56 protein-coding genes and 1 pseudogene are annotated in these 53,362 nt (G+C 41.3%); 27 read left to right on the top strand and 30 right to left on the bottom strand.

Annotated features, from left to right (window positions below; translation table 11 throughout):
- Positions 1–231: 231 nt before the first annotated feature.
- The 12 genes from EGC86_RS19995 to EGC86_RS20045 form a co-directional block, all read right to left on the bottom strand.
- The gene (locus EGC86_RS19995; RefSeq protein WP_123778810.1) at positions 232–642 is read right to left on the bottom strand and encodes a hypothetical protein; all 411 of its coding nucleotides are present in this window, start codon (positions 640–642) and stop codon (positions 232–234) included.
- 423 nt (positions 643–1,065) lie between these two features.
- Complete coding sequence (locus EGC86_RS20000) at positions 1,066–1,422, bottom strand: hypothetical protein (protein WP_123778811.1); 357 nt, start codon at positions 1,420–1,422, stop codon at positions 1,066–1,068.
- 156 nt (positions 1,423–1,578) lie between these two features.
- Positions 1,579–2,412, bottom strand: coding sequence for a hypothetical protein (locus EGC86_RS20005; protein ID WP_123778812.1), 834 nt, complete (start codon positions 2,410–2,412; stop codon positions 1,579–1,581).
- A gap of 381 nt (positions 2,413–2,793) precedes the next feature.
- Positions 2,794–3,033: a hypothetical protein gene (locus EGC86_RS20925; RefSeq protein WP_165872470.1), complete on the bottom strand. Its 240-nt coding sequence runs from the start codon at positions 3,031–3,033 to the stop codon at positions 2,794–2,796.
- A gap of 320 nt (positions 3,034–3,353) precedes the next feature.
- Positions 3,354–3,845 carry a hypothetical protein gene (locus tag EGC86_RS20010; RefSeq protein WP_123778813.1) on the bottom strand — a complete coding sequence of 164 codons (492 nt, stop codon included), beginning with the start codon at positions 3,843–3,845 and terminating at the stop codon, positions 3,354–3,356.
- 52 nt (positions 3,846–3,897) lie between these two features.
- Entirely contained in the window at positions 3,898–5,163 is a 1,266-nt protein-coding gene (locus EGC86_RS20015; RefSeq protein WP_123778814.1) for a polymorphic toxin type 44 domain-containing protein, read from the bottom strand.
- A gap of 65 nt (positions 5,164–5,228) precedes the next feature.
- Positions 5,229–5,624 carry a hypothetical protein gene (locus EGC86_RS20020; protein WP_123778815.1) on the bottom strand — a complete coding sequence of 132 codons (396 nt, stop codon included), beginning with the start codon at positions 5,622–5,624 and terminating at the stop codon, positions 5,229–5,231.
- Positions 5,624–5,842, bottom strand: coding sequence for a helix-turn-helix domain-containing protein (locus EGC86_RS20025; protein ID WP_011637123.1), 219 nt, complete (start codon positions 5,840–5,842; stop codon positions 5,624–5,626). The genes EGC86_RS20020 and EGC86_RS20025 overlap by 1 nt, the downstream gene beginning before the upstream one ends.
- A gap of 54 nt (positions 5,843–5,896) precedes the next feature.
- On the bottom strand, positions 5,897–7,156 hold the full coding sequence (locus EGC86_RS20030; protein ID WP_123778816.1) for a tyrosine-type recombinase/integrase: 1,260 nt from the start codon (positions 7,154–7,156) through the stop codon (positions 5,897–5,899).
- Positions 7,156–7,377, bottom strand: a complete 222-nt coding sequence (locus tag EGC86_RS20035; RefSeq protein WP_123778817.1) for a hypothetical protein — start codon at positions 7,375–7,377, stop codon at positions 7,156–7,158. Before EGC86_RS20035 ends, EGC86_RS20030 begins: the two co-directional genes overlap by 1 nt.
- Positions 7,370–8,035, bottom strand: a complete 666-nt coding sequence (locus tag EGC86_RS20040; protein ID WP_123778818.1) for a replication protein P — start codon at positions 8,033–8,035, stop codon at positions 7,370–7,372. The genes EGC86_RS20035 and EGC86_RS20040 overlap by 8 nt, the downstream gene beginning before the upstream one ends.
- Positions 8,032–8,787 carry a helix-turn-helix domain-containing protein gene (locus EGC86_RS20045; RefSeq protein WP_123778819.1) on the bottom strand — a complete coding sequence of 252 codons (756 nt, stop codon included), beginning with the start codon at positions 8,785–8,787 and terminating at the stop codon, positions 8,032–8,034. Before EGC86_RS20045 ends, EGC86_RS20040 begins: the two co-directional genes overlap by 4 nt.
- Positions 8,788–8,954: 167 nt before the next feature.
- Here EGC86_RS20045 and EGC86_RS20050 point away from each other — a divergent pair, with 167 nt between their 5' ends.
- A complete protein-coding gene (locus EGC86_RS20050; protein ID WP_123778820.1) occupies positions 8,955–9,158 on the top strand; it encodes a hypothetical protein in 204 nt (67 codons plus the stop codon).
- Between the two features lie 240 nt (positions 9,159–9,398).
- On the opposite strand, the gene EGC86_RS20060 is transcribed toward EGC86_RS20050, so the two are convergent.
- From EGC86_RS20060 to EGC86_RS20070, 3 genes are read right to left on the bottom strand one after another with little or no spacing between them, the layout of a single operon-like run.
- Positions 9,399–9,602, bottom strand: coding sequence for a hypothetical protein (locus tag EGC86_RS20060; protein WP_123778822.1), 204 nt, complete (start codon positions 9,600–9,602; stop codon positions 9,399–9,401).
- Position 9,603: 1 nt separating this feature from the next.
- Positions 9,604–10,197, bottom strand: a complete 594-nt coding sequence (locus EGC86_RS20065; RefSeq protein ID WP_011637117.1) for a toxin YdaT family protein — start codon at positions 10,195–10,197, stop codon at positions 9,604–9,606.
- A gap of 27 nt (positions 10,198–10,224) precedes the next feature.
- Positions 10,225–10,410, bottom strand: coding sequence for a Cro/CI family transcriptional regulator (locus EGC86_RS20070; protein ID WP_011637116.1), 186 nt, complete (start codon positions 10,408–10,410; stop codon positions 10,225–10,227).
- A 118-nt stretch (positions 10,411–10,528) separates the two neighbouring features.
- On the opposite strand from EGC86_RS20070, the gene EGC86_RS20075 reads away from it, so the two are divergent.
- The 9 genes from EGC86_RS20075 (at position 10,529) to EGC86_RS20110 (ending at position 14,639) form a co-directional block, all read left to right on the top strand.
- Entirely contained in the window at positions 10,529–11,221 is a 693-nt protein-coding gene (locus EGC86_RS20075; RefSeq protein ID WP_123778823.1) for an XRE family transcriptional regulator, read from the top strand.
- 130 nt (positions 11,222–11,351) lie between these two features.
- Positions 11,352–12,143: a hypothetical protein gene (locus EGC86_RS20080; protein ID WP_123778824.1), complete on the top strand. Its 792-nt coding sequence runs from the start codon at positions 11,352–11,354 to the stop codon at positions 12,141–12,143.
- A 517-nt stretch (positions 12,144–12,660) separates the two neighbouring features.
- On the top strand, positions 12,661–12,984 hold the full coding sequence (locus EGC86_RS20085) for a hypothetical protein (RefSeq protein ID WP_123778825.1): 324 nt from the start codon (positions 12,661–12,663) through the stop codon (positions 12,982–12,984).
- Positions 12,981–13,241 carry a hypothetical protein gene (locus EGC86_RS20090; protein ID WP_123778826.1) on the top strand — a complete coding sequence of 87 codons (261 nt, stop codon included), beginning with the start codon at positions 12,981–12,983 and terminating at the stop codon, positions 13,239–13,241. Before EGC86_RS20085 ends, EGC86_RS20090 begins: the two co-directional genes overlap by 4 nt.
- A gap of 327 nt (positions 13,242–13,568) precedes the next feature.
- On the top strand, positions 13,569–13,754 hold the full coding sequence (locus tag EGC86_RS20095) for a hypothetical protein (protein WP_123778827.1): 186 nt from the start codon (positions 13,569–13,571) through the stop codon (positions 13,752–13,754).
- Positions 13,755–14,057: a hypothetical protein gene (locus EGC86_RS20100; protein WP_123778828.1), complete on the top strand. Its 303-nt coding sequence runs from the start codon at positions 13,755–13,757 to the stop codon at positions 14,055–14,057.
- Positions 14,054–14,296 (top strand): hypothetical protein, encoded by a 243-nt coding sequence (locus tag EGC86_RS20105; RefSeq protein WP_123778829.1) that lies wholly within the window; start codon positions 14,054–14,056, stop codon positions 14,294–14,296. Before EGC86_RS20100 ends, EGC86_RS20105 begins: the two co-directional genes overlap by 4 nt.
- On the top strand, positions 14,293–14,418 hold the full coding sequence (locus EGC86_RS21175) for a hypothetical protein (RefSeq protein ID WP_281047871.1): 126 nt from the start codon (positions 14,293–14,295) through the stop codon (positions 14,416–14,418). Before EGC86_RS20105 ends, EGC86_RS21175 begins: the two co-directional genes overlap by 4 nt.
- A complete protein-coding gene (locus EGC86_RS20110; protein WP_041412895.1) occupies positions 14,418–14,639 on the top strand; it encodes a hypothetical protein in 222 nt (73 codons plus the stop codon). The genes EGC86_RS21175 and EGC86_RS20110 overlap by 1 nt, the downstream gene beginning before the upstream one ends.
- Here EGC86_RS20110 and EGC86_RS20115 read toward each other — a convergent pair.
- Positions 14,636–15,844 (bottom strand): tyrosine-type recombinase/integrase, encoded by a 1,209-nt coding sequence (locus EGC86_RS20115; protein ID WP_123778830.1) that lies wholly within the window; start codon positions 15,842–15,844, stop codon positions 14,636–14,638. The genes EGC86_RS20110 and EGC86_RS20115 overlap by 4 nt on opposite strands.
- Positions 15,845–16,030: 186 nt before the next feature.
- On the opposite strand from EGC86_RS20115, the gene sbcB reads away from it, so the two are divergent.
- The 5 genes from sbcB to EGC86_RS20140 all read left to right on the top strand — a co-directional run bounded on the left by sbcB (position 16,031) and on the right by EGC86_RS20140 (position 22,592).
- Positions 16,031–17,452, top strand: a complete 1,422-nt coding sequence (gene sbcB / locus EGC86_RS20120; protein WP_011637105.1) for an exodeoxyribonuclease I — start codon at positions 16,031–16,033, stop codon at positions 17,450–17,452.
- 45 nt (positions 17,453–17,497) lie between these two features.
- Positions 17,498–18,394, top strand: coding sequence for a cytidine deaminase (cdd, locus tag EGC86_RS20125; RefSeq protein ID WP_123778831.1), 897 nt, complete (start codon positions 17,498–17,500; stop codon positions 18,392–18,394).
- Positions 18,395–18,845: 451 nt separating this feature from the next.
- Positions 18,846–22,022, top strand: a complete 3,177-nt coding sequence (locus EGC86_RS20130; RefSeq protein WP_123778832.1) for an intermembrane phospholipid transport YdbH family protein — start codon at positions 18,846–18,848, stop codon at positions 22,020–22,022.
- A 63-nt stretch (positions 22,023–22,085) separates the two neighbouring features.
- Positions 22,086–22,244, top strand: a complete 159-nt coding sequence (locus EGC86_RS20135) for a YnbE family lipoprotein (RefSeq protein WP_081430160.1) — start codon at positions 22,086–22,088, stop codon at positions 22,242–22,244.
- A gap of 15 nt (positions 22,245–22,259) precedes the next feature.
- Positions 22,260–22,592, top strand: a complete 333-nt coding sequence (locus tag EGC86_RS20140; RefSeq protein ID WP_123778833.1) for a YdbL family probable chaperone protein — start codon at positions 22,260–22,262, stop codon at positions 22,590–22,592.
- Positions 22,593–22,637: 45 nt separating this feature from the next.
- Here EGC86_RS20140 and EGC86_RS20145 read toward each other — a convergent pair whose 3' ends face one another.
- The 4 genes from EGC86_RS20145 to EGC86_RS20160 form a co-directional block, all read right to left on the bottom strand.
- Entirely contained in the window at positions 22,638–23,042 is a 405-nt protein-coding gene (locus EGC86_RS20145) for a hypothetical protein (protein ID WP_059745016.1), read from the bottom strand.
- 18 nt (positions 23,043–23,060) lie between these two features.
- A complete protein-coding gene (locus tag EGC86_RS20150) occupies positions 23,061–23,651 on the bottom strand; it encodes a GNAT family N-acetyltransferase (RefSeq protein WP_011637099.1) in 591 nt (196 codons plus the stop codon).
- Positions 23,652–23,831: 180 nt separating this feature from the next.
- Positions 23,832–24,455: a 2OG-Fe(II) oxygenase gene (locus EGC86_RS20155; RefSeq protein WP_123778834.1), complete on the bottom strand. Its 624-nt coding sequence runs from the start codon at positions 24,453–24,455 to the stop codon at positions 23,832–23,834.
- 228 nt (positions 24,456–24,683) lie between these two features.
- Complete coding sequence (locus tag EGC86_RS20160) at positions 24,684–26,486, bottom strand: SulP family inorganic anion transporter (RefSeq protein WP_425376054.1); 1,803 nt, start codon at positions 26,484–26,486, stop codon at positions 24,684–24,686.
- A gap of 421 nt (positions 26,487–26,907) precedes the next feature.
- On the opposite strand from EGC86_RS20160, the gene EGC86_RS20165 reads away from it, so the two are divergent.
- The 3 genes from EGC86_RS20165 (at position 26,908) to ilvN (ending at position 30,677) form a co-directional block, all read left to right on the top strand.
- A complete protein-coding gene (locus EGC86_RS20165; RefSeq protein WP_049763580.1) occupies positions 26,908–28,068 on the top strand; it encodes a multidrug effflux MFS transporter in 1,161 nt (386 codons plus the stop codon).
- Positions 28,069–28,464: 396 nt separating this feature from the next.
- A complete protein-coding gene (locus EGC86_RS20170; RefSeq protein ID WP_011637095.1) occupies positions 28,465–30,183 on the top strand; it encodes an acetolactate synthase 3 large subunit in 1,719 nt (572 codons plus the stop codon).
- Positions 30,183–30,677 carry an acetolactate synthase small subunit gene (gene ilvN, locus EGC86_RS20175; RefSeq protein WP_011637094.1) on the top strand — a complete coding sequence of 165 codons (495 nt, stop codon included), beginning with the start codon at positions 30,183–30,185 and terminating at the stop codon, positions 30,675–30,677. Before EGC86_RS20170 ends, ilvN begins: the two co-directional genes overlap by 1 nt.
- Before the next feature lie 248 nt (positions 30,678–30,925).
- On the opposite strand, the gene EGC86_RS20180 is transcribed toward ilvN, so the two are convergent.
- From EGC86_RS20180 to pdsO, 3 genes are all read right to left on the bottom strand, one after another.
- On the bottom strand, positions 30,926–31,552 hold the full coding sequence (locus EGC86_RS20180) for a class GN sortase (RefSeq protein WP_123778835.1): 627 nt from the start codon (positions 31,550–31,552) through the stop codon (positions 30,926–30,928).
- Between the two features lie 14 nt (positions 31,553–31,566).
- Positions 31,567–33,735, bottom strand: a complete 2,169-nt coding sequence (locus EGC86_RS20185) for a marine proteobacterial sortase target protein (RefSeq protein ID WP_123778836.1) — start codon at positions 33,733–33,735, stop codon at positions 31,567–31,569.
- An 89-nt stretch (positions 33,736–33,824) separates the two neighbouring features.
- Entirely contained in the window at positions 33,825–34,586 is a 762-nt protein-coding gene (gene pdsO, locus EGC86_RS20190; RefSeq protein ID WP_123778837.1) for a sortase-associated OmpA-like protein PdsO, read from the bottom strand.
- Positions 34,587–34,846: 260 nt separating this feature from the next.
- On the opposite strand from pdsO, the gene pdsR reads away from it, so the two are divergent.
- From pdsR to EGC86_RS20215, 5 genes are all read left to right on the top strand, one after another.
- Entirely contained in the window at positions 34,847–35,536 is a 690-nt protein-coding gene (pdsR, locus tag EGC86_RS20195) for a proteobacterial dedicated sortase system response regulator (protein ID WP_123778838.1), read from the top strand.
- Between the two features lie 3 nt (positions 35,537–35,539).
- The gene (gene pdsS, locus EGC86_RS20200; protein ID WP_123778839.1) at positions 35,540–37,711 is read left to right on the top strand and encodes a proteobacterial dedicated sortase system histidine kinase; all 2,172 of its coding nucleotides are present in this window, start codon (positions 35,540–35,542) and stop codon (positions 37,709–37,711) included.
- Between the two features lie 163 nt (positions 37,712–37,874).
- Complete coding sequence (locus EGC86_RS20205) at positions 37,875–39,065, top strand: cystathionine beta-lyase (protein WP_123778840.1); 1,191 nt, start codon at positions 37,875–37,877, stop codon at positions 39,063–39,065.
- Positions 39,066–39,131: 66 nt separating this feature from the next.
- The gene (locus EGC86_RS20210; RefSeq protein ID WP_102035753.1) at positions 39,132–39,557 is read left to right on the top strand and encodes a hypothetical protein; all 426 of its coding nucleotides are present in this window, start codon (positions 39,132–39,134) and stop codon (positions 39,555–39,557) included.
- Between the two features lie 379 nt (positions 39,558–39,936).
- Positions 39,937–40,140 (top strand): hypothetical protein, encoded by a 204-nt coding sequence (locus tag EGC86_RS20215; RefSeq protein WP_165872471.1) that lies wholly within the window; start codon positions 39,937–39,939, stop codon positions 40,138–40,140.
- A 38-nt stretch (positions 40,141–40,178) separates the two neighbouring features.
- Here EGC86_RS20215 and EGC86_RS20220 read toward each other — a convergent pair whose 3' ends face one another.
- The 5 genes from EGC86_RS20220 to EGC86_RS20240 form a co-directional block, all read right to left on the bottom strand.
- Positions 40,179–41,039 (bottom strand): hypothetical protein, encoded by an 861-nt coding sequence (locus EGC86_RS20220; protein ID WP_123778842.1) that lies wholly within the window; start codon positions 41,037–41,039, stop codon positions 40,179–40,181.
- 384 nt (positions 41,040–41,423) lie between these two features.
- Positions 41,424–41,882, bottom strand: coding sequence for a nuclear transport factor 2 family protein (locus EGC86_RS20225; RefSeq protein ID WP_123778843.1), 459 nt, complete (start codon positions 41,880–41,882; stop codon positions 41,424–41,426).
- A 1,159-nt stretch (positions 41,883–43,041) separates the two neighbouring features.
- Positions 43,042–44,751, bottom strand: coding sequence for an amidase (locus EGC86_RS20230; RefSeq protein WP_123778844.1), 1,710 nt, complete (start codon positions 44,749–44,751; stop codon positions 43,042–43,044).
- 79 nt (positions 44,752–44,830) lie between these two features.
- Positions 44,831–45,943 (bottom strand): agmatine deiminase, encoded by a 1,113-nt coding sequence (gene aguA, locus EGC86_RS20235; protein ID WP_123778845.1) that lies wholly within the window; start codon positions 45,941–45,943, stop codon positions 44,831–44,833.
- A gap of 413 nt (positions 45,944–46,356) precedes the next feature.
- Positions 46,357–47,259, bottom strand: a complete 903-nt coding sequence (locus EGC86_RS20240; RefSeq protein WP_041412885.1) for a LysR family transcriptional regulator — start codon at positions 47,257–47,259, stop codon at positions 46,357–46,359.
- A gap of 249 nt (positions 47,260–47,508) precedes the next feature.
- Between EGC86_RS20240 and EGC86_RS20245 the strand changes: the two genes are divergently transcribed.
- The 3 genes from EGC86_RS20245 to EGC86_RS20255 all read left to right on the top strand — a co-directional run bounded on the left by EGC86_RS20245 (position 47,509) and on the right by EGC86_RS20255 (position 50,942).
- Positions 47,509–48,186 carry a glutathione S-transferase family protein gene (locus tag EGC86_RS20245; RefSeq protein ID WP_123778846.1) on the top strand — a complete coding sequence of 226 codons (678 nt, stop codon included), beginning with the start codon at positions 47,509–47,511 and terminating at the stop codon, positions 48,184–48,186.
- Between the two features lie 135 nt (positions 48,187–48,321).
- Positions 48,322–49,449: a zinc-binding dehydrogenase gene (locus EGC86_RS20250; RefSeq protein WP_123778847.1), complete on the top strand. Its 1,128-nt coding sequence runs from the start codon at positions 48,322–48,324 to the stop codon at positions 49,447–49,449.
- A gap of 482 nt (positions 49,450–49,931) precedes the next feature.
- Positions 49,932–50,942, top strand: a complete 1,011-nt coding sequence (locus tag EGC86_RS20255; RefSeq protein WP_123778848.1) for a substrate-binding domain-containing protein — start codon at positions 49,932–49,934, stop codon at positions 50,940–50,942.
- Positions 50,943–51,632: 690 nt separating this feature from the next.
- On the opposite strand, the gene EGC86_RS20260 is transcribed toward EGC86_RS20255, so the two are convergent.
- Positions 51,633–52,280 (bottom strand): hypothetical protein, encoded by a 648-nt coding sequence (locus EGC86_RS20260; RefSeq protein ID WP_123778849.1) that lies wholly within the window; start codon positions 52,278–52,280, stop codon positions 51,633–51,635.
- Positions 52,281–52,284: 4 nt separating this feature from the next.
- Positions 52,285–53,028, bottom strand: a complete 744-nt coding sequence (locus EGC86_RS20265) for a toll/interleukin-1 receptor domain-containing protein (RefSeq protein ID WP_123778850.1) — start codon at positions 53,026–53,028, stop codon at positions 52,285–52,287.
- Positions 53,029–53,181: 153 nt separating this feature from the next.
- Here EGC86_RS20265 and EGC86_RS20270 point away from each other — a divergent pair.
- Positions 53,182–53,362, top strand: a pseudogene (locus EGC86_RS20270) (IS110 family transposase); the annotation flags it as partial.

A 53,362-nucleotide genomic window follows, 5' to 3' on the forward strand; every position in this document is an offset into this window, starting at 1 on the left:
GTTAACCGATAAATGTCTAGTGCCCCTGATATTTCAACGGATTGAAAAGAGTCAGGCAGCGATAAGATCGCACTAAGAGAGCCTCTATATGTGTTTGCTGTAAACGATGATTTGACAGCTAAATGACAGACGAAGTAGATGAATTTGTTGATTGATTTTAATTTGACTGCAAAAGCAGTCAAATAAGTTAAGCTCGCCTATTGACTGGTGGAAGGCTCATATGTGTTAGCCTTATTTGGCACGGTGAAATACCGCGCCGTTAATAGCTGCCCTTTGACCACAGCTAATTACTTTACAGTGATTGCTTTCGTCGATAAGCACCACTGATTTATCAATAACAATTAAAGAAAGAGAGCAGAATACGTTTTTTTCATTCCTCTGCTCAACGAGAGAATATCTATAGGTTTCATTATCTCTAGACGTAGCAACACCCGTCATATGACATTGGTGATAATTTCCACCCATAGTTTGAAACCAAAATTTTAATTCTTTTTGTGTTCTCTCTCCAAGAATCAACTCACCACCGTTTGAATCTGTGTACTTGATTGTTTTTCCCGAAAACTCAGGTATTGGTATTTCATCTGCTTGGGCAGCGTTTATAAAAAAAAACATGAAAATAAGACTAAAACTTTTTGATATCACGAAATTTCCCTATGAGGCTAACGTTTTAGTATTTTGCGTTGCGCTGTTTGCATAGCACAAACCGCTTGTTGGACTTCGCCGATGCCGAGTCCAGGTTAATTAGTACGCTTTATGCTATAGGAATTTGCTTTTTTTGATGCTGGCTCTGGGCTGCAAAGCAATTTTGAATTGATTATGAGGCTTGATTTGTATGTGTTCAATTGCAATTCCCTTGTCATTGTGGTGTTCCATCACATCTTTTTTAAGTCTAACTGATTCAATAAGGTTAATACACTCGATTGAGTCAACTCTTGGCTCCGCGCAGCGGCTTAGTTCAACTACTCAAACACCGGATTGTGAATGTTGGCGGCTTTTTTGAGTGTTTTTCCAAAAAAGGTGACAGCATTTACAATTCCGAGTGCTTTGACTTGTTATGCGGAATTTTTAGTCCGAAAACTTTGAGCTGATTTCGGTAAGCTTTTTATCCAGTTTAAAGGAAACTGCAATGCCAGCAAGAAGAGCTATTATTGAATAAAGATACTCTTTTCCAATTGAATATCCTTGATAATTAAGATCTATTAGACCCCAACAATAACCAGTACAGTCTTTCTCTAGACCTACAAAGAATAAAATAAAACAGCCTATTAATATTACTCCCCACAGAGATTTATAAACGCTTACTACCCAGTGGAAAAGCCCAAATAAGAGTGCTAAAAACACAGTCGCACCAATAGATATGACTTTGGGAATTGTGCTTAATTCAAAGTCTAATATTGCTTTTCCAAGATCCCTAATTTTCAATTTGGCACTCCATATATTTCAATTGAATGATTGTAATAATTTCGAAAATTTGCTTCATTTGCGCATAACGCCGCATTAAGCGGACTAAAAAAGTGGGTTAAAATGTGTAGCGAAGCGAAACGTAACCCACTGTTTAAGTTCCGTTTAAATGCCTTGTTAGCTTTTTTGACGCTGATATTCAGCAATCATTTCTAATTCCTTCGCTTGCCTTTCTTCTTGATCTTTTTTAGTGTGAATCCTGACATTTAAATTTTTGCTTTGCCCGCCATTATGAACAACACCTTCAAATACTTTTCGAATTTTCTCAGTTTCTTTAGCTATGTTTTGGATTGGATCTCCATTACCAAGCTCCGTTATTCCTTTAAATTCTGATAAATCAATTATGGACTCTGATGTATATTCTTTTCCCGCAACATTTGTAAATGCCAAAGAAATATTTAACTTTATGTCGAAAGCTTCGCTACCAACTTCGCTCTTAAGATCAATAAAACTGAAAAGAAAGCTACTTCGTGTTTTTTGAACGCCTAGTGAAGCCATGCTATTTTTTATAAAGTTGAGTCTATTAAACTCTTTTACTAATACTTGTTCTTGATCTGTAAAACTAGCGCCATTTACCCCTGTAATTTTAAAGGTGACATTTTTCGCTAGTCCATTCCCTGTATTTTCTACATGCAAGTTCATAAACTGAAATGAAATCTTTGATGACTCTAAATAGACTTCTAATTCTGGCTTAATAGATTGTTCTAATATATCAGCGGATTGCTTGTCTTGACTACGTCGCAATTTCCAAGTTTCTAATGCAAGTATAAAAGTCAAAACAGCGATTGCTACCGTCGCATATGCAGCGACCCAAGCAGAAAGGCTATCATCAGATAAAGTGATTTCATTACTAATTACATTACCTGCAATTAAGCCTGCGATAAAAGTTACGGGTAACAAAAGTAACATTAGGAGTGATCCCAGTATCCATAATGGTTTTTCATTGCTCAAATTTATACACCTTAGAATAAAGCTAACAGCTTATTCAACGGCTCGACCGATAAAGCCGCCCGTTTAAGTTATTGATTAATATCATCCTACGTTTTCTATATCTTTGAAGTAAAGCAATTTAATGACTCTTACACTTAAATAAAAAACGTAAATTGCACGTTAAAAGTGTCAACGTCAAATGTAAGAAAATAAACCAAATAATATCAATATATTAGAGCAACCCTATTGTTCTCAACATAGTCCTTTAGACTGCAAAAAGCCACAGTGAAACGTCCATAAAAATAGCTACATCAAGTAGCCATTTTTTGTTTGTAGCCAATCATCGTGTGTAGCAATGAGTAAGCAAGGCATAAGTCTGTATTTTTTAATTTTTTTAGTAAGTTATCGCTTTACTGAGTCAAATGCCGAATGCACTATTTTGACTAGTAATTTTTGCTGTTCAAAAGATATGAAAATAGAATCATCGTAATCCCAACATATGCAGCTGTCCTTGGTAAAAACTTTTACCGCTAACTCTTGGGGTAAGCCGTCTGCCCTTTTCAACTCATTTTGAATTATCTCTTCGATGATCAAAGTCTCAGAGGTCGATTCAATACAATACAATTCTGTGGCGTTACTCATAGTCATCCTTAACTAGTGAACTAGTATTACATCAATGTAACCAGTCTATTAAAAGTAGCAGCAAACTAAAGCTATGGACACAAAGATTTAAGCGATCAAAAGTTGCGGTTTAAGATGATCAAAAGTTGAGTGGAATTGTGCATCATCAAATGTAGGGTAAAAATCTGTTAATTCATTAGCTTAATGAGTTTAATTTTTAGGTAAAATTGATTACCAGAGATCAAGCCTATAAAACAACAACGCAACCCCCTAAAATTTTCATATGTAGTGAAGCACTGCGCTTCTCCTCCCCCGCAGTGCATCGAACCAGAAGGACCCGTTTATTTTTCCACATAGTAATACCAATCCAATGACAATTTTTTAGAGGTATGGTTATAATTAGGTTTAATAAAGTTATTTATTATTTCAGCACTAGGGTTATAAACATAATACACTTCATCCTTACTATCACCATATGGAACAAATATCATACATTTGTTTTTATCCCTCAACAGAACTCGTTTAAAATCTAATTTTATTAAATATTCATCAAGGGATTTAAACATCAGAAATGTATCATTATCTAAATTTTGAGAAGTGATATCAAAGAAATCTTTATTACTAACTCCAGAGTTTAGTGTTGTTATAAAGCTATCTTTTCTCGTTACATCACCAACATTGTAATTAACATTAGAGTTAACTTCAGCTTGGATAGCACATCCGACAGTTGATATTTTTTGAAATAAAATTTTCCCGTCAATAAATTTCTTTTCTACTTTATCAAAATTGATCTGCATGCAACTTTGAAGGGTTAATAATAGTAATAGTTGCATACAAATCTTCATTATTTAGCCTTAATATTTTGAATTTTACGGATAATTTTATTTATTCCATCCAGCAATGAGGTGTATATCCTACTTGGACAAAGCACCACCATACGCCGCCGCCACCGCCACCGCCACCGCCGGTGCCAGGATTTTCACTATCGCCAGGATCTCCACCTTCACCACCACCACCACCACCAGGGGCACCAGCTCCGCCACCACTAGCTTCCTTAGTATCTACATCAACGCACGAACTATTATTTGTATCATAACGATTATTTGATTGTACTTCTTGTTTGTATTTCCAACCTCTACTAACCACAGCGCTATCACCTGAATTATCTCCAGAATTAGAAACAAAATTAACAACCCCTTGACCTAATCCCCACCAACCATTATCTGAAATGGCTTGATATGCTGCTGAAGCTCTCTGTGTGAACCCTTCTGAGAAACCATACGCAGCCATTCTGCCGCCATATAGAAAATTCCCATTATCAGCAGCATGTTCAGCAGATAAACTTCCATCATAATATATACTCTTCGAGCTTTTAACGTCATTAGCAGAACCAGTTTTATGAGAAGCATACATATCAAGAAATGCCATGACTTCTGCAACTGGAGCTGTATATTTACTTTGATTTGAAGCGTGGACAGCTTCAGTTAATTGTAAGGCTTTATTGTAATTAAATTCACTCCCATTAGATTGGTTTATAGGAGGAACATGTGGAGGCCTATTATCATCAGTGCACTGTGAAGCGTCAGAAGCACTAGTAGACATAATGGATACGATTGGTTCGCTCCCAAAAGAAAAAATAGGATCTTCAACAGATTTAGGATCATAACAAATTGAACCATCACAAGGAGGATCAATTCTTGGGGGAACTTTAGACTTGATGATAATTGGAGTAATATTTATAACCCCAAACTGTCTCTGTTCATTATAGTTAATAATATTAAATGTAAAGTCATAGTTACTTTTACCAGAAACAGGTGTCAAATAAATATATAAGTTTCGTTCTCCTTGAAGCTCCAGTTTTTCATCGTGACCATTGACACTAATCACTTTGTTTACAAGAGTGCGCATTGCCGAGTTTTTAACAACAACACGATAAGATATATTAGGAATATGCTTAATACCTTCTATATCGATAATCGTTTTTTGATCAACTAGATTTCTCAGTTCACTACAAACAGTCATTCCGTTAGTTACAGCGCTTGATTTTAATTCGACTTCCTCAAGTTCATTTACAATATTACAATTAGCTTCTGCATTTACACTTGTAAATGGGCTTATTAAAAAAAACAATGTTAAATATAAATATTTCATAATCTTCCCTGAAAAAACAAATCCGCAACAATTTTGAAACAACTTAACAGCTCATTATTGCAAAATCAATTATTATTGGTTATTTTTAACTCTTTGCTAAACAATTCTATTTCTGCCCTTCTCAACCAATACACATAAGACTTCTTACTATCGAACCCCATCAAAGCCCACCGCCCTTTGCAGATGTAGTGCGCTCTAATGGCCCGTATACATTGCGGTGCTAACCGCTCAATCATCTGGTCGAACTGCCTTACTTCACGTGGGGGCGTTATCTCGACCACTGCCGAACTGCCGTAAACAATCACCTCACCTAACTTGTCGCACTGGCTTCGGCTTGCGAACCCTTGGCCATATTCTTGATGGGCCCAATAGTTACCCCAGCGTGTTAACCCATGACGCAGCGCTTTCATGTTCAGCGTCACTTGTTGATGCTGCAGCTGCTGCACATTAATCTTCGCCATTATTCTTCACCATCAATCATCGCCCTTATGTCATCAATCCCTAACTTAAACACCTGGGCGCATATTGCCGACACATCATCAAATGGCACTCTCACATCACCCCGTTCCCAACGCTGATAAGTCCGTTCACTTACCCCGTAAATCTCGGCCACTTCGGTCTGGGTTAGCCCGCGAATATTCCTGCCTGTTTTCAAAAAATCAAACCCGCGTAATGCCATTTCGCCCCCAAAAACCTCTAATTGCATATTCTTCTAATAATGATGCAGTGATCATCACAGCCACCCACTCGCAGTCAGGGTTTGACCGTTCTCACTTTTCACTGACGATCTAGGCAATATCTCGGGCGCAACAGAAGAAAACCCACGATAAATTAAATATTGATGATATTGCTCTAACGCTAAACTCATGCCCTTATCCAAGGTCGATTTAACGTACTTACGCAGCAACACAGGCAAGGCATGATTCAACAAACGTTCACCAATCATCGTATCGACACCTAAGTCAGCAACAATGGTCCTGAACAATCGACGTAAATCATGACTAGTGAAATGTTTAAAGCGGATTTGAGTGTGCCAATCATGAGCGCAACGAATGGAAATAGCCCCACTGGTGCCAGGGAACAAATAAGCACGTTTGCCAACATGCTTAAGCTGCCAACATTTATAATGCTGAATAAGTGCCTTAGCCGACTCCGTCATCGGTACTCGATGCTCTTCTTTGTTCTTGGCATTACTGGCCGGAATAACCCAATAATCCCCTGCAAAATGCTCCCACCGAGCCAAACGAGTTTCGTTAATACGAGTACCAAACATCATCATCAACACAAACAACATCTGCACCGGCATCACCACTGCGCCTAAACGAGTAAACAACTCGGCCAAATCCGACTCAAACAAGCGCGTATCCATGGCATCATTCACTTTGATTGAATACGTCACTCGATAACCGGCTAATGGATTAACGTTAATCAAACGAAGCTTTGAAGCCGCAGCAAACACCGCCTTAAGCTTATTCACCACTTCACGAATGTACTTAGGCGCAAACCCCTCAACCAACATCGGTTTAACCAAAATGCCGTCAACCGCAATAAAACTCACTTCGTGCAAACGAACATCAGCCAACCTCGGCAACAAATGACACTTGATCATCGACTTAATATTGCTACGCCAACTCTTGCTATAAGTCGTGTTATTGGCAATATGTTCCTGGTACCACTCAAGCAAACTGCCAACCGAATCAAACTGGCCCGTCACCATGCCGCCCACATTACGTTTAGCCAACATCACCGGTAAATCAGCACATAAGGTCTTAATACACATGCTTGGCCAAGTGCCCACCTTTTGCCAAACTGTCTTACCGTTTTCATTCAATACCAAATGAACACTCGCCCGCGTTCGGCCAGCTGCAGCACGTAAACGAATTTCAGGAAACTGCGGATCACGATAATCACGACTCACCCCAGCACGTAACCAACGCTTTAACGCCGCATCATTTAACTTACCAACCTCAACACCAGATGCCGCCTTTATCATCAGGCCACCAACCTATATTCCCAAGCGGTGCACTTTTCACGGCGACGCTTTTGCTTAACCGAATTGGGCAACTCGCGCCAACGGGCACTTAACGCAGTTTCGCTATCGTGCACACCAAACTGGTCAAAACACTGTTGTTGGATTTCGTACAAGGTGAGAAAACGGCCACCGCTTAAAATCTTCAGCAAACGCTCTTTTTGAGTTAAAGATTGATTACTCATCGTTAGCACTCCTTAAACCAAGTTGACGCCTAAACTCTGCCACTAACGCTTTACCCTCAGCAGGTTCAATCCGGCGGGTAGCACGAGTCGGTAACGCTTTAGGTAACTCAACATCAACCAACTCACCATTGCCGTATTTACGACATAAAATCTCGTATTGGCGGGTAAACATGGTTAATACGTCTTTTTCAATGCCGGTGGCAAACAACCAGGTACCACATTGACGCACAGCCAAGCCGACAACATCATGGCTCCATTTATGGCCCGCTACATTGTGATAATGGCGCTTAGCCTCACGATATGCCGAATCCAAATCAGGCAAACCATAATCATAAGCCGTTGGCTGACACCACAACGCAAACTGGCGTGGTGTTGGCCAAAACTGGCGTTCACCCTGCTCGCGTCTTGCCCGAGTTAATCCCATTTGCACTTGATCACGGCTACTCACACCTTGAACGGCAAGCGTTTTAACCCACTCGGCTTTGTGCAACGACTCAACATCATCCTTAGGCGCACCAACCGGAAACAGCACCCGCAGCTTTGCAAACACACTATCGACAATCGCCACATCCATTTCAGACAGCTGGCGGCTTGAGCCATTGCCCTGCATAGCGCCAACAATTGAACCGGTATTAACCAATGTTTGAATAGACTTCATATCAATGGATCCTCTGGGTCAAAAACTGAGTTACTCCAATCGGCCTTAATCGCCTGTTTCGCAATCAAACCAGCGTTAACTAACCAATCGAACTCAAATCCAATCCAGCAACGTGAAGCGCACAACTCAAAAACGTCATCAACCGAACAACCCGCAGCAACCGCTTTCATCAAATGCGGTGCCAGGCGATTAACCGCTGTTTGGGTTAACTTGGCTTTTTTCTGCTTGCGAATGGCTAACCAATCTTTAAAAACTTGATCGCTTGGCAACGATGGCCACTTTGAAAAATCCAAAGGTGATTTTTTCGATGTGGTGACTACATCTTTTAAAGATTCATTGACTGGTTCTAAAGTGACTGGTTCTGGGTGCAGGAGATTCACTAGGGGTAGTGCAGGAGATTCACTAGGTAGTGCAGCAGATTCACTAGGGGGTAGTGCGACAGATTCACTAGGTAGTGCAGCAGATTCACCACCTAATCCTGTATTTTCATCAAAATCCAGATGAAAAACATTAGATGAATTACCCTTAACACCCTTGCGATATTCACGACGTAAAAAGCCCGACTTTTCGAGTTTTTTAACATGGTCCATAACGCTACGACGGCTCATTTCACACTGTTCAGCAATGTAATTATAACTAGGCCAACACTCGCCCTGGTCGTTCGCGTTATCCGCCAATTTCAATAACACCAATTTACGCAGCGGATTACCCACCTTCGCCTTCATGGCCTTAACCATTAATTCCATACTCATGCGGGGCACTCCCACGCACTCAATCTAGCAAACGCTAAATTGACGAAACACAAATGCTTGCGTAACATAATATTGCCTCTCTTTAGGTATTAACCCCGTTCGGTCGCCAAACTTAAGCGGGGTTTCTTATTTCTAAAATTCATAACATCACCCATCAAGGACGAATCATGGAACAATACAAACCATCAATAACCGTCGGCGAATTCAAAGAAATGCTCAGCCACTACCCTGACAACATGCTGCTTGACTTCTCAATGCTCGATTTCAATCGACTAAAACAGCGATCGCCAACGCTAGTCCAAGTTGAATTTAACCAGCAAGTTTATCGAGATAGTTCAAACAACGTGGTGGTTGAAAACCTTGGACAATAGCCGCCGCATAGATACCCGCAACTTCTTGTGAGACTGGTGCATAACTTTCGTGAACCTGATCTCCCAACCATCGGGTGAAATGATATTTTTCGCCCGTTTTTTCAATAACCCACTTCTCTTTCTTTTCAATCAAACTGTTATCACTTAACTGAGTCATCACCAGCCCCTTTAAACATAAAACAAAACCCAATAGTTAATATCACTGCCAAAACAAGCCAAACTAAAATAAATGACCACATATCAACCTCGTTTACGCATCAGTACACTGCGCTGTAAGCGCTCATAATCATCACGACAATCTGCATCACAAAAGCGTTCAACCGTCGGTGACTCGCAATAAAAACAACGTCCCGTTAATGGCGGTAAAATCGCTTTTGCCTTGGTTAACTCACTGGCTAAATGCAGTTCAGCTAATTGATTAGCTTCATCAACGTTATCAGCCATACTAACCAGCCGACTTAAGTGATTTATTGGTTAAATAAGGGAACTTACGTTCAAGCACATCCAAAGACATTGATGTCACCCCGCGAGATTCACGTAGTTCACGGTAAGCGGTTTCAACTTGATGACGACTTGGGTTGATGCCTAAACGAATAACAGCAACTTGTGCATCGCAGTTTTCTTTGGTTAACGTTGCCGCCATATCATCTGCACTTAACGACATAGCATCACTCACATGGTCAACAACAACTGTCACGCCAACCATGCCGTAAACATCGTTTAAATACCCAATGCGTAGCTCAACTGGCATAGCTGCCAATATCGCTTGCTCGACATAAAACAAACGCTCAGGTACCGCGTTTTGGTCAGCGTACTGCCCAAGCCAACGGAAAATCTTTTGCGCATTAACTCGAGCATCGTTGTAAATATCATCAGAGTAGGTAAACGCAATCCCCTCTTTAGCCAATACCGTCGCTAGCTTTAAGTCATCAACCGCCTGTACTACCGCAGTGGCCAACGCCGAACGACTGACCTTAGGTAATTCAAGCCATGTATTAATGGCTTTCATCAATAAATCTAAACGTGATCTTTGTTTCATGCTTTTTCTCCATGCTTACGACTAAAATTAAACTGCTTGCTTGATCTGCGGGTTACCAACTTTGAGCTTACCGTTTGTGATCACTTGAATTTGATATGCTCGAAGTAATGGGACGGTGTCCCCCCACTTTGAAATTGCAGGCTGTGAAACATCAAGAACCTTAGCTAAGCGCCCTTGACCTCCAAAGTGAGCAATAACATCAGCTGTCTTCATAAAAACTCCAAAATTTTAATTAACCAAAATCATATTATAACCAAAGTTAATTAAACTCAACAATTAAATTAACTTTGGTTAGTATCCAAGGTTATAACCTAAGTAATATAATTAACCCATGAAAACACTTGCCCAAAACATACAAGAAAAGCTAAAAGCTTCTGGTTTAACCCAAAAGGAATTAGCAGAACGCGCCAACATCTCACAGGTGATGGTGCACAAACTCATTTCTGGAAAAGCTAAAGAGTCATCAAAATTAGTTGCTATAGCAGGTGTATTAGGTTGCACTGCAGAAGAGTTAATGTATGGATTAGAAAAGCATATTCCAACGAGCAATGCCGAGTGGGCAGGTCCAATGGAAACATGGGACAGCAACACCCCACTAAATGATGATGAAGTAGAGATACCGTTTTATATGGAAGTAGAATTAGCCGCAGGACACGGTATAGCAGAGGCTAGCGAATATCACGGTCCAAAACTACGCTTTGCAAAATCTACATTGCGTAAATCAAGTGTTGACCCAACCAATGCAGCTTGCGTACGTGTGAGCGGCAATAGCATGGAACCGGTACTACCCAACGGATCAACTGTTGGCGTAGACACATCACAAACAGATGTGACCGACGGCAAAATGTACGCTATTAATCACGACGGAATGTTAAGGGTAAAAACCTTATACAAGCTGCCAGGTGGCGGTTTACGGCTGCGCAGCTATAACATCGACGAGTGGCCAGACGAACGGTTTGATGGAAATGAAATAAAACAAATCACCGTCATCGGTAAAGTGTTTTGGTATTCTGTATTGCTTTAATATAAACCAATATTATTTTGTCAAAAAGAGGTGCATGGCTTAAAACGTTTTTGCGCCAAAGCTTGTTACGCACTATTGTTAACTTTGCTTGAAGCGAAAATATAACCAAATCAACTTTTAATTGGTAATGATGGACTTTAAAAAAGAAGAATATATGCTAGAAAAGCTAGCAACCCCAGTTGGTGAACCAATAGTTTTAATTCTCGCTTCTGAAAAGTTTAAAAATGAACAAGCAGTATTAGTGCAAATTTTTCGATACGAAGATGATGCTAATGATTACTTCGCAATTCGTTGTGCAGAAATGCCAGAAGATGGAGATGTTACTAGTGCTCAATTTAGTGTCACAACAAATGCTTTTCACTTCAGCGTTACTAAAAAACAGAGCAATCAAAGCTCTAATGTCGGCAGTGTAAAACTAGGACCGACTAGCACCGTCTCTGTCACTGGAGATTTAGCTAATCGAGGTCTTGGATCATTTGGATATAGTCGATGCATTGAGTATATTCAAAAGAAATACTCTGATTACTCAGTTGCTAGTGTTAAATTAAGCTCTAGCTTTCCAAACGAGCAAAGTGAATGGGAACGCAGGAATCACTTCTATCAAAACTTTAATTTTGAGTTAGAATTTTCTGATGAAAACAACATTGGTAGCGGAAGAGCGAAAGCTGCTTCAGTGAGCGTGTTAACGACTCATTACTCAAAAAATTTGCGTGAGTTAACTCTAGTTGAGTTTCAGCAAGAACAGTGTGAACAACAGCGACAGAAGCAATTAGCACAGAAAGCAGATGAAAAAGCGAGAGCAGAAAAAGCTTTGCAATTTCAGAAAAAACCTAATCGAATGCGTTTTTGGGCTTGGATTTTTTGGATAGTAGTTTTGATTATTTTTTTACAAAGACTAATGACTTTTATCCCAGCTGATTAAACTCTTAACTAGATATTCTTGAATGGATGTACTTTTAATAAATACCAAAGCTTCACTCTTGTGAGGTTTTTGTTTAAATTTCCAAAATCGTTGTCCCTCCCTTATAACGATCACATTTTAAGAGAGTCTTCCTCATTTAACTGATCATAGAACTTGGACTGTAAATGTAGTGGATGACATGTACTGGCCAATCAATTATAGGTTTTGCCATTATTCCATTAACTAATTTTGAGTTAAATTAGCAGTGTAGTTGACAAGTTTTTGTCCACAAACGAGTTTGGTAGGCCACTACACTGACACTATGGTAAACAATAGTCACTATCTCACCAGTTCTAATTGAAGATCTTAACGTTTCAATCACACTCATTCTCCCCCTTAGTTCAATAGTTTATTTATAACACCAACCTCAATACAGGTTATTAAAAAATCAATTGAAAAAATTAATTAACCAAAGTTATTGACCAAACAATTAACCTTGGTTATATTTATGCCATACCCAATAACCGAGGATGGCAAAATGATACTGACAAAAACCCCTACAACAGACAAACAACGTGCTGAACACTTTCATCTGGTCAGTATCCGTTTTGCCTGCCTGCTCACCACCAAACAAGACCCTATGGACTGTGAGCGTGTTGCATTGCGTGTAGCAAAACTTGAACGTCAATTAATGCACAGCAATCCAAGCCAACTGTTCAGCAGCCAATTTGAAAACCAAGCCGGTGAACTCGGTGACAACCTCGCCATGCGTTACAACCACCACTCTGGCCGCATCACCATCTGGCGCAATACCCCATTACATCAAAGCGGCAAAGTATTTCAGTTAAGAGCAAGCATATGAGCCCCGCAACCGAAAACGCACCATCACTGTGGCTTATGGGCTTGGGGTTGTTCGTTATCCAACTCGTGCAATGGATTGCCGAGGGAGTTGCCTCCCAGTTTAGCAATTTGCCTGTTGTATTCGGCCTGTTGCCTTCTGAGCTGATTTGTTTGATAGCGATAGTCCTTCAAGTTGCTTACACGTTCTTTGTAATTACGTTTATCGCGATACAGATTCACAAAGGAAACAAACAAGAACAACAGATTAACGGCAATTAATAGTTTGAATATATAGGGGCTAACGGATTTATCCTGATACTTAATGATCATCATAAATAACCCCAAAAGCGGTACCGAGGTGATTAGCGTAAACGGATAGCGCCTTTTGATATGACGAAGTAGGCCTCTGATTTTGCGAAGCATATTAAAAACTCGATTGGCTGTGTAGGAACACCAATCGTAGCACGAAGCCCAACGTGATTAAAAAACGGGCACCAATTTAATTAGCACTACCAAGCCCACTACCGAGGACAGGGAAATGATACTAGCGAAAGTTCACACCCCACTACACCAAACAGGCACAGTGTTTCAGCTAAGGACAAGCATATGAGCGCCGCAGCTGAATATTGCGACCGCGAAATAGCCAAGTGCAAAGACATGATCCGCAACTGGCCACACGAAGCACCATGCCTTAAGCGCTTAATTAAAGGCTGGCAACGCACTAAGCAGCAGTTACAACAGCCAATCGAACACGATGCTAGGAAGCAAAATGAAAACAGCAAGGTGGCATAAATGAAATCGAAAGCAGTTTTTAACCATCTTTTAGGTCACTACCGCGCCCAAAAAGTGGGGTTGCCATTTAATATCCATAGTGGCGACCGAATCAAAGTGGCCATGATACTTGGTGCACTTGATTGTCTTTACTGGCAAGCATTGGGCAATGGCCTAACTAATCTCGCAAAAGGGATTGGTAGAACGATTATTCATTCTTACAAGTACCACCAAATTCGATTACCTGGTCACCCTGCAGCGGGTTACCAAGTTAACGGTTACCCAAAAATAGACTTAAAAGCGGTATTAGGCGGTGCAGCATGAATAAGGTAACCAAAATGTTCAGTACCAAACAAGGTGTGGTCACGTTATCAACCCCGTTCTTCACGCTAATGCACGAACAGCAGCAAGTTGAAGCAACTTATAAACCCAACAACTACAACGGCTGGGGTATGTGCAAAACGTTTAACGCTATTGAAGTCAGTAACTTTACCCAAGCAGATGCAGAGCTATTTGCCAGCACCGCCGATTCAAAACTACGCATACAGGGGCAAGCAGCATGAAAAAGTCAGACGTTATCAAAGAAGCATTAAAACAATGGTATGCCCTTCCCCGCAATCAGGTCGGCTCATGCCAGCATTACATGAAAACACTAGCAGAAAAGCTTAAAAAGGAAGGTCAATAATGAGTAATTTAAATCAACAAGAAAGTCACACCAATACAGGAATACAACAAGAACCATTGTTCCTCAACACCAAAGAAGTCATGGTGCGTTATCGGATCGGCTCTACTGCTACATTATGGAAGTGGCGCAAAACTCTTGGTTTCCCAAACCCAATCCATAATGGGCGATTTTACAACATACAAGCACTTAAAAAGTGGGATGAAGAGCAATTGGCATCTTAAGGCAAGGTATCCAACAACATTGCATTTCTATCCCCTTTAGCAGACAGCAGTTTTTCCGTCCACATTTGGTATGCTGCTGCTTGCTCATCTAGCCAATCATGCTTGTTATAAACAGCCATCACACCACCAAGGACATGACCTAGCATTTTTTCTGTTACATGCGGCAAAACACCAAGCTCAGAAAGTCTCGTTGAAATAGTTCTTCTGAAATCATGCAGTCTCCAGTCTGGAATATCTACTCTTGGTCTGATTTCTCTGACTAATTTATTAACCGACGCTATACCAACAGGTTTTTTAAAGTCATTTGGTGCAGGAAAAGTCCATTGAGAGCGATGTAAAGACCATTGTTCTTGAAGCAGCTCGAGTAAAGCTGGGCTTATTGGCCGCCTGATAGGTTGGTTAGTTTTACTGTTAACAACCGGAACGGTCCACACCATGCTGTCTAAATCAAAATCAGCACGACTTGATTTAAGTAGCTCAGACACCCTCGCCCCTGTCATCATGCAAGCCTTTATAGAATTAGTGATGGTTCTTGTTGCTCTTGTTTTATCTAGCTCACGCCAAATTCTCCCGCATTCGAGTACGGTTAACACTCGTGAACCAACTGTGGAGGCTGAGCCAATGTCTGATACTCTAAGCTGTAACACATCAACCGATTTGATTAATTGTCTTCTTACAGACCAATTTAGTATTGTCTTTAACTGTTTCAGTATCGCGCCAGAGGTTACTCGACTCACTTTTGATTTCTCATCAAAGAAGTCAATCCATTCTCCAAGTGTAATATCATCAACTAACCTATCATCAAAAGCATCAAACAAATGCACACGAAAACATGATTGATAGGTAGCAATCGTTCCAGGCTTTAACGAACTACCTTGTTTAAGTAAAAACTGTTCGCAGCAATATCTGACATTCACTTTGCCTCTTCTTGTATTGCGTTGTTTCCAATACACTCTTGGATCTGTATCATTCGCTAATGCGTTTCTCAGTTCAGGTACGAATTTTCGAGCTTCAGATAATTTAACATCAGGATAGCGACCTAAAGTTAAACGTCCAACAGAAGAACGAAAACGGAAGCGGTACTGCCAAGTTATAGTGCCGGCATTACTAATGCGGACACTTAAACCGTCACGGTCAGCAATCTCAGGCTTACCAGTATATGGTTTTCCGTTTATAGAACGTAACTGCGTGTCAGATAAAGACATTTAAAAAATCCGTGTACAGATTTATTACTCGATATAACGAGTTTATGACACAAAACCAAATATGTACACACAGGTGTACGCGGAAGCTAAAGCAGTACAAGAAAACCAACTAAATTAGAATGAAAGGTTTAAAGCGGATTTAACCATGATTTACATAAAGTTAAATGCAAAAATGAGCAGAATAAAATGAAAATAAATCATGAAGAAACCCCATCACTTTACTGGCACGATTATGAAACATTCGGGGCAAACCCAAGCAAAGATCGTCCGTCTCAGTTTGCGGGTATTCGAACCGATCTAGAACTCAACATTATCGGCGAACCTGAAACCTTTTATTGCAAACTCGCGCCTGACTATTTACCGTCTCCTGAAGCCATATTAATTACGGGGATAACTCCACAACTGGCCAACCTTAAGGGTGTACCAGAAGCTGAGTTCATGAAACGTATTAATACGCTGTTTAGCCAACCCAACACCTGTGTTGTGGGCTATAACTCATTACGTTTTGATGATGAGGTCAGTCGTTATGGTTTCTATCGTAATTTTATCGACCCTTATGGGCGAGAATGGCAAAACGGTAATTCTCGTTGGGATATCATTGACTTGGTTCGGGCTTGCTATGCATTTCGCCCAGACGGAATTAATTGGCCAAAGAAAGAAGATGGCTCACCGAGTTTTAAGCTTGAGTTGCTTACCCAGGCGAATGGCTTAAGTCATGAAAAAGCGCATGATGCCATGTCAGATGTTTATGCCACTATAGCAATGGCTAAATTGATAAAGCAGACACACCCAAAGTTGTACGAATACTACTTTAATTTAAGACGTAAACAAGCAGTTGCAGACCATATTGATGTCCTAAAGATGCAACCTTTGGTTCATGTCAGTTCAAAGATTAGTGCGTTACAAGGCTGTACTACATTAATTGCGCCTGTTGCGTATCACCCAACTAATAAAAATGCGGTGATATGTATTAATTTGGCCATGGACATCTCACCATTATTAGAACTATCAGCTCAAGAAATAAACGACCGCATGTATACATCGCGTCAAAATTTAGCTGAAAACGAGCTCGCGATACCACTCAAACAGATCCACCTCAACAAGTGTCCTTTTATCGGTTCGCCAAAATTACTTGACGACGAGGTAGCTGAAAAATTACAGTTTGATAAAGCATTCGCACGTGAGCAATATAAACGCTTAAAAAACCATCCAGAATTGCGCGAAAAGCTTAACCAAGTATTTGAACTTGAATCAGATCGTAAAGCGATAACCGATCCTGATTTAATGCTATATAGCGGTGGATTTTTCAGCCATGCTGATAAAACCAAAATAGACATTATTTGCCATACCGCACCACATAATTTAGCGGCATTAGCATTGCAGTTTGATGATCCACGGATCAATGAAATGTTATTTCGTTTTCGGGCACGTAATTATCCAGAAACATTAAGCGACAGTGAAGCCCGTAAATGGCGAGATTTCTGTCAACAACGCTTATCGGATGCCGATTATGTGATTAAACTCGAAAACCTGGTTGAAGAAACCAGCGAGAATGAACACAAACAAAAGCTATTAAAAGCCCTATATCAATATTTACAGTCGTTATAGTAAATTTTATTTTTATCCAATTTATTTCATCTAAGGATTAAGGGAATGCAAAATCGTTTTTTAGAGAGCATTACTCAACTAGACAAGCCTTTGGCCAATGCGCTGGTACCATTATTACATGACCAATTTTGCGGTCATATTGATGCAAGTCAATTTGCAGGCCTAGTTAATGCAAGTGGTAAAACAGAGCAACAAGTGCTTATGGATTTATTACCTATTGCCGCAGCACTCGCTAACCCTCCAATAAGTGAGTTTTATGTCGGCGCTATTGCAAAAGGTAGCAGTGGCGACTTGTACATGGGCGCTAATTTAGAATTACCCGGTGAAGCGTTATTTCACAGTGTTCATGCAGAACAAAGTGCCATCAGCCATGCATGGTTGAGCGGTGAAACTGAAATTGTTGATATTATTGTAAATTTCAGCCCTTGTGGTCATTGTCGTCAATTTATGAACGAACTGGTCAATGGCAGTAAGATTAATATTCACCTGCCAAATCAAGAGACCCAAACATTAGCGCATTATTTACCTTATGGGTTTGGACCTTCAGACTTAGATGTGACAGTGCCATTGCTATGTAAGCGCGAGCAAGAATTTAATTGTGATTCAGATGACCCAATGATCATCGAAGCCATTGATCAAATGGGCCTCAGTTACGCACCCTACACTAATAATAATGCAGCTGTAGTATTAGAAACCAACGATGGCGCCACTTTCTGTGGTCGTTATGCTGAAAGTGCGGCATTCAATCCATCAATGCAACCGATGCAAATGGCTCTATCCAATTTAATCCGCAATAACCGTCACTACAGCGAAATAAAGCGCGCGGTATTAGTTGAATCATCAGTAGGTAAAATTACCTTGGTCGGCGCTGCTATGGATGCTCTGCATGCAATTGCACCGATTGAGCTTCAACATATGGTTGTAGAGCCATTGCTTGGATAAATAACAGTAACTTATTATCTTGAATGTTAAAATAAATGAAAGGCGCTAATGAGCGCCTTTTTTATTATGTTTTCTCTGCATAAAACCGAGATTAATAATGTATTATATTTTAACAATCTGCAGCTAATACCATGCTAAGCTAATTAACACTTTGATGTGCATAAGATTAAGTTTTCAATGTACATAAGATTAATCCTCTGTGTACACGATATTAAGCAAACAATTGTTTATTGGGCTATTTGATTATTTAACAGCCAAAAATTTCAATCTAAAATGATGGTTAATCAACAACCGCTGACACACATATTATCTCGGTTGAAGATCAGATAATGAATAAAGTTATGACCATGAGCGTGTTAATCAATCTTGTAGTCAAATTCAAATGAAAAAAGCGACATTATTAACGGGCACATCGTTATCCATGAACAAGCAAACATAAAGCGAGTCACTATTGCGCATATCGACCCTTAACAAGATTTTACTCTTTGTTCTGTTTTGTACGGTAGCGCTAGTGTGGGCCATTATCGAAAATGCCAAACCTCTTACGGTCAAAATACTCAACAACTTATTGGCCGACAACCACATAGAAGTGCTTAATTTTGATGCCGAATATGTCTCATTTAATCATATTCGGATCCCCAGATTAGTCTTAAAAATTGAAGACAGTCATATTGCCATCCAAGAGTTTAATCTTGAGCTACGCGACAGCCTGCAAATTCTTAAAAACCAACAAATCAACGCCGACGATATCGTTAGCATCAAAACCCAAAGTGTGTACGTTGATTTAGGTGACAGTTTTTTCATTCGTCAATCACAACAAACTGAAGAATCACCAGCGGCGATGCAACTCAACCTCGCAAAATTACCTACGATTGAGTTAGGTGAAATTAACATTAAGCTGCCAGTGCTGGATAAAGATCTCCCACAGCAACACACTTTAAAGATGGACAAGCTTACCTTGACCCAAAAAGGTCAACTAAATACCTTGTGGCGCTTTAATGATTTCCCGCTATTTAGCCTAGATGCCACCTTAGACAAGCGTGCCTGGCAATTTAACACCCTAGTTGATTTAGGGCTAAGCTATCAAGGACTTAATTCGTTAGAACAGTATTTAAACTTATTAAACAATAAGCAGCAATCACAACAAGTGCAAAGCAATAATATGCTTTATGGCTTGCATAAGCAGCTATTACAACTTCTACAACCTATTCGTCAACAACAAGTCACCATCGAAGGCCAATGGACGGCCAATAGTAAAATTAACTTAATCAGCGGCGAGATGAGCAGCCAGCAATCAATAGACGGTTTATCTTTACACTCACCACTGTGGTCCAGTGTTTATTTTTCGCCGCAACAACCTGTTAAAGCAATGCTGAATTTGGGCTATTACCCTATAACGGCTTCACTAGACAACAGCAAAACCACTGATGCCTTCGCAGTAAAACTAGATATTGCACCGCTAAATTATCAACTGTCGCCCTCACAAGACGACAGAAGTAAATTAATTGCATTATTAACTGGTGAGAACGCCAATCAAATAATTCATATCATTGACAAATTAACCCCTAAATCGACTTCTCAGCTAGCCAGCATCGATGTCGACATGGCTTATCCTATTGAAGTCGTTATCCCGCTGCAAAATGATGCTCTACCTCTGCAGGTGTCAATTCCTGATCTAAGCGTCAGCATTGAAGGGTTATTGCTCCAAAGCAAATTAAAGCTGGCGCACACCACATTCAATAGTCATCAACAATTTAGCAGCCACTTCGATTGGGGGATGGCATTGTCGACCCTGGAAGCAACAGTCAAGACAGAACAACAGCCAATCAACACACTCGCCGCTGACGATATAACCGTAACGGCCAGTAAGAATGTATCCGTACCAACACCAGTAACCGCAATGGCTCCAAGTCTTATCGATATTAAAGCCTTATTCCCTGAGATCCCGTTAGAGCTGTTGTCTTTGTCTGATGCTAAAGTGAGTCTAATCGGTCAAATATCGCAGTGGCAACAACATCAACTCGAATTATCATTACTGCCAAGCTCCAGCGTAGCTGTCAACAACACAAGTATATTGCGCAGTATTAACAGTGAGAATGAACAACATACCAAGCAGACCAAAAAAACTTCTGCACAATTGGGAGCATTCGGGCTTGTACTCAATGACACCTCGACCATGTCATTCAAACAAAATAATACTCAACTCAATCTATCTCCGTTTACGCTGCAAATTGGCCAATTGATTGTTCAACAAGCTACTCAAGTGGACAACAGTAAGCTATCGACTACACTGGCCTCGGTTAAAAAAGCCGATATTGCTATCAATCAAAGCATAACCTTAGCGTTACTTCAGGATGAGCCCATCGACAAGTCGCTAGAACGTTGGTTACAAAACCCTGCAACCAACGACATCGCTTGGCGTATCAATAAACTCGATATCACCAAGCAACTAGGAAAAAGTCGCCGCCAACCACTACTTGCACTGGATAAGATTACGGTTACTCAGCAACTCAATTTATCCAAAGGATTACTGGTCGGTAGTGAACAATGGCAACTCGACACCCTTAACTTAAGCAGTTATCACTTACTTAAATTTGCCGATAAAAAAAGCCCATTATCATTAGCTGGCCAATGGACTTTTGATACCGATATTGAAACAGCAATCAAGACATTACAAAAAGTTCAACCCCTGCCAGATAACTTTACAATTCAAGGCCACAGCAAACTAATCGCAGGTTTTGCGTTAAGCGAAATAGGCAACACCAGTCAGTTTGAAATGAAAATTCAACAACAGTTGTCATCTTTGTCAGGTCAATGGGAAGATAAAACCTTTAATGGTGGTGACGTGTTTGCCCAATGTCAATTTAACTGGCAGCAAACTCACGATGGCCCTAATACTCCAGCAGCAGAGAAACACTTTGCCCACAGTCAATTAGTCTGCCCACAAACCGCAATCAGTTTGCAGCAAGCTAAGCTTGGTTTATCGCTAACAAACTTGAATTTGAATGCCGATATCGAACTTAACAAAGACGGCAATAAAGCACCGGCCAATTGGTTACAGCAAGTTACAGGGTTAAGCGAGACCAACATCAACCTTACCGCCAGCGGCGACATGCTTGATGGACGCTTTTTATTACCTGAGTTTGTGTTAAAACTGCATGATAAATCTTATGGATACTTATTATTACAAGGGTTGAGTCTAGAAAAATTCTTAGAAGAGCAACCGCAAGTGGGTGTTAAAGCCAATGGCTTATTTGATGGCGTATTACCCGCGGTACTGGTTGATGGCAAAGTGACTGTTACTGGTGGCAAACTGGCTGCGCGAGCACCTGGAGGATTAATTGAAGTTGCCGGAAATCCTGCAATGGATCAGCTAGAATTATCTCAGCCTTATCTTGGATTAGTCTTTACCGCACTTGAGCATCTTAACTATACTGAATTGTCGAGCTCCTTTGACATGATACCCAACGGCGATGCACAGATTAATATTGCAGTAAAAGGTAACAGCCGTGACATTGAGCGCCCTGTTCACCTTAATTACTCTCACCAAGAAAACTTAATTCAGTTATACAAAAGTACTCAGATCGGTAATCAGCTACAAAGCAAAATTGAAGCAAAAGTCCAATAGCAGCATAAAAGGATCGTCCACGTGAAATATTCATCGACATATTTAGTCAGTATCAGCACCATAATGGCATCGTTATGGTTATCAGCTTGTACGCCTACCGTAAAGATAGAGCCACCTGACAAGCCAATTGTCATTAACTTAAATGTTAAAATTGAGCATGAAATTAGAATTAAAGTGGAAAAAGAACTCAATAATTTACTTGAGAATGACGAGTTATTTTAAGCAGAGGTTATCAAGATGAAATCTAGATTCGCTTTAGCCACTGCCGTATGCTTAACCAGTTTATTATGGTGTGCCACTGCTTGGGCAATGACATTGCAAGAAGCCAAAACAGCCAGACTAGTAGGTGAGCAAACAAACGGTTATTTAGGTGTTGTTATTCCATCACCTGAATCACAACAACTAGTACTGACGGTTAATGCCAAACGCAAACACTATTATCAAATCATCGCTGAGAGAAATAAAATTAGCCTTGATAAAATTGCCACTCTTGCGGCTCAAAAAGCGATTGAAGCAGCGGAACCTGGGCATATGATCCAAACACCACAAGGGAAATGGCTAAAAAAATAACCACGAGAGGCACCTCTACGTGGTTATTTCACATCTAACAAACCATTACATGGTCGCCATAATCCAATAATCTAAGCGCTTCTGTGGGTCTGTTACAATCGATTTGCAAGAGTCTTTGTATTTTGACATCAATGCGCCTAAGTTATTCGATCCAGCTAATTTATCAATTTGCTTTTGTTTAGCTGCAACAACATCTTTTTCAACTTGCTCAGGAGCACGGTACTTACCCGCTATAGCCACGGCATCAATTGCGGAGGTTTTTAAACGATCGCCCACCGCTTTCATTTGTGGGGCATTCATCGCAGCAATCGCTTCCGAGCTAATTTGATAATACGCTGCACATTCAAGTAGTTCATCAGTGAATGCTTTTTCTGCAGCATCTTCTGCATGTGCAGTTACACTCATGCATATAGCCGACACAGTAAAAACCCACATAGCAGATTTGTTCATGGTAATTTTCCTTCGTTTTTAGAAATTTGGAGATAAAGTTAACGATTGATAATGCGCTAAACGAGAAGTTAAATACTGCTCAACTTGAGGCCATTCGGTTTCAATAATCGAAAACACTACAGTGTCACGAATAGTCCCGTCAGCTTGAATTTTATGATTACGTAATATGCCATCTTGCTTGGCACCCAATCGTGCAATCGCATTACGTGAGGCATGATTATGCCAATGTGTCCTGAATTCGACCGCGATCGCATCCAAAGTATTAAATGCATAGCGGAGTAATAATAACTTGGACTCGGTATTAATAGCACTGCGTTGATAAGATTTAGCGTACCAAGTGTAGCCAATTTCGAGTCTACGATTAGGTTGGTCCCAGTGGCAAATTCGAGTACAACCAATGATATTGCCAGAGACTTTATCACGCACTGCAAATGCGACCGCTTCACCTTGGTTTTCACAAGCTAAAGCGTACTCAACATATGCTTTCATGCCATCGGCATCAGGGATTTGCGTAAACCACAATTTCCACAACTCGCCATCACTGGCAGCCAGAGTTAACCCAGGAACGTGATCTAAAGACAGTGGTTCTAAGATAACATGTTCGCCCATTAAGCAATCTTGTCTATTAATCCAGCTCAAGTTAACGCTCCTTTTATTAAAAGGTTACATTACCTTAACTGCATATAGATTTACAGCCAGCAACTACAATGTTTTTATCCATAGCGTAAAAACATTGTTTTGTGGTTACAACATAGCTTGCTAAAGACTAAGTCATTCTCTACTTTATAATTAAAAACCGTGATTAGCACTGCTCACCCTAAACCAGCCGGCAATACTATTACGGGTTTTTGTGGTCGGCCTGACTTCATGCGGAAAGCGTTCACTTAAAAACAGTACCAAGGTACCAATTTTAGGATTAACGACTTCTAAAGGTAAATCAAACTCATCATAAATGATCAATTCGCCGCCATCGCTGTCTTGCCAATCTGGATTCAAGAAAAATACGGTCGATAAAATACGATTTTGGCTGCCATGCAGCGCATCAACATGTTTTTTATAAAAAGCACCAGGCTCATAAACAGCATAGTGACTTTCAAAGTCAAACAGTCCCATAAACAAACGACGATTTAGCCCATCTTTCAATTGGCTCATAATCGATAAATATTCACGGTCGGTATGATCTTGATTGTCTAACCAGCTAATTTTATCCGAGCGAATTTCAGTATTGATTTGTTGTTCAATACCTCGACCAATGGCTGCTTTTTTAAAATCAATATCTTGCTGAGCTTGCATTTTTTCAAGCAAGGCTAAACTTACATAATCAGGAATGATATCAGATAAAAGGATATACCCTTTATCGACTAACGCATCTGCGATCACATCCAGCATTGCTTCACTTACTTGCGAAACCATATATGCCACATCCAACAGAAAGACTACGCTTTTTACTTTACTCAAGGGCACAGAAAGGAAATTAAGGGCCTGATTTTCGAGGGGGCGTCATTACAAAGTATGATTGCCATACCTTGGTTATTTTCGGCGATTTTATAGAATAAAATCGCCATGAACAACATTTATTAAAATCATTAAAATTCATAAGCTTAAACTAAGCTAACACACAGTACCAGGTAAACCTAATGGTTAAATTTGACTATGTGTTAATACGGTCTCGGTTGAATCATCGCTATGACTATCATCAAGCTGTTGTGCTTCACAGGCAGCAACATGACTTTGTTGCATCTTTAATGCGAGATATAAATCTGAGCGAATAGTAATACCTTCTTCGCCCGACACCATATCTGTTTGTTCAAACCAGCTAATTAACTGCCGCTTACGCCCTGCCAACACTAAACTGACACCACGCTTTCTTAATAACACATCGATGTCGGTCAGCATTGCCATTACGCTTAGATCTAAATGAGTAAAGCAAGGTACCGCATCTATAATCACACATTCGACCGTTTCAAGTTGGTTCTGCCGAGCAAAGCGTTCAAGTAGACGGCGCTTAAAATAGGTAGCATTAAAATAGGTCAGCGGAGAGTTGAACCGATAAATAAACACACCAGGTACCGATGAGGCTTTGTCGCTGCTATCTAAGCTGCGAATAATGCCTTTTGCATCCAGCCCCAACACTTGATCCGTCGGTCGCATAACCGTACGAAGAAACTGAAACAATCCTAATAACACTGCAAGGGTGATCCCAGGGATCACGCCAATAAAAAGTACTGCGAGGAAAGTGGTTAAAGCTAAATAAAATGCTTGGCGATCACGTAAACGTAAGCCCCAAATCGCTTTTAAGTCGATAAGGTGCACAGATGCTATCACTAATACTACCCCGAGCGCTGCGCTGGGAATAAATTCTAACGGCGCGGTTAAAAACACCGCCACTACGGCGATTAACACGGCAGCAATTACCGACACTAATTGAGTTTTGCCGCCGTTAGCATCGTTCACCGCAGTACGAGAATCTGCACCACTCACGGCAAAACCTTGCGATAAAGCGGATGCAATATTGGCTAAGCCCAAGGCTTTAAACTCTTTGTCGGCATCAATGTCGTAACCATTTTTAGCGGCAAAACTGCGCGCGGTCAGCATCATACTCACAAAACTAACCATGGCTAAGTTAAGTGCCGGCATCACTAATTCACGCGCAATACCAATGTTAAACACAGGAGCTTGAAATGATGGCAAGCCACCTGCCACGCTACCAATAACCGCCACATTATAATCGGTTAAATGAAAAGCCCACACCAATGCACCACCTACTGCAATTGCAAACATTGATGCTGGCCATGTCGGTTTTAACCGCTTCATCACAAAATAAACAACCACCGTCAGAATGGCCATCAACAATGTCGGTATGTGAGTTTGTGATAAGTAACTTGGCGCACCACCTAGGCGTTCAAGTAAGTATTTTTCATCAAAGGTAAAACCAAATATTTTCGAGAATTGACCAACAATAATGGTAATGGCAACACCGTTGAGTAGCCCCATCAGAATAGGTTTGGATAAGAAGTCGGCTAACACGCCTAATTTAAATCGACTCGCAATCAAGCACCAAAACCCTGTCATCACGGTCATGGTCATCACTAATTGCCAATGTTTTAGACTGTCGCCAGCGGCTAGTGGCGTCACAACAGCGGCAATTACCGCACACGTTGCAGCGTCAGGGCCAACGATAAGTTGTCTTGAGGTGCCAAATAAGGCGTAAATAAGCATCGGTAACACGCATGAATACAAACCTACTGCTGCATTGACGCCCGTTAACTGTGCGTACGCTATTGCAACAGGTAAAGCGACGGCGGCAACAGATAAACCTGCACGAACGTCATCTTTAAGCCAGCTTCTCTCGTAACGAGAAAAGGTTTCTAAACCAGGCATAAATCCATATAACCGACTCAGCAACACAACAACCTCAATAATAATAAAGTAGGTTGTTATCATAGTTTTATTTCAAATTAATTACGACATATTCACTAACGATAAATAAAATTTCATCCTCAACAAAACGCCAAGCTTAACTCGCTTGGCGTTTTCGTCACTCATTTATGGCTAAACAAGATGGTTAAACAAGAATAAGTAAATCATGCACAACAACCAATATCGTTACTGCAAGCGTAATTGATATGTCTCTAAAACGCCTCAATAAAATGATTCTGTCAACATAAGGGTAAACGTAAAGATAAACACAAACGGCGCACATTATTCATTACAAAAATCAGCCGCAGTAAATGCTCCGTAACGTGGTAAACTAGCGTCGATTAAATTAGCATCTTCTGCAACACCTAAAGCACACGAGGTTCACGTGGTATCGCCATCAAAATCCGACTCATCTCCAGTCTCTGCGGGTATTCCCCACTTAGCTATGCTAATCCCTATGCTGGCCGCTATTGTTGCCATCACGCCTTTAGCTATCGATATGTACCTACCGGCAATGTCCATCTTGGCATTAGGTTTTGATACCGACATCACCACAGTGCAACAGTCACTCAGTATTTATCTTGCCGGTTATGCGTTAGGTATGCTGATTTTTGGCCCCCTTGCCGACAAAATTGGTCGTCGACCCCTAGTTATCTTTGGGTTGTTAGGTTTCACCATTATCAGCTTGTTAATTGCACTTAGTACCAGTATTGAACAGTTTTTGATATTGCGTTTTGCACAAGCTCTCATTGGTGCCGCTGCCACCGTTGTAGTACCAGGTTACATTAAAGAGATCTATGGCGACAATACAGCTAAAGGTATGTCTTATGTCAGCCTTATTATGATGTTAGCGCCATTACTTGCCCCAACGATGGGCAGTTTAATTATGGAGCTCGGCGATTGGCACCTTATCTTTTTAAGCCAAAGTTGTTATGCCATCACATTATTGGCATTAGTATTATTTAAGCTAAAAATGCCCAGCGATAAAGACCTAGGCGGTCGTAGCCAAAAGACATTTTTAGGCGGTTACTACACAGTATTTGCTCGCAATGGTGTAAAACTGAATTTATCCAGCGGAGTATTAACGTCGTTTGCTTTCTTTTGTTACTTAACCGCTTCGCCATTTATTTACATGGAAGTGTTTAATTTAGATAAATCGCTGTTTGCGATTTTATTTAGCACTAATGTGGGAGCCTTGATGCTCGCCAACATTGTTAACTCTAGAGTGGTTACCCGGTTCGGATCTAAACGGATGTTGCATGTGTCAACATTCTTCGGGATTATTGCCGCAACGGGCTTGCTCGCGGTTAATTTACTTGATTTAAGCTATCACTTTACCGTATTAATGCTTATCCCTTTAATGGGTTCGCTCGGGGTAATGTCGGTCAATGCCGACGCCATTGTATTAATGAAGTTCAAACAAGAAACCGGCACCGCAACGGCCGTTATCGGCACGTTAAGATTTGGTTTTGGCGCCGTCGCGGGGCCATTGTTGGCGTATTTTTATGATGGTAGCGCCGTGCCCTTTTCTGCACTGATGCTTGGTTCAATATTGCTAGTCGGTGTATGTCAGTTTTTTCAAAGCACTTTAACTAGAACTGAATAACACCACATATTCCCGTCAGAACATTATGTAAAGGCCACTATTTTAGTGGTCTTTTTATTGCCTATTTGTTGGCTTTGAACATTATAAATAGCTTTCCTAAACGCCTATAGCCCTACGTAAACATCAAACTCGCCACAACAATTAAAAGCAGCCCATAAACATGAAATGATTTCAACCTTGATAAATAATTAACTAAAGGGGTTGCAGTAAAAATAAATTTACATAAGATGGAGGCTAGTTACTGATTCAGTAGCAATGAAACCAGCCATTGAATATTGCGATAGCAATTTCAATTTTCGAGTTTGAATTACCCTTCAAACTTATTGATTAAAACGATTACCGTCGTTGTATACAAGATACTGTTTACCATACGGTAACTTAACAAGGATTCATTTCATGGAAAAGCTTTCTGGCGCGAGTATGATCGTGCGCTCACTAATAGATGAAGGTGTCAGCCATATCTTCGGTTATCCCGGCGGTTCGGTGTTAGACATCTATGATTCTCTGCATAAAATATCTGGTATTGAACACATCCTAGTTCGTCATGAACAAGCAGCTGTGCACATGGCTGATGGTTATGCCCGTGCAACTGGCAAAGTTGGTGTCGTGTTAGTCACTTCAGGCCCTGGGGCTACCAATGCTATTACCGGTATTGCCACCGCTTACATGGATTCAATCCCACTGGTTGTGTTGTCTGGTCAAGTGCCGAGTAATCTGATTGGTAATGATGCCTTCCAAGAATGCGACATGATTGGTATTTCTCGCCCAATCGTTAAGCACAGTTTTTTAATAACAGACGCTAAAGACATACCAGAAACAGTTAAAAAAGCCTTTTTTATTGCCGCTACCGGTCGCCCTGGCCCTGTGGTCATTGATTTACCTAAAGACTGTTTAAGCCCAGATATACTGCATGATTATGTTTATCCGGACAGCGTTAAAATGCGTTCGTACAACCCCACCACATCGGGTCATAAAGGCCAAATTCGTCGTGGTTTACAAGCCCTGTTAGCGGCTAAAAAACCAGTATTATACGTCGGTGGTGGCGCGGTTATTTCGGGTTGTGATGCACAAATACTTGCCCTTGCCGAACGTTTAAACATCCCTGTCGTGAGTACCTTGATGGGCTTAGGCGCGTTTCCTGGCACCCATAAGCAGAGTTTAGGCATGCTAGGAATGCATGGTTTATACGAAGCGAATATGGCAATGCACAACACCGATTTAATCTTTGGTATTGGGGTCCGTTTTGACGACCGCACCACCAACAATGTTGAAAAGTATTGTCCTAATGCAACCATTTTACACATCGATATTGATCCATCTTCTATCTCTAAAACGGTTCGGGTCGATATTCCAATTGTTGGCTCTGCCGATAATATTTTAGACGGCATGTTAGATCTACTTGATGAATCAAAAGACACTAATGATGCTACCGCGATGGCTGCATGGTGGAGCGACATTGAAATTTGGCGTTCACGTAAGAGCTTAGAGTTCGATCGCACTACCGATAGAATCAAACCACAACAAGTTATTGAAACATTGTACAAACTCACCAATGGTGACGCTTATGTGGCGTCGGATGTCGGCCAGCATCAAATGTTTGCCGCGTTATATTACCCGTTCGATAAACCACGCCGTTGGATTAACTCAGGTGGATTAGGCACCATGGGCTTTGGTTTGCCTGCGGCAATGGGCGTTAAAATGGCGTTCCCTGAAGCTACCGTGGTGTGCGTTACGGGCGATGGTTCTATCCAAATGAATATTCAGGAGCTTTCAACGGCACTGCAATATGATACTCCGGTTAAAATTATCAACCTAAACAACCGTTTCCTTGGCATGGTAAAACAGTGGCAAGACATGATTTATTCAGGTCGTCATTCCCATTCTTATATGGATTCTGTGCCTAATTTTGCCAAAATTGCTGAAGCCTATGGTCATGTTGGTATGAACATTAGTCACCCAGATGAACTTGAATCTAAGCTCGCTGAAGCGTTGGCGATGAAAGACAAGTTAGTGTTTGTTGATATCAGCGTAGATGAAACGGAACACGTTTACCCAATGCTCATTCGCGGCGGCGCGATGAACGAAATGTGGCTAAGCAAAACGGAGAAAAGCTAATGCGTCGTATAATTTCTGTATTACTTGAAAACCAACCAGGCGCATTGTCACGAGTAGTGGGATTATTTTCTCAACGTGGCTACAACATCGAAAGCTTAACCGTTGCGCCGACTGAAGATGTGACCTTGTCACGCTTAAATATTACCGTGATTGCCAATGAAAATATTCTTGAGCAAATTGAAAAGCAATTGCACAAGCTTATCGATATTTTGAAAGTGGCTAACATCACAGAATCGGCCTACATTGAACGTGAAATTGCGTTGGTGAAAGTAAAAGCCCAAGGCGAACAACGCGAAGAGGTGAAGCGAACAGCTGATATTTTCCGCGGTCAAATCGTTGATGTTACGGCCAATCTATATACCATTCAAATGGTTGGCACCAGTGATAAAATTGATGCGTTTATCCATGCTATTAGTGACACAACTAAGGTGATTGAAATATCACGTTCAGGCGTGGTCGGTTTAGCTAGAGGTGAAAAGTCAATGAGAGCCTAATGGCTTATTGATACAAAAAAGCAGAGCCCTATTGGACTCTGCTTTTTTATTGGCTATTTAGTTCTGAATGGCGTGATAACACATACACTGAATCATTAATTGAAATGGTTCTTTAATAATAAAACGTTCAGCTCTCATGACGTTCAAATAACATAACCTTTATATCTGATGGCATTCAAACCTCAAAAAGTCCTGACGATTTCAAACTTATCAGCCAACCCAATCGAACACGGAAACCTTCCTGTAATTTAACTGTATAAAGGGTTGCTCACTACCGGCTTAGCTTCAACAATATAGCGATACTCAGCATTGCCACTCAATTGGTCAAACGGATAACAGGTTATCAAGGTTAAATGACTTTCATCTCTGGGAGCCAGCACATCTAAGTCGGTTTCATGCACCACATGAGTGGTAGTAATTTGATATAACACTCGCTCACCTGCAGTGCTATAAAGCTCAATCATGTCGCCTACCTTAACGTATTGTAAGCGCATAAAATGACTGTCTCGATGGCCGGCAATTATCATATTGCCCTGCTCACCCAACGCAGCTCCAGCTAACATTAACCCAGGCCCAAATGCTAAATTGCGCCCAGATGCCCCTGCTAATACGTACAAGTCACTGCCTAAAGGTTGCAAGCTATCATTGTGTTGTTGCAACACACGCATCTTAGCCACCGGATGAGTGTCTGCCCAAGACCAGGGTTTATGCGGTTGGCTATCGGCCAAGGTTTTTTCAAAAGCACGTTCAATTAAAAACTGGGCAAAATGGGCTTTAGCTTGCATATAACCTCCCTGTAATAATAATGCACATCCCAGTACGCTTAGAAGTACAATCACAATCCAATGCTTGGTCGGTGATATTGTTCGCTGCATATTTCCGCTCCTGTTTAATCATGTGATTCAATCACTAACAATTGGCCTGGTAAGCGTTGTCTTAACCATAAATAGTGCAACAATCCTAAGCCTAATAAACTAAAGCCAATTAATAACCATAATCGACTAGCGGTACCGGTTTGTGGTAATACTTGCGACGATTGAGCTGCATTTAATCCATGGGGCATATGCGGTTGTAACTGCACATCTATTGGATTATCAACCAATGGGTTAACCGGAGTCACATCAACAGCAACTAAACTGGTCTGGCTGGTCACTAAGTGATACAGCAAGCCTAATGCTTCAACTTGCTTATTAACGCGGTCGCGGCTGGCATTGTCTTTATAAAGCTCAAGTGATGTTATTTGCGCATTTGCCCATAATAAATCAATGCCTTTAGCTGCTTGGTTTTCTTCAAAATCAAGTTGCTGCTGCCAATACTGACCATTAATACTGCCAGACACTATGATAGGCTGTTGTTGGTGTGACGCCGATTTAATGCTTACCCAAAGGGGTTCATTTTGGTATAAATCACTAATGGTGGTCGGCCAATAATCCGGTACGCTGCCATCAAGATAGTACAAGCCAATATTGGTCAACACGGGTTGCTCTATTTTATTAAGTAATTGCTCAATTTTTTGCTGCACTTCAGACTCTTTGCCAATGTAGGTAAATGTTCCTCGCCCCATTGTTGCCGCTCGGCGCATAAAATCTGAGTTCGGCGCAGAGCCAATACCAACCGTAAATAATCGGCTGTCACCTAACTGATCGTTAATAAGCTGATACAACTCATGTTCATTGCCAACGGCACCGTCGGTCATAAAAATCACTTGGCGTAGCATTTCACTGTGAGTATCGGTTTGATCAAAATCTTGCTGTACGCTGTCCACCAACGCAGTTTGTAATGCAATGCGCATTTCGGTGCCGCCGTCAGCGTCTAATGACTGAATAAATCGGTTTGCTTTGCCAATATTACGGCTATTAGCAGACAATGGCGTGGCAGATAACATTGTTACGTCACTATTAAATTCAATAATATTAAAGCTGTCGATGTCACGCAGTCCCGCTAGTGCAAACTGTAATGCTTGCTTGGCTTGAGTGATAGACTGGCCAGACATAGAACCAGACGTATCGATAACTAAAATCAGTTCTCTGGCAATAAGGTGTTGCTCGCTCACTTCCACACTCGGCGGCATTAACATCACTAGCGAGTACAAGTTGTTATCAACCGGATTAGGTTGTCTTTGTGCTGTTTCTGAACGCTCATCGCTATTGTCTGCTAAATGGGTTTTACCGGTTTGATAAAACGTCGCTGCTTGTGGTACTACGCCAACATTAGCTTGCCATTGCAGTACAAAATCACGGTCGGCAATTTGTTTGCCAGTAAAGTTAACACTGTAATGATTGCCTACATTAGATTGCTTAATCGGATGATAGAGACTGTCGAGTGACGTTAGTTCAAAACCTGCATCAATGTTCACCTGCATCTTTACATCTAGTGCAGGCCTGACGTGCTTAACAGTTGTCGCCGTATTAGCGCTCGATGGCATGGCCAATGGCGGCTGCTCGGTAGTGCGATCAGCTTGCGGGTTATAGCGCGGTGTTATCGCTAATGGAAAACGTAAACTAAACAGCCCATCACGATACTCAACCTTTTGTTGATAACTAATTTCGACCACGAGTTGTTCTTGTGGCCCTAAATTGGCCACATCTGAGGTAAACAAATTGCGTCGTTGTTGCTGTAACAAACTCGCTTGCTTACCTTGTTTTTTGGCGGTTTCAAAAGTCTGTAATGCTTGTTTTTTAGGTTGAATTTGTCCTGCTATGACTTTGTCGCCAATGCGTAACTGCATGCTATCGACCGCTGCAGTTTCAGGTAACGGGAATAAGTATCGCCCATTAACCCATTGATCAGAATCATTGATAAACACTTGCTTAACCGTGACCCGATTGAGTAATCCCGACACATCCATGCTCACTTGTGTATCTAGCGCAAAAGCTTGTATCACTTGATTTTGTTGAAAGTACTCTAATGTACCTTGAGTGATATCGTCTTCTTGATATCCAGACGGTGATGCAAATGCCGTTGTAATACTGGCATAAATGACAAACAACAAACCAAAACACAGCGATTTACAAACATTTTTAATAGACAAATGTGAGATTAAAAACAACGGGCGCATACTAGCTCCTCACCCATTTAGGCTACAACATCAATGTTTGCGCCTAGATGGGTAATATTCAAAACAAAAAGGAAAATCGACGTGTAAATTTAGTTAGCAGCAAGTTCAGCACCTGGGGCTAATAACTTGAGCGTCACGCGACGATCAAAAAAGTCGTTTTCAAAGTTTTGTTCCTGGTGCATTGGCAACGTTGAACCATAAGCCTGTCCATGCAAACGCTCGCGGGCAATGCCTTGGATAACTAAGTATTGTGTCACTTCGGCTAAACGCTGTTCAGACAAGGCTTGGTTGAAATCATTATCACCACGGCGGTCGGCATAACCGGTTAAATCAATGGTCAATTCTGGTGACAAGCTCATCATGTAAGCCACATTATCTAATTGTTGTTCAAATAGCGGCTCAATATGGCTCGATCCGGTTTTAAACTGCACATTCATCCCAATGGTTAACTCATTAAGTGTTTGTTGTTGATTCGCTTTTTGTTCAGCCAAGTTAGACTGTAATTGATAATATTTCTCCGACACTTGCTCCAACGACTGCTGCTTAGTGCTCAATGCCATTAATTGCTCATTAGTTTGCGTTAATTTTTGCTCTTGCTGCACCAATTGTTGTTTCTGGACGCTGAGTTCTGCTTCATCGCCAACCGACTTACCAATAAACGTACCCGTAAATGCACCAATAATGGCACCCACTGGGCCGCCGATAACTGCGCCGAGTAAAATCCCAGAACTCAAACCCACTAGCTCTTCTGTGTGTTCGCGCTCTTCGGTAATATCATTGTCATTTGCCCAGCTGACGTTTATTATCATCATGGTAGAAATAATTGTTGCGGCAATAAGTTGCTTTTTCATAAAGAATCCCTTTTAGCGGTTGTTTAAAGTGGTTGTTAAAAAATGATGGTTATCATCAATACATGGGTTAATGCGTTGCTGATTAACTCTATGTCGCTATTAAACACCTCATAGGTGGCTTTATTGGGGAGCAAAAATGGCAATGTGGCGATCAAATGTGGCAACAATATGGCAATTGCCGTCAACGGCTTTTTTGGACCATAAAATCCTGTATAGTCAGCACTGTATCTATTTATCAGCCTATTAATTGAAATCATCCCATGAAACGAATTGCCATTGTTGAAGACGAAGCCGCTATCCGCGAAAATTACAAAGATGTCCTGCAACAGCAAGGTTATAGTGTTCAAGCCTATGCAAATCGCCCCGCAGCCATGATCGCCTTTAATGCCCGCTTACCAGACCTAGCCATTATTGATATTGGTTTAGAGCATGAAATAGACGGCGGTTTTACCCTGTGCCAGGCACTGCGTGCAATGTCGAGCAGCCTACCGATTATTTTTTTAACTGCCCGCGACAGTGACTTTGACACTGTGTGTGGTCTGCGTTTAGGGGCCGATGATTATTTAACAAAAGAAGTCAGTTTCCCCCATTTAATGGCCCGTATTGCGGCCCTATTTCGTCGTTCAGAATTAATCGGTTCAAGCCCAATAGAAGACAACTTACTTGAGCGCGGCCACCTCACCATCGATGGCAATCGCATTCAGGTATATTGGAAATCGCAACCCATTGAACTGACCGTGACCGAGTTTTGGATGGTTCATGCCATGGCCAAACATCCAGGACATGTGCGCAGCCGTCAGGATTTAATGCAAGAAGCTAAAATTTACGTCGACGACAGCACAATCACCTCGCACGTTAAGCGCATTAGGAAAAAGTTTATCGTTATCGACGCTGAGTTTGACTGTATCGATACCGTTTATGGCATGGGCTACCGCTGGGACAATATCTAACAGATGAATTTACCGATAGGGCTGCGTGCCAAGGTCGTCATTTTGTCGCTGTTTTTACTCTGCCTACCATGGCTTGGGTATGAATATGTGTGGGAAATGGAAAAGTACCTGCGTTATGGCCAAGAAAAAACCCTTGAAGGCACCACTCAAGCGCTTGCTACGGCGCTACATGAGCGACCAAAATTATTTGACAACCAAGCCAGCTTTTTAAACCAAGTTGAAAAAGGCCGTGATTTATACGCCTACCCGTTAGCTGGGCCCATTCAACTCGACGGTAAACTGAGTGACTGGGATTTATACCAACATCGCACCCTTAACTATTCAGACAAACATGTTATTTATCAGCGCAGCGAAACAGAGCCAATCGATATTAGCTTTAGCCATATGGTGGGCAAATACGGCGGCTATTTATACGGGTTTTTCAACGTTAATGACCCGAACCTGATTTTCCGTAACCGTAAAAGCTTACGCATTGATAGAAACGATCACTTAGTCATGGCTACTCAATCCCCAGACGGTCAGTTCAGGCGTTATATTATTGCCAATACAAAAAGTGGTTGGCTTAGTGCGTTTGAATTACCCGCCGACCCCAGCCAATCGATGCCCGTTACCCCCGAGTCACGTATTCAAGGCCAGTGGTTAAAAACAGACAAGGGATACAATATTGAATTTAGACTGCCACTTGAAATGGTAGGCAGTAAATTAGGTTTTGCGATTCATAATGTAAACGATACAAAAACACGTCAATTAGTGAATGTTATTGGTACCTCTGCCACCGACTCAGTAGCCAGTTTAGGCACGGTATTAGTGCCCTCGCCTGAAATTGAAAATATCATTAAAGGCATGAGCCACAACAGCTCACGTATTTGGGTCGTCGATAATCATGGCCGCGTGCTGGCAAAATCAGGTGATATTCGTTCATCGTCCAACACCTGGGCAGATGATATCGAGGTCAATCAACCTGACTCGTTTTGGCTGCACTTTAAGCAGCAATATATTCTGCCGTTGTACTACAAAATATTGACTCGTCCGCCACAAGACTTTATCGATTCACTGCAAGACTCAACTGAACTCACTGGCAGCCATATTGAAAAAGCCTTAAGCGGCAAACAAGGCTCTACATGGCGCTTAACGCCAGACAACAAAGCCGTAGTATTAGCAGCAGCAAGCCCTATATGGATTGACGATAAAGTCATGGGGGTTGTTATTGCAGAAGAAACCACTCACGGCATTCGCAGCCTGCGTAACCGCGCACTGGAAAAACTGTTTAACGTTATTTTGACCATTATGAGCATGGGCACATTAGCCTTGTTTATTTTTGCCTCGAGTATTTCAAGTCGCATCCGCCGTTTACGTGATCAGGCCGAACTCGCCATCGACAGCCAGGGCCGAGTAAGACAACAAATTGTCGCATCCAAAAACCGAGATGAAATTGGTGATTTGTCACGCAGCTTTTCAAGTATTGTCAGTCGCCTAGGGCAATACACTCATTATTTAGAAAACATGTCGTCACGTTTATCGCACGAACTGCGTACCCCAGTTGCCGTGGTGCGCAGCTCACTTGAACACTTAGGCTTGCAACAACTGGACGAGCAATCACAAAAATATGTTAGCCGCGCCCAAGAAGGTGTCAGCCGCTTACACCTTATTTTAAATAACTTAAGCGAAGCAACTCGTCTTGAAGCCAGTTTGACCCAAGCTGAAAGCTGTCGTTTTTCATTAAAGAAAGTGATTAGCGGTTGTATGCAAGGCTACCAAATGACTTATCCAGACCAACTGTTTGCTGTTCACATTGAAGACAAAGTTATGTCTTGCGACGGTGTGCCGGAATACATCGCTCAATTAATGGATAAACTGATCAACAATGCCATTGAATTTCATCAGCCCGACAGCGCCATCACCGTCAGCCTGGCCCAATATCACAAACAGGCAATATTAAAAGTCAGTAACATCGGTCCCTTACTGCCAAAAGACATGAACAGCCAAATTTTTGAATCTATGGTGTCTATCAGGCCTCAAGGTATTAATGGTAAGCCTCATCTTGGTTTAGGCTTATACATTGCCCGATTAGTTACCGACTTCCACCATGGCAGCATTAAAGCAACCAACATGATAGAGAACGGCATTGAAGGGGTTCAAATATGCCTGACGTTACCCTTGAGTGATGAAAAATAGTCAACCACAGCATTTAGGCGCTTTTATTTAGGTTTGTTGGTGCTAGGATGATGAATATCAGTAGATCATTCACCGTAGCGCATTTATCCATGTCATTGATATTTTGCTAATAACATTAGCTAAAACATAAACCGTGGACTCTACACATAATGGAAATAAGAATATGAGCAAAGACGATAAACTGGCCACCCAAATTGTTAGCGTTGGCCGCGAAAAAAAGTTCACTAAAGGCATTATTAATCCACCTGTATTTAGAGCCTCTACCGTGGTGTTCGACACCATGGATGAGATGCGTTTTGCGATTAAAAACAAAACCAACGGTGAAATGTTTTACGGTCGTCGCGGCACCCCAACCCATTTTTCATTTCAACGAGCCATATGCGAACTTGAAGGTGGCGCTGGCACGGCGTTATACCCTTCTGGTGCGGGCGCGATCAGCAGCGCTTTGTTATCATTTTTAAAAAGTGGCGACCATTTATTAATGGTCGACACCGCCTATGAACCAACCCGCGATTTATGCAATAAAATGCTCGCGGGCTTTGGTATCGAAACCACCTATTACGACCCAATGATTGGCGCAGGCATTCGTGAGTTAATTCGTCCTAACACCAAGGTATTATTTTTAGAATCACCAGGTTCTATCACCATGGAAGTGCAGGATGTACCATCGCTTTGCCGTATCGCTCACGAACATGATGTCATTGTAATGCTGGATAATACCTGGGCTTCACCGATTAATTCTCGTCCATTTGATATGGGTGTCGACATCTCTATTCAAGCCGCCACCAAGTACATTGTCGGCCATTCAGATGTCATGATGGGTACCGCCACTGCCAATGAACAGCATTGGGAACAACTGCGCGAAAACAGTTACTTAATGGGCCAAACGACCTCGCCAGATGACGTCTATTTAGCCGCGCGAGGCTTGCGTACCTTAGGAGTACGTATGGCACAACATAATAAAAATGCCTTAAAAGTGGCTAATTGGTTGGCGACTCGTGCAGAAGTGGATCATGTCCGTCATCCAGCATTTGATACTTGCCCAGGTCACGAGTTTTTTAAACGCGATTTTAGCAGCGGTAATGGTTTGTTCTCGTTTGTACTTAAGCAAGGCGACTTAGCGTCAGTCACAGCTTTTGTTGAAAACATGGACCATTTTAAAATGGGCTTTTCATGGGGCGGTTTCGAAAGCTTAATCTTAGGGGTATTCGGAATTAACAATATCCGTACCGCTACCCAATGGGACAGCAGTAAACCATTAATACGCTTACACATTGGACTTGAAGATGCCGACGATTTAATTGCCGATCTTGATGCGGCCTTTAGCCGATATAATGCAATATTACAAAAGTAGTCTCTACTGAGCTGCTAAAACGCTTTGCAAAAAATGTTATGGAATGTTCAAACGATAAGGAAATAAATGAATATCATCAAATTAGTCATACTCAGCCTGTGCATTAGCATTGGCTATTATGCATTGAGCATAGTGGCAATCGGCCAGTCTGCTGCCGGCAACTTATTGTGGCGATTAAATAGCAGTGAATATCCATTACTGGCTCACCTTGCACAGAACTTTATTGGTATCGGCTTAGCCGCGTTAATTCCTGCATTTCTAGTCAAAAGTTACGAGGCAGCAAGACAATGGATAGCCATCACCATAGTGATTTTAGGTGCCATGTTATTGCACGGCAATATTCATTACATGCCATGGGATCCTATGGGTATTGTGAGGTTTGTAAACAACACCTTGTTTTACGGTGATATCGGTGCAAAAGTGCTGTTTTTCTATATCTTACTGCTCCCTGTATTGTGGTTGTTACTGCTCAAACGTATGGCTCGTATTTAACAAAACCCGAATTTGAGCGCTAAACCAAAACAGATTTAACACACCTTACTAGTTAAGATGACAAACAATCTAAGCCCTGAGCCATTATCGTCTCAGGGCTTTTTTACTCTCAATAAAAGCTATTGAAATAATCACTAAGCATTTAGCGAAACCGTTGTTCAAAAAATACTTTTGGTCACTGTGAAAATGATAAAAATCTCAGAGTGCTCATGCGATGATATCGCCCGCCAAATATAAATTACGCCACAAATGAAATGTAATCTCACTCTTGTCGGTCTTATTAAGTACACCACCATTTGCAAACTAGAGTATGACTATGTGTAGCACACCAAAAACCAATCTAGCCGCTGCCACGCCCAAAGTTCCTTTTCGGAGCTTTATGGCAAGTATGACATTGGCACAACGACAACAGTTCGCTGAAGTCGCGAACCGTGCCGATGAACGGCGCAAAATAAGAGAAGATCGACTTAAAGGTCAATCTAATAGCAAAAGTGCAGTAAGGGGATCAAACTCGACTGGAAACCAAAACATGCCATTGATGAAAAAGCTGCTTCAATTTTGTAAGCAACACATTGTGATATAAGCCAATATATCTTTAATGGCTAAACGGCTTATTGCAGATTAGTCTTCTAGTATTGAAATAAAAATTCTGTCAGCATTCCACAGTTCAATGATCTTGCGAGTCTTCTTTGAGTTCCAAAAACATTTTCCAAACAAAATAATCCCCGCACCTTCTAACTGACGCCCTTCCGATACATTGAAACGTTCCAATATTATCGATTTATATTTTGAGATAGGAATGCCAACATCAGTACAATCAGATGGATTCAACCAATCAAGCTCTTTATCTAGATGTGAAATAGTACCCCAGTACATTTTAGGCTTTGCCTCTTTGGCATTAGCACTTGGCTCAGCCTCAGCAAAGTTAACAAATAAATTCTTGGCTTTAAATTTATAGCCAGTATCAAGCTCAATCAAAGTACTCGATTCAGCTAAATCGCTGCCGCGCATTAAGCTATTGAGGATTTTCTCTAGCCCTAATACTTTGACCTTAGCTTGTTCATTGCTGCCAGCATGTTTGCGACTGGCATTATCGATTTTTGGGAGGCGGGTTGAGATGAGGCTTGATGTGGCGGCGACAGTTTGCACCTCAGTAACTGGCTTTTTGGTGTTTGATAACATGAAATCAATGCTAATAATATGAGTATCAGAAATGACCTTATTCACTTCTACACTATGTCTGGTCTCTCGGTCTCGTTGAGTTGAAGGATGGCCTTCATCGCATCCTGCAACATGATATCGAGAGCCAAAACACGCCGCTTTACCGTCTGAGCTTCTCTTACGATAGTAAGCCTTTCCTTCGCACTCTGGGCATTGTAAAAACTGCCTACATTTTTCAATTTCAGTTTCAGGTAACGCCTGAAATTTCAAAATTGAAAAAGTGTGTCTTTGCCCACCATAAGTACAAACAGCATCAATCATTTAATACCCACATCATCTATAAAAACGGACCTTTAACATTCGCGATAAAGGAACCTTTAAGCCCAACAGAACAATATCAAGTTATTAATAGGAATACTATTTTACAATAGTCACATTGGCCATTCCATTGGCAGATATTAGAAAATTGAACTTAACAGGCTAGAATCAGCCCATGAATTTGGCTGTTAATTGATTGTGGTTTGATCAGCGCGATTATCCATAATAGACATAATTCATATTGGAGTGAATCCACCAGCGACTGACAATATGATTTGATCACTTTGTAGACCATTGGGTTGTAAGGGATTAGAGCCTAAGTCCAAAACTCACCATTGGCACTATTTGTAGTCGTTAAGAAAAGTAAGATGCCATAGTGTGTTATATTTACGGTTTACTCGAATGTTTTGCCGGATCATTGTATTGCCACAAAACGTTAATTATTTTCCACTCATTATTTTCATTTTTATATAGATGCATGCAATCAATCCAATCATCGACGGTTAATTTTACCGATGCAACTCTATTATCAATATCCAAAATATTGATATCAACTTTAGGAGATGACGGGAATTTATTACCCTCTTTGTTATAGTTTTCAGCCACCCACACCATAGTGTCAAAGTCAGTTTCCATTATAATTTCTGAGCCATCTTTAGATTGCCAATAAGTTCTTTTAGCTAACTTTTTATCAACGCCTCTTCTCATCAACTCCGGCTCGACGTTGTGTTGCGATTCTATATAGTCGAGCACCGCTCTTGTTACATTTTGACTATCAACATTTGTATCGGCTGTTGCCGTACAAGAAAAAAATACTAATAAGATTAAAACTATCATGCGATTCATTTGACGTCCTTGAGTAAGCGAACAGCGGATTAGTGAGAATGCAGCTAAACGTCCTGAGAAGCCCAGTAACACTCAACATTCAAATTACGATAATTGTTAATAACGTTAGTAACTTATCAGCTTAATTAACTCGAATCAATTAAACTAAAAACACTAGCCATGTTTATGATAATCCAATAATCGTGGCCATATTAATTTCTACGCTTACCCAAGCGGAAATTAAGGTTTGTTGTTATTATCTTCCTTTGTGGCTTCTTTCAACTTCACAACAAAGCCGAAATAAAATGAAACACATACAATTAAAGATTGCCACACAACTGCAAAGTAAAACTTACCTGGATTAGAGCTTGCAGATACATAATACACACTCCCTGTATTTTGGTACTTATATCCGCCTTCTATCAACATGTCGATAACCGTTATGGTAAAGACAACACAAAATAATCGAGCAACAAATCGCATCTTATTATCAATTTTAATAGTCAAATCCTTACTAACACTTACTGACGGTAACGAACAACTAACGCTTATTGAACAGAGAATCCTATAAAGTAAGCCACTTAAGTTATTGATTAAAAGAGACTTATACTTACTACGCCTTTGGTGTAAATGATAAATTATTAGTGACACTCAAAACAAACCGAGTTTTGCAATATAAAGTGTTAACAAAACTACCTGTGAAATTTATTGTACACAATAACAATATATTAAGTTAGGCCACAAAATTTCACAGCCCTACTTTAGACCGACTGGCTGGATTATTTGATTAGCAATAGGCCTAAACTCGTTATAACTTTATATAAAACCAGCTTGTTCGATTACACCATTTACACAAAACACAATGGTATTTGTAGTAAAGCGATATCAATTTTCTTTTATAATGAAAAGAAGAAAAGCACTAGATCTAACTCACTTTAGTACAAAACAAGTTAGTGTTCTTTATTTGAAAATGGACAAATTCAACGCTGAACTTAAGGACATCTGGTTAGATTTCGTGGCAGAGGTCGTTTATTGGCATATGACCCAGAGTAGATATGGAACATGTTTTAAACGAGCATTTACGTTGCCATAAAAAACGGGATTGGCGTACTGGAGCCAATCCCGTTTTCAGTTTTTAATGCATAGTGCATAGTGCTTAGTGCCTAGAGCTTAGAAATTGTTACTTACTGCTTAGCACTGGCGTGCGATGAGGAATAACGCGCTTGCTGCCCGTTGCCTCAAATGCACTCGCAAAACGAAGCAAGTCGTTGTCATCATAAGCACGGCCTGCAAAAGTCAAACCTACTGGCATGCCAATGTCGGCCATTACGCCCATTGGCACAGTCACAGTCGGTACACCTAAGTGGCGAATAGCAAGGTTACCGTTGGCAACCCAAACACCATTACTCCACGCAATGTCGGCAGAAGCTGGATTAACCTGTGCATCTGCCGGACCCACGTCTGCCACCGTTGGGAATAACACTGCATCAAGTTTTAGCTCGTCCATCCAGTCTTCCAGATCCAGTTTGCGTGTCTTCTCTAAGCCGCGCAGACCATCCGGTATGCTGTCGATTTGGTTATACGACTTAAGGCCTCTTTTGGCCATATTGACATATTCATCCATGCCAGCAGCAAGGTCGCCCTCACGATTGGGCAAGGTGCCAAGATCATGCGGGAAAATCAAATGACCGTTGACGTCTGCCAGTTTATTCAGTTTAGGATCATTATTAGCACGCAAGAACTCATCTAAAGCCCAGCCTGATAGTGCCCATAGCTCATCATCGAGAAACTCAGGGGTGACGATGCCGCGATTGAACACGGTCGGCGCTCCAGGGCGATCACCTTCACAGTTAGAAACCAGCGGAAAATCGACTTCAATGACTTCAGCTCCGGCAGACTCCAGCGCTGAGCGTGCTGCTTCCCATAAGTCGATAACTGACGCACGAGTATTGATGCGCTGACCAGTCGGGCCGCCGATGCCAGGGTTTTCGCTGGTGCCAGCCAATTCATCTTTATTGATGTACATGCGCGGCACCCCAAAACGCTTGCCTTTAAGCGTATCGGCTTGAGCGGCAAGAGCCAGATAAGATGTTGGACGCACGGTTGATGCTTTTGGGAGCTCAACCCAAGGTTGTAGACGCCATAAATCACCACGAGTAATAGGGTCGTCTGCCACGATAACGTCAAGCACTTCAAGCATATCCGCCATAGTACGGGTGTAAGGCACCACAACATCCATAGTCGGTGTCAACGGCCAGTTACCACGCACGGAAATAACACCGCGTGATGGAGTATAAGCACACAGGCCGTTGTTAGATGCTGGCCCACGACCGCTCGACCATGTTTCTTCGGCTAGGCCGAAAGCAGAATAGCTTGCCGCCGTACCTGTACCCGCGCCATTGGAAGAACCTGAGGCAAAGGGAGCGGTAAGATAATTAGCATTGTATGGGCTTTCGGCACGGCCGTAATGACCGCGTTGCATACCACCATTAGCCATAGGTGGCATGTTGGTTTTGCCCAAGCAAATAGCCCCCGCTTCGCGCAGACGTTCAACGGCAAATGCATCGTATTGAGCAATTAAGTCCTTAAACGCTGGACTACCAGAAGCCGCAGTGAGCCCTTTAACTAAGTAGCTATCCTTCGTAGTGTAAGGAATACCATCGAGCGGGCTCAGTGTTTCACCACGAGCTCGGCGAGCATCAGAAGCCTCAGCTTCTTTGATGGCATCGGGGTTGTGAACAACCAGTGCATTCAGCTTAGTCTGCGTCGCGGGGCCGTCATAAACCTCAACCCGAGCTAAATAAGACTTCACTAACTCAACCGCTGTGGTGCGACCGGATTCGAGGGCTGCACGCAGCTCGGCAATAGAAACCTCAGTGACTTCGAACATGTTACGACCTCTTCTTAAAAGCCAAAAGTGTTGAAACAACAGTGATATAAATGATCATTATGTTCTCCTTCGCGGTTACTTATTTTCCAGAAGGGATCTGTTGAGTAATACAATGGATATTACCACCACCTAATAAAATCTCACGGGCAGGCACACCGACAATCTCATACTCAGGGAAAATTTCCTGCAATTTCTGTGCAGCAATTTCGTCGGTTGCCGGGTCGAGTAACGGGAAAACAATACGATTGTTGGTAATTAAAAAGTTCGCATAAGAACCCGCTAAACGTTCACCCGCTGTGCGCGGAACACCAGTTCCTTCTGCTACACCTTGCGCTTCTTCTTCTGTGCAATATAAAGGACCAGGCTGTGGTATTAGATGAACTGTTAACTTACGCCCTTGTGCATCAACAGTATTTTGCAAAATATCCAAAGCGGCTTTTGACCGAGGATATTGCGGATCACTTTGATCATCAGTCCAATGTAAAACCACTTCGCCTGGGCGAGCAAAACAGCATATATTATCAATGTGTCCGTCAGTCTCGTCCATGTACACGCCGTCTGGCAACCAGATAAACTGCTTAACATTTAAATATTCAGCCAGTAATGCTTCTATCTGTTCACGAGTCAAATCGGGGTTGCGGTTGCTGTTAAGTAAACATTCAGCCGTGGTCATGCAAGTGCCTTCACCGTCGACATGAATAGAACCACCTTCAAGAATAAGCGGAGCCTGATAACGATCAAAACCATGCTGAGTTAGCATCTTTTGCGCGACTTGCTCGTCCTTATCCCATGGTGAATACAAACCACCGTTATCGCCGCCCCAGGCATTAAAGCCCCAGTCAACACCACGGCATTCGCCCTTGGCATTGACAACTACTGTAGGTCCGGTATCGCGAGCCCAGCAATCGTTGCTATCTATTTCGACCAAAGTAACGTGAGCAGGCATAACCGTCTTGGCTTGTGCCAAAAATGCCTTGGGTACACCCATATAAACAGGGGTAACCGCACCAATGGCATCTGCTACCTTGGCAAATGTCGCCTGAGCATAAGCACCTGCAGAGCGCCAGTTATCAGGACGATATGGCCAAATCATCCACACAGCCTGCTGCTGCGCCCATTCGGCTGGCATGCTAAAACCATCTTGGGATGGTTTAGTCGTTAACTGCGTGGCATCCACATTCATGTTTGTCATGAGTTTTGTCTCCGGTAATGCTGAAAAACTATAAGGGAGTGCGCCCTAACATAGGACGACAGAATAAAAATACACCTAACATTAATCAAATGAATAAATCGAATTTCCACATTCATCATGCGGACAGTTAGGCCGAAATTGCCACGTCTACACTCGTTGAGTTTTAGTTTCGATGAAATATCACTGTATATCATATCATTTAAGACAGCTTGCGCTAAAGAATTGTATGTAGTGAATAAATGAGTTAATCCCCGAACCCACTTATAGACATAAATGCATTAACGTTAATGCCTATTTTCCTAATGAAAATATGGCTACGGAAGTGTTTAACACCTGCAAAGTAATTTCAATCAATTGAGCAATTAATGACTTCACTGATTGTTCGTCTTAAGATTTTATTGGTTTTTTAACCCTCATTTTACTTTTATTCGTTCAACTAAAAAATCGACTGCCGCTTTTACTTTTGGGACTAAGTAGCGCTGTTTTTGATATAACAAATAAACCGCCATATCAGAATGTTGAGTTATAGCTAACTCATGTTCAAACTTAAGCTCTACCAATTTACCAGACTCAAGGTAAGACGCTAACGCCCATCGAGTTGACATTAAAATGCCCTCTCCGTTACAAGCTTTTTTTGCCAGCCAAGGGCCGTTATTTGAAATCGCTACCGCCGGTCCAGAGACATCATGCCATTGGCCGTTCATATTACATAACCAAGGAGTTGGCCCTGTTGGTGCTTTAAAATACAGGCCATTATGTTGCGTTAATTCCATCGCATTATTTGGTATACCGTGTTTTTCTATGTAACTTGGTGACGCCACAGGAATGAAACCATTGTCCATCAGTCTTATTGCTAACACGCGTTCATTGGGCGCATAACCACCGCGAATAGCAATATCAACATCGTCACGTCCAAGTGTTGATAACTCGTCGCTAAAACTGACATCTAAAACAATTTGAGGGTATAACGTGCTGAATTCATCTAACAACGGCAGTAATATCTTGTCACCAAACCCTACCATCGAACTGATCCGCAAACGCCCCATTGGTGTTGTTTGATAACTACGAACTGTTTCATGGCTTTGCGCTAGTTGGTTTAATATTTGTTGGACATCGTTGTAATAAATCTGCCCCACTTCGGTTAGTTTAACAATTCGGGTCGAACGCTTTAATAACGTCGCTCCCAAACTCTTTTCTAAATCAGCAACGCGTCTCGACAAAGATGATGGCGGCACATTAAACGCACTCGCCGCTTTGGTAAAACTGCCTGTTTCGACCACTTTACTGAAATACCGCATGGCACGTAGTTGATCCAACTCACTTCTCCCTTAAATGAATAGTTAATATTCTGATCTTATTCTTGTTTTATTCTCGTCCTATTGTTGTCTTTAAAGCAATAGTGATTAGCATTTTTCCTTATATATAACCAAATTAAAACCAGTAATAATGGCGTTAACTTAAGCATTGCAACCTTGATCCTGTTGCAGCGTGTTAAATACAAGGACCTTAATTGCATTTTTCGGCAATTAACAACAACTTTCACGTTAATGATGGACTACTGACTTATGATGACTTTGCACGGTTTTGCCGCTAGCAACTATTACAACCTAGTGAAACATGTACTGCTATATAAACAACTGCCATTTACAGAAAACCTTATTTACGGTGGTAGTGAAGAGCTATTGGCAATCAGCCCCGCTGGCAAAGTACCTGTAATCACAACGCAAGAAGGTCTTTACCTGTCAGAGTCGAGTGTCATCTGTGACTTTATCGAAGAAACCTCCCCTGCCATTCCGCTATATCCTGACAATGCAGGAGAACGTGCTGTTGTACGTCAAATAATGAAAATGGCAGAGTTGTATTTTGAACTGCCTAGCAGACGACTCATACCTTATGTGTTTTCAGGCGCTGAAATACCAGAGTCGGTTAAAACTGAAGTCCGCCAGGTATTAACCCGTGGCGTTACAGCCTTAAGTCGCTTGTGCCAGTTTTCACCTTGGATTGCCGGTGAACAATTCACCATGGCTGACATCTACGTTTATTACGTCAACACCATTGTTAGCGCGTTTGGCTCGAGCCAGCTTAACTGGGATGTACTGGCAGAAATACCAGGCATGAAACAGTGGAACGATGCCATGAGCCAAACGGTTATTGCCCAACAGGTAGAAGCTGATCGCCTAGCAAACATGCCCGACTTTATGCAAAAAGTGAAAGCTCAAATCCAAGCCGCGAACGCCGGATAACACTTACTCTAACGAATTGATAGTAGGTATAAAAACATCTAATACTGATGTCTGATTTGAATTACAAACAGAACATAGCCGACACATTAAAATGATTGGCTTAAAAAATTAATTATTTTGCAGGAGCAGATCCCAATGACAGATACCAATATTCAACTGACTTCATTAATCAGCGAAGACAATAAATTAACACTCGCATTAAAACACATCGACATGCCACAACCAGGTGCCGATGAAGTGGTTATTCGCATTGAAGCTGCACCATTAAACCCGTCGGACTTAGCGGTGCTATTTAGCGTCGCGGATATGACAACAGCGGCACAAGCAGGCACTGAACAAAGCCCAACTATTGTTGCCGATGTTCCGGCTAAATTTATGTCAGCAGTTAAAACCCGAGTCGGTAAAGCCATTCCTGTGGGTAATGAAGGTGCTGGTACCGTTGTCGCAGCGGGTTCATCGCCTGCAGCGCAAGCATTAATGGGTAAAACTGTTGCTGTTATTGGCGGTGGTACGTATCGCCAATATCTCTGTGCCAATGTGCAAAGCTGCTTAGAATTAACAAACGGTACTACGGCTAAAGAAGGCGCATCTTCTTTTGTTAACCCGCTCACCGCATTAGCGATGGTCGAAACAATGCGTGCTGAAGGCCATAAAGCCATCATTCATGCAGCGGCTGCGTCTAACCTCGGCCAAATGTTAAACCGTATTTGTATTGCCGATGGTGTCGATTTAATTAACATCGTCCGTAAAGCAGAACAAGAAACACTACTACGTGACATGGGCGCTAAATATATTGTTAACTCAAGCAGTGATACTTTCCTAGCTGACTTAACCGCAGCGATAATTGAAACAGGTGCAACGATTGCATTTGACCCAATTGGCGGCGGTAAACTAACCAGTGACATTCTTAACTGTATGGAAGTGGCTGCAGCGCGTGATATGAAAGAACACAGCGTTTATGGTTCTGACACTTTCAAACAAGTTTATATTTATGGCGCATTAGACCGCGGCCCTATTACGCTTAACCGTAACTTTGGTTTTGCATGGGGTGTTAATGGATTCTTATTATTCAATGCGATCGGAAAATTAGGCACTAAAACGGTTATGGCAATGCGTAAACGTGTTGCAGATGAAATCACCACCACATTTGCAAGCCACTACACCCATGAAGTGTCATTGGCTGAGGTATTACAATTAAAATCGATAGCGGGTTATTCAAAACAGGCTACCGGTGAGAAGTATTTAATTACCCCGCAAAAGTAGTTAACCCTCAAAGATCATAACCGCTTAAGTGATTAATTGTTAACGTAATAAAAAGCAGATACTGATTATAGCATCTGCTTTTTTATTAAATCGATATCGATAAATAATGACGGCTATAAAAGCGCTAAGGTCCAGTTTGGTTAACCCACTTACGGATAAAGCGTCTTTTTTAGATATGCCCTGCGGCCACTAACGTCGTGGTGCTTCGCCCACACCAGACCAAGAGGAAACCAACAGCTGTTCCCTCTTAACTCTTTTAACTCTTTAACAAAAAATTGGCCCTGCCGCCCCGCAATATTTTCTCTATTGACTTAAAACAACAGCTGCGAAAAGGTCGTCATGGGGGCGTTCAAAACACAACAATATCGATTAGCTCACACTGATATGTTCAGGAATACGTTTCAGCGGGTATCTTTAAATGAATTTCTTTGCTATATGCTAGTATAAGCAGAGTCGCATAATAATTTATTTCAGGAGGGAGTGTGGTGAGATCACTTGTATTGTTTGTTGCCTTTAGTCTAATAACCATATCTTCTGTCTATGGAAAAGAATTGAAACTTGCCGTGGTACCTAAATTTCATAGTGTTTTTTTTGATCAAAGCAAAGCTGGCTGTATAGATGCTGCAGCTCAAATAAAAGGCGTGGAATGCATATATCGTGGACCAGATATAAGTAATGTTAGGATGCAAGATCAGGTAATAAATCAACTGATTGATGAAGGTATAGATGGTATTGCTGTAGCCGTTACACAATCTAAATATCTCGTTAAAAATAGCCTGAAGAGAGCTAATGAAGCAGGCATACCGATTATTACCTATGACTCTGATTTTGATGCTTCAATCAACGAAGACCCTAATAATATACGTCTAGCCTATATAGGCACTGATAATTTTGAATTGGGTAAATCATTAGGTGAAGAGTTAAAAAAACTTCGGCCTAATGGCGGGACGCTAATAATGCAATCTGGGCGACCAGATTCTCCCAATCTGAATTTAAGACTGATGGGGGTCCGTTCCGCATTATCGGGAAAAATATACGATACACCTCCTGGAGAATTGCTTAATAACGATTCGGGCTGGACTGAAGTTAGAGAACCTTTCTTTAATTTTGATCAACTGCCTCTATCTGTTAATCAAATGGAGTCTGTAATGAAAGGTAAGCCTGTTAAAGCAGACTCTTTTATTGCTGTTGGTGGTTGGCCGCAAAATGACCAAGCACGTTACCGTAAAATGATTGCACCGTACCAGGCAAAAATAAATAACAACAAGATCATCATTGTTATTACGGATACATCCTCTGAACAATTAACGATGTTGAAAGATAATCTTGTTCATATCAATATTGGTCAAGACCCATATGAAATGGGAAGGCAAGCCATTTTGACGCTGTATAAAATTGTAACAGAACAAAAATATGACAAAATAATTTACACACCTATCACATTCTGCACACCAGAGAACGTTAATACATGTACCAAGGTTTCGGGATTGTAATCATATCTAATTTCGCTTGATCCAAATAATGTTTACACAACCTGATTAGGTTTAGCTTATGCTCATATATGAATAGATGATTGCTAACAGCCTCCTTGTCGTCCCAACTCTCACGTCATCCCAACTCTCACGTCATCCCGGTAATGCTTTTGAGCCGGGATTCAGGTGTTTTTTAGTTTTGTACTTATGTACTTTATGGCCTGCGGCCACTAACGTCGTGGCGCTTCGCCCACACCAGACCAAGAGGAAACCAACGGCTGTTCCCTCTTGGAACTCCCAGCCGCCCCGCAACATTTCGCTATTTATAAAACAAGAGCTGCGAAAAGTCGCCATGGGGTCAGATTTAACTTTGCCCCACATTTGCAGGCTGCTTCGGCCTTATTCGAAAATGCTATCGCTTCCGATGGTACATCCTGTACCGCGAAAGCTAAGCTCACATCCATGTGAGCTTCACGCTATTTTCTTCAACGGTCTCAAGTTCAAAGCTGAATTTAGATATTTTCAATCATGGCTTCTGACTCATTTATGAACATTTCCGAGTTAGAACATTAATTCTAATTCGTGAGTTTCAGGTTAAAATTTCTATGTGTAACGCCGCGTTAAGCGGACTAAAATTGTGGGTTGAAATGTGTAGCAAATCGAAGCATAACCTACTGTTTTTTTGTTGCATTTAAACGCCTTGTTAAGTTTCTAATACGTAGTTCTTACTTTGTACCAAAATCCTGCCGTTTGGAAATTGTTATCACGGGCTGTAGATACACTAAATATATAAAGTAAGCTATTTGAATTATAATTGACCGTTCTTAACCCATTGGAACACTTAGCCTCATTTCCTCTAAAATCGATTCTATAACTACACAAAAATTTTTGAATTTCATCTATTGTTACTGATTTTGATAAATCATATGATTTTTCAAGTAAATGATATGCTGTATCAGACATTTCATAGCCAATAGTTGCTTTTAGCTTTACATGTTGTCCAGACTCAAGAGTAAGTGGGAGATATAAGCTTTTATCATCAGATGTATAAATACCTTGAACCATCCCTGAGTATTCTTTTCGTCCATTTTCACCATGTAAATAAATATCACTTTCTAAAATGGTTGTTGTTCTATCGCTAGTATTTGTAATTACAATATCCCACTTAGTAGATAGAAGTGCCGGTATTAACTCCCCAACGGGAGCTTTAATTGTTGACTCGTAACCAGAAGATATAGGGTTTATCGACAACCTCAAATATTCCTTACGATCTAAACTACCTTGATAAGAAAAATATAGTGAAATCATTGAAATTACTAACGCGGTAATTCCAGTAAAACTGCCAATTTTATTATGCATTTCATTACCCACCTATAATCTCGTGAGTCTCTAAATAGTTAACACCATCAGTTGTTATATTAATTGCATCATTGCCGTGCCACTCTAGAAGACCTTTGTTAACGGCTTCTTCTATGTATTTATCTAACGTAAGTCTATGCATAGAAACCATATCGACGATACTTTTAAACCAAATGTAATCGTATTCTCTTCGCTCATAACATTTAGCCACGGACTTCATAAGCTCTTTAACACCATCTGAAGTTCTATCTGGGCGAGCACTCTCCAGTGGTTTGAAAGGACTTTTACCTAGTTCTGGCTTTTCGTATAAAGGGGCGTTCAGAATAACACGCAACAGATCGTCAAGACTGTATTCAAGTTCTGAGTCATTTGAAAAATTTATGTATAATTTTGACTTTAGAAATGTAGGTCGATGATCAGTTCCTTCTTGTCTAATTATGGGGATGACTTTATTGCTATCTATTTTTGATAGTAATGATGATGTCATAATCATTTTTTCGTATCCGACACCGCCTTCGCCGGAATTAGCCTTTTCAACATACTTCTCAGTACAGACCATGACAACATAGTCAGCAGTTGCAAGCTGAGTTTCCATAAAGTGAGGAAGATCATCACCTGGCTTTAAATCCCATTGATCCAGAACTGCATCTGCCCCTCTGTTTCTCAGAGTAGTGGCAAAATCTAAAACCCATTTTTTGTGGCCTGCAGAATCATGTGAATATGAGACAAATACTCTAGGGGGATTCATTGAGGATCCTTGTGATTATTTTGCATAACGCCGCCAGCAGAGGCGCGAGCTTGCGAGCGTCCTGCTGACTGGCCTTGATACTCATTGAGCCCCTCCCTAGCAAGCCGCATCAGCGGTATGCTTAAGGTGACTAAACCAACAGGAGAAAGCTCAATGAGATTTTATAATAACTCACATCCATACTACTGTGGTATCGATTTACATGCACGTTTACTTTATGTCTGTATCATTGATTCTAAAGGGGAAGTTGTAGCTCATAAAAAGATAGGTGCCAGTAAAGATGACTTATTACTCATTCTAGAACCTTATATCGGCAATGTAATTGTCGGGGTTG

Source organism: Shewanella frigidimarina, assembly GCF_003797125.1.
GTDB lineage: Bacteria > Pseudomonadota > Gammaproteobacteria > Enterobacterales > Shewanellaceae > Shewanella > Shewanella frigidimarina.

Coding starts and splice junctions, on each gene's coding strand:
- EGC86_RS20090 (WP_123778826.1), top strand. CDS start 12,981: ATGAGCCCCGCAACCGAAAACGCACCATCACTGTGGCTTATGGGCTTG.
- cdd (WP_123778831.1), top strand. CDS start 17,498: ATGCAAAATCGTTTTTTAGAGAGCATTACTCAACTAGACAAGCCTTTG.
- EGC86_RS20100 (WP_123778828.1), top strand. CDS start 13,755: ATGAAATCGAAAGCAGTTTTTAACCATCTTTTAGGTCACTACCGCGCC.
- EGC86_RS20025 (WP_011637123.1), bottom strand. CDS start 5,842: ATGGCATTACGCGGGTTTGATTTTTTGAAAACAGGCAGGAATATTCGC.
- EGC86_RS20185 (WP_123778836.1), bottom strand. CDS start 33,735: ATGCGCCCGTTGTTTTTAATCTCACATTTGTCTATTAAAAATGTTTGT.
- EGC86_RS20030 (WP_123778816.1), bottom strand. CDS start 7,156: ATGATAAAGGCGGCATCTGGTGTTGAGGTTGGTAAGTTAAATGATGCG.
- EGC86_RS20245 (WP_123778846.1), top strand. CDS start 47,509: ATGATGACTTTGCACGGTTTTGCCGCTAGCAACTATTACAACCTAGTG.
- EGC86_RS20050 (WP_123778820.1), top strand. CDS start 8,955: ATGGAACAATACAAACCATCAATAACCGTCGGCGAATTCAAAGAAATG.
- EGC86_RS20160 (WP_425376054.1), bottom strand. CDS start 26,486: ATGATAACAACCTACTTTATTATTATTGAGGTTGTTGTGTTGCTGAGT.
- EGC86_RS20140 (WP_123778833.1), top strand. CDS start 22,260: ATGAAATCTAGATTCGCTTTAGCCACTGCCGTATGCTTAACCAGTTTA.
- EGC86_RS20035 (WP_123778817.1), bottom strand. CDS start 7,377: ATGAGTAATCAATCTTTAACTCAAAAAGAGCGTTTGCTGAAGATTTTA.
- EGC86_RS20230 (WP_123778844.1), bottom strand. CDS start 44,751: ATGTTCGAAGTCACTGAGGTTTCTATTGCCGAGCTGCGTGCAGCCCTC.
- EGC86_RS20155 (WP_123778834.1), bottom strand. CDS start 24,455: ATGGTTTCGCAAGTAAGTGAAGCAATGCTGGATGTGATCGCAGATGCG.
- EGC86_RS20075 (WP_123778823.1), top strand. CDS start 10,529: ATGAAAACACTTGCCCAAAACATACAAGAAAAGCTAAAAGCTTCTGGT.
- EGC86_RS20215 (WP_165872471.1), top strand. CDS start 39,937: ATGGCAAGTATGACATTGGCACAACGACAACAGTTCGCTGAAGTCGCG.
- pdsR (WP_123778838.1), top strand. CDS start 34,847: ATGAAACGAATTGCCATTGTTGAAGACGAAGCCGCTATCCGCGAAAAT.
- EGC86_RS20010 (WP_123778813.1), bottom strand. CDS start 3,845: ATGCAACTATTACTATTATTAACCCTTCAAAGTTGCATGCAGATCAAT.
- EGC86_RS20045 (WP_123778819.1), bottom strand. CDS start 8,787: ATGAGTATGGAATTAATGGTTAAGGCCATGAAGGCGAAGGTGGGTAAT.
- EGC86_RS20085 (WP_123778825.1), top strand. CDS start 12,661: ATGATACTGACAAAAACCCCTACAACAGACAAACAACGTGCTGAACAC.
- sbcB (WP_011637105.1), top strand. CDS start 16,031: ATGAAAATAAATCATGAAGAAACCCCATCACTTTACTGGCACGATTAT.
- EGC86_RS20040 (WP_123778818.1), bottom strand. CDS start 8,035: ATGAAGTCTATTCAAACATTGGTTAATACCGGTTCAATTGTTGGCGCT.
- EGC86_RS20110 (WP_041412895.1), top strand. CDS start 14,418: ATGAGTAATTTAAATCAACAAGAAAGTCACACCAATACAGGAATACAA.
- EGC86_RS20070 (WP_011637116.1), bottom strand. CDS start 10,410: ATGAAGACAGCTGATGTTATTGCTCACTTTGGAGGTCAAGGGCGCTTA.
- EGC86_RS20145 (WP_059745016.1), bottom strand. CDS start 23,042: ATGAACAAATCTGCTATGTGGGTTTTTACTGTGTCGGCTATATGCATG.
- pdsS (WP_123778839.1), top strand. CDS start 35,540: ATGAATTTACCGATAGGGCTGCGTGCCAAGGTCGTCATTTTGTCGCTG.
- EGC86_RS20170 (WP_011637095.1), top strand. CDS start 28,465: ATGGAAAAGCTTTCTGGCGCGAGTATGATCGTGCGCTCACTAATAGAT.
- EGC86_RS20210 (WP_102035753.1), top strand. CDS start 39,132: ATGAATATCATCAAATTAGTCATACTCAGCCTGTGCATTAGCATTGGC.
- EGC86_RS20105 (WP_123778829.1), top strand. CDS start 14,054: ATGAATAAGGTAACCAAAATGTTCAGTACCAAACAAGGTGTGGTCACG.
- EGC86_RS20225 (WP_123778843.1), bottom strand. CDS start 41,882: ATGAATCGCATGATAGTTTTAATCTTATTAGTATTTTTTTCTTGTACG.
- EGC86_RS20135 (WP_081430160.1), top strand. CDS start 22,086: ATGGCATCGTTATGGTTATCAGCTTGTACGCCTACCGTAAAGATAGAG.
- EGC86_RS20250 (WP_123778847.1), top strand. CDS start 48,322: ATGACAGATACCAATATTCAACTGACTTCATTAATCAGCGAAGACAAT.
- EGC86_RS20180 (WP_123778835.1), bottom strand. CDS start 31,552: ATGCAGCGAACAATATCACCGACCAAGCATTGGATTGTGATTGTACTT.
- aguA (WP_123778845.1), bottom strand. CDS start 45,943: ATGACAAACATGAATGTGGATGCCACGCAGTTAACGACTAAACCATCC.
- EGC86_RS20260 (WP_123778849.1), bottom strand. CDS start 52,280: ATGCATAATAAAATTGGCAGTTTTACTGGAATTACCGCGTTAGTAATT.
- EGC86_RS20095 (WP_123778827.1), top strand. CDS start 13,569: ATGAGCGCCGCAGCTGAATATTGCGACCGCGAAATAGCCAAGTGCAAA.
- EGC86_RS20065 (WP_011637117.1), bottom strand. CDS start 10,197: ATGAAACAAAGATCACGTTTAGATTTATTGATGAAAGCCATTAATACA.
- EGC86_RS20020 (WP_123778815.1), bottom strand. CDS start 5,624: ATGGCGAAGATTAATGTGCAGCAGCTGCAGCATCAACAAGTGACGCTG.
- pdsO (WP_123778837.1), bottom strand. CDS start 34,586: ATGAAAAAGCAACTTATTGCCGCAACAATTATTTCTACCATGATGATA.
- EGC86_RS20080 (WP_123778824.1), top strand. CDS start 11,352: ATGGACTTTAAAAAAGAAGAATATATGCTAGAAAAGCTAGCAACCCCA.
- ilvN (WP_011637094.1), top strand. CDS start 30,183: ATGCGTCGTATAATTTCTGTATTACTTGAAAACCAACCAGGCGCATTG.
- EGC86_RS20060 (WP_123778822.1), bottom strand. CDS start 9,602: ATGGCTGATAACGTTGATGAAGCTAATCAATTAGCTGAACTGCATTTA.
- EGC86_RS20115 (WP_123778830.1), bottom strand. CDS start 15,844: ATGTCTTTATCTGACACGCAGTTACGTTCTATAAACGGAAAACCATAT.
- EGC86_RS20015 (WP_123778814.1), bottom strand. CDS start 5,163: ATGAAATATTTATATTTAACATTGTTTTTTTTAATAAGCCCATTTACA.
- EGC86_RS20150 (WP_011637099.1), bottom strand. CDS start 23,651: ATGGGCGAACATGTTATCTTAGAACCACTGTCTTTAGATCACGTTCCT.
- EGC86_RS21175 (WP_281047871.1), top strand. CDS start 14,293: ATGAAAAAGTCAGACGTTATCAAAGAAGCATTAAAACAATGGTATGCC.
- EGC86_RS20220 (WP_123778842.1), bottom strand. CDS start 41,039: ATGATTGATGCTGTTTGTACTTATGGTGGGCAAAGACACACTTTTTCA.
- EGC86_RS20925 (WP_165872470.1), bottom strand. CDS start 3,033: ATGAGTAACGCCACAGAATTGTATTGTATTGAATCGACCTCTGAGACT.
- EGC86_RS20165 (WP_049763580.1), top strand. CDS start 26,908: ATGCTAATCCCTATGCTGGCCGCTATTGTTGCCATCACGCCTTTAGCT.
- EGC86_RS20265 (WP_123778850.1), bottom strand. CDS start 53,028: ATGAATCCCCCTAGAGTATTTGTCTCATATTCACATGATTCTGCAGGC.
- EGC86_RS20205 (WP_123778840.1), top strand. CDS start 37,875: ATGAGCAAAGACGATAAACTGGCCACCCAAATTGTTAGCGTTGGCCGC.